Raw genomic sequence first — 56,426 nt, 5'->3', positions numbered from 1 at the left:
CGACGGCGGCCGTCGGGATGCGGCGCCGACGGCCGACCCAGCTTGCGTGGCGCGCCTCTTGGCCGCGCGCGCCGCCCTCGACGCGTTCAAGCCCTCGGCGCTCGTGCTCGAAGCCGTTGTCCACGGCGTGGCCAGCGAAGGCGAGATGCCGCCGTCAGCAGCGGCCGTGCCGGTCGCACCGCCTCGCGTTGTGCGCATCGACGCTTGGCCCGGGCCCGAGGCGACGCGGGTCGTCATCGAGCTCGACCGTCCGGTGACGTTCCGCGTCGGTGACGAGGGGCAGGAGGGGGGGCGGGGCGCGCGCACCTTCGTGGATCTCGACGGCGTCACCGCGCCGGATCGTCGCGAGACGAAGCTCGTCGGCGTCGTTGCTCGCGTCCTCGCGGGGGCGACCTCGACCGGCGCGCGTGTGGCCATGGACCTCGATGGGCCCGGCTATCGACGCGTCTTCCACTTGCTCGAGCCCTACCGCGTCGTCGTCGACGTGGCGCGACGTCCGCCCGACTCGCGAGGTCGCCGCTCTGTGTCGCGGGTGCTGCTCGACCCGGGCCATGGCGGCGTCGACCCGGGAGCCATCGGCGCCGCGGGCCTCAAGGAGAAGGACGTTACCGTGGACGTGGCGCGCCGCGCCGCCAAGGTGCTGTCGGCCGACGGCCTCACGGTTCTCCTGACGCGTGACGATGATCGGACCGTATCGCTCGAGCAGCGTGCCGCGCTCGCCAACGGGGCAGCCGCGGACCTCTTCGTGTCGATCCACTGCAACGCGGCGGAGAATCGCGCCAAGCGCGGTGTTGAGACCTACGTGCTCGACACGGCGAGCGACGTGGTCGCGGGACGCGTGGCGGCACGGGAGAACGCCACGAGCGTCGCCGCCGGCGCCGAAATCGGCTCAATCCTCGCGAGCCTCCGCCTGAGTGATCACGCGAAGAGCTCGGTGCGCCTCGCCGAGCTCATGCAGCGCGCGGCCCTCGCCTCGGTGCGCTCCGGGTATCCCGATGTTCACGACGGTGGCGTGCACCGCGCTGGCTTCTACGTGCTCGTTGGTGCGCGCATGCCGAGCGTCCTCTTCGAGACGAGCTACATCTCGAACGAGACCGAAGAAGCGAAGCTCGGCGACGAGAGCTACCGGCAGCGCCTCGCCGAGGCCGTGGCGAACGCCATCAAGGCCTACCGCGAGGGTCGGTGAGGTGCCCACCGACTCAGCTGGGCACCCATCGCTGCCCGCGCAAGACGTAGCGTGTGGCGCCTTCGACCCGCAGCTCGCCAAGCGAGTGTTCCAGATCGCCTGGCAGCGTGAGTGCCATGGTCTCACCGAGCGCGTCTCGGTGAACGACGAGCTCGGGGCAAATCGGCATAAGGCGGCGCGCCGCTGCTCGCTCGAACGCGTCGTCGACATCGCGCAACGCGGCCAAGAGCTCGAGGCTGCGGTGCGTGGGGGGAAAGAGCTGGCACTCGCCCGCGTCGAAGCGCGCGAGGACCGCCTTTGGCGTAGCCCAAAACGCCATCGTGGTTTCGTGGGCGTCGTGCACCGCGTCTTGATCCCCGGGAGCTCGCGCCAGGTAGAAGCGCGTGTCGAAGCGGCGCGTTTCGACGACGGGCGTGATCCATCGCGCAAACGGGACGAGCGCCGCGAGGTCGAGCGTGATGCTCGCGCTGTCGAGGACGTCGCCGAAGGACTTGCCGCCCAGGAGTGCCTGCCTCAACGCGCGCCGCGTTTCCGCCGGTTGAGTCGGCCCGCGATGGAAGAGCAGACCCGCCTCTTCGAAACACTCGCGGCATGCCGCGACGGCGAGGGCCGCGTTGGCCTCGGGTTCGGCGAAGTCGTCACGCGCCGCCGGCGCGGCGGTGGCTCGCGCGAGCAGCGCTTCGTCGGTGTCGCCAGCGTCGACCTTGCCGCCGGGAAATACGATGGCTCCACCAAGGAACCCCGACGCCTTGGCGCGTTCGACGCACAGAATCTCGAGGCCGCCGGGGGCGTCGCGCAAACAGAGCACCGTCGCCGCGGCCTTCGGCTCGGGGCCTTCGCGGCCTAGCTTCACATCAAGCATGGGGGGCATCTCTCCTTTGCGCGGCGCTCATCGCTCGGGCGACGAGCCCATGGCGCTTCGCCCGCGACCCTCACGTCGGAGCTTGGTCGTGAAATACTTTCGGTCGGACTCGCTTTCGATGAACACGCAGCGATCGAGGAATTCTCCCGGCAGCTCAGCCTGGAGCAGCTCTGCGCGCCGCTCGGTGGCCAGGACGCCGCGACCGGGCAGCTCGACGAGCGCTCGCTTCGAGCCGAGCCCCTGAACGGCCACCTCGAGGCGATGGAGCCAGTCGGCGAACGCCGCGACGTCAAACTCAGCGCGTCGCCCGAGGCCGAGGATGAGCAGCTTGTCGAAGGGTAGGCGCGGGCGGCCCGGTGTCAGCACCGTCTCGGCGCCTCTCCCGGACAAGAAGCCGCCCTTGGCCAGGCGACTCAGCTTGCCGGCGAGGCGCCAGTCGAGGAGCCCGGCGACGTGACGAAAGGGGCGCTCGTCTTCGAAGGCGCCGAAACAGATGAGCTCGGCTCGCGCTTCATCGAAGGCGCGGAGCGACGGGTCGAGGAACCGGAGCGCCTCCACGGTTCCTCGTTCAGCCGCCGGCGGACTTGTCGGCGTTGTCGCGGCCGAGATCGTCGGCGATACGCGCGAGGACCCCGTTGACGAAGACGCTCGACTCGTCGCTGCCGAAAGACTTCGCCATCTCGACGGCTTCGTCGAGGACGACGGCGCGGGGAACGTCGGGACGCTTGGTCAGCTCGAAGGCGCCGAGGCGGAGCAGGTTGCGGTCGACGCGCGACATGCGCTCGAGTCGCCAGTTCGTGGATGCGCCGCGCACCAAGGGATCGATCTCTGTCAGACTCTCGGAGATGCCGCGCACCAGCGTGTCGGCGTACGCGCGCCCTTCCGGATCGCCGTCGAAGTTGCGCCAGAAGGCCGCGATGACGTGATCGGCGTCGTGTCCCGACGCCTCCATCGCGAAGAGCATTTGCAGCGCGGCCTCGCGCCCCGAGCGCCTGGCTCCCATGTCAGAGCCCCGCCGCGTCAAGCGCGCGACCGAGCGACACCATTTCGATGGCGGACAGGGCAGCGTCCCAGCCCTTGTTTCCCGCCTTGGTGCCGGCTCGCTCGATGGCCTGCTCGATGGAGTCGGTGGTCAGCACGCCGAAGGCGATGGGCACGCCTGTGGACAAGGACGCCGCCGCGACGCCCTTCGAGACTTCGCCCGCGACGTGCTCGAAGTGGGGCGTCGAGCCGCGAATCACAGCGCCGACCGCCACGACGGCGTCGACGGCGTCGCTCTCGGCGAGGCGAGCGGCGGCGATGGGGATCTCCCACGCGCCGGGCACGCGGACGACGGTGATGTCGCTCTCGCTCGCGCCGTGCCTCACGAGCGCGTCAATGGCGCCCGTCACGAGATGCTCCACGATGAAGTGATTGAAGCGACTCGCGACGATGGCGAAGCGCGCGCCGCTTGGGACCACGAGCTTGCCTTCAACACTGCGCGGCAGGGCGCGTGCCTCGGGCCGCGCGGCTAGCGGCTCGGCGGCGGACTTCTTGGACGGTGACGGCGTGCGGCGGGTTCGAAGGGTCATGCGAGCTTTGTGGCGGAGGGAGGGTCGAAGGAGGCGATGAGCGCTACCGAGTCGACGATGTTGATTCCGTAGCCGCGAATGCCGGCGATCTTACGCGGGTTGTTGGTGAGCAGCCGGATCTTCTGAACGCCCAGATCGCGGAGCACCTGCGCGCCGAGACCGTATTCGCGGAGCGGGTGCTCCGCGCCTTCCGGTGCGGCCGGCGCGCCGGCCGCTGAGTAGCTGAGGAGCTCCACTTCGAGGGCGCCGCGCGGTGGCAGGTACACGATGATGCCTCGCCCCTCGGCCTCGATGCGACGGATGGCCTCGCGAAGGTTCTTGCCGCCCTCCCGAGGGGTCGAAGCGAACGTATCGCCCAACACCGAACCCGAGTGCATTCTGCACAGAGTCGGTTGGGCCGCGTCGAGGTCGCCGTGGACCATGGCGAGGAGCTGCCGACCGTCGACGGCCGACTGAAAGACCATCGCGTTCCAGGTGGAGCGAGTCGTGTCCAGCACGACGGGATGTTCGGCGACGCGCTTGACGAGCCGCTCCGTCTGCAAGCGGTACTGGATGAGGTCGGCGATGGAGAGAATGAGCAGGTTGTGCTTCTTACCGAAGGCCTCGAGGTCGGGCATGCGGGCCATGGAGCCGTCGTCGTTCATGATCTCGCAGATGACGCCCGCCGAGCGCAGGCCCGCGAGGCGCGCGAGGTCGACGGAGCCTTCGGTGTGGCCGGTGCGCACGAGGACGCCGCCGTTGCGCGCCTTGAGCGGGAAGACGTGCCCCGGCGTCACGAGCTCGCCGGGAGAACAATCGGGGCGCGCGGCGACGCGGATCGTCTGCGCCCGGTCCGCGGCACTGATGCCCGTCGTGACGCCATGGCGCGCCTCCACGCTCACGGTGAACGCGGTGCCCAGCGGCGGGCCGCCGCGCCCAGGAGCGGCCATCATTGGGAGGTCAAGGCGGTCGATCTGCTCTTCCGTGAGCGTGACGCAGATGAGCCCGCGGCCGTGGACGGCCATGAAGCTTACGGCCTCGGCCGTCGCGAACTCGGCGGCCATGCATAGATCGCCTTCGTTTTCCCGGTCCTCGTCGTCAACGAGGATCACCATCTTGCCGTTTCGGATGGCTTCGATCGCGCGGTGGACGCGATCAACGACTTTGGGATCGACCAAGCTGATCATGATGCCTCACACGTATCCTGCGCGAGAGAGGCGCGCGACCCACTCGGCGTCCCTGGGCTCGGCCGTTGATTCAGGAGCGGCGCCGCGCGCTGCGAAGCCGGCGAGCCGCGCCACGTAGCGGGCGACAACGTCGACCTCGAGGTTGACGGCGGCGCCGGCCGCCAGCGTGCCGAGGGACGTTGCCGCGAGCGTGTGCGGGATCACCGTCACCTCGAAGCCATGGGCGCCCACGCCGTTGACGGTAAGGCTGACGCCGTTCACGGCAATCGAGCCCTTCTCTGCGACCAACGGCAGGAGCGCCTCCGGGAGGGTAAACCCCAGGCGAACGGCGCCGCCGTCGGCGGTGCGATGAGCGACAACGCCGCGAGCGTCAACGTGGCCCGAGACCATGTGACCCCCGAGCCGACTTGACGCTTTGAGCGCGCGCTCGAGGTTGACCGGGTGCCCGACCTTGAGGTCGCCGAGCGTGGTCCGCGTGAGGGTCTCGCGCGAGACGTCGGCCTCGAAGCTCTGCGGTCCGATGGCGACGACGGTTAGGCAGACGCCGTCGATGGCGACCGACTCACCCATGACGAAGGGATCGTCGCCGTCCCTGAGGGCGCGCGCGTACGGTCCCGACCCCTCGCAGCGGATCGTCACGCGGGCACCGGTGCCCTGCGCGGTCCGCCTCTCAAGGCGTCCCTGGTCTTCGATGAGGCCTGTAAACATAGGAAATCCGTGCTCCTTCGTAGTCGATTCTCCCGGTGCGTCCAGCGAAAGTCCCCGCCTGACGTCTGGCGACCGTCCGCCATCACGGAGTGGCGACACGGAGCGGCGGGGCTGAGATAAGGTCGTCAGCCATGCGCCTCGCCGCCCGTCCGCCGCAGAAGCGCGCGGCCCGCCTCGCTCTCGCCCTCGCCCTCGCGGCATCGGCGTTCGTCGCGCTCGCAGGCTGCGGGCCGAGCTTCCAGGCGGTGCACGAGGGCGAAGCCCGTTTCGAGCAGTGTTACGCCATCGACGAGGATGCTGCGGTGGCCCTCGAGCGAAAGGCGGCCTGCTGGAAAAATTGGGTGCAGCACCACACCTACGGTCAAACGCGCGATCGTGTTCAGTACGCCGTTCAGCGGTACCAGGCGCTCGCTCGGGTGCCGGCCCTCCCCACCGACGAAGCGATGATGCGGGCTGCGCCCGGCGAGGGACTTCAAGGCAGCGCGGTGGTGGCGCCGGCGCCGACCAGCGCCTTCGCGCCGCCGCCGAAGACGCTGGAGGTCGTCGCCGATGCTGGCGCCCCCGCGGCTTCCGCGGCACGGCCCGCTCCGCGGGGCCACGATCGCTCGCCCACCGCGGCATGCCTCGACGAGTGCGAGGCGACGTGGAATCGCTGCCGCGGAGAGTGCGTCAAGAAGTGCGACGAATGCGACAAGGCCGAGAAGGTGTGCACGCGCCGCTGCGTCAAGTAGCGCACGCGCGCGAAGCGCGAAGGTTGGGCTGTTGGGCGCGGGCGGCCCAACGACGCCGCCGTCAAGGGCAGCTTGGGCGGAAGTCCGGTCCGCACGGAAAAAGGCCGGCGTCGGCGTCGCTCACGGTGGGCCCCTCTTGGGCCTGGTCCGCAGTGATGGTTACCCCGTACGAGATGGCGTCGCAGGCCAAGCCGCGTCCGTCGTCGACGGCGCGCGAAGGAAGATCGGCCGCTGGACAGATGGTCTTCTTGGTCTCGCCGAGGTAGACCTCGTCGGTGCAATACCCGAAGGTCGCGAGGTAGCGCGCAAGGCCCAGGAGCAAGCCCGACGTGGGCGCGCGCGCCGCGATGATGCCTTCCTCGATTCGCAAGTGCGTGCCGACATCGACGATGCGCGCGCGGAGTTGAGCCTCCGTCCACTCGATGCGCAACGGACCCACGTGGAAGCTCAAGTCCTCAAAGCGCGCGTAGAGAATGTCGTCGGTGATGTAGGCCTCCTTCGAGGTGTTGCCCTGCGGCCGCAGCGCGTCGACGCTCCACCGATCGCTGCCGTCATTCCTGCGCAGTGGCCGCCCGCCGTCGGCGTCGAACGCCAAGCCGAGCGTAGAAGAAATGAGGCTTAGCTTGACGGCTCGGTCCTGAAATACGGGCGCGCCGCCGTCGCTCGCGAGCCGCTCGCGGCTCCAATCGTCGAGCCGAAACACGAGCCCGTAGGCGCCGTTGTCGAGGTTGAGGCTTCCTCCGATGAGGTTCTTGAGGAACGGGGCGAGCAGCGCACCGCCGCGGTTGTCGATGCCGAAGGGGCCATCGGGGGCGCAGGTGGCGCCGGGGAACGTGTTGACGCAGGTGGGCGCCGAGGGCGAGTCGCCGCAGCTTGTGCATCGGTTGTCGAGGTCGAGGCCGTCTTGCTCCGCGAAGTCGAAGCTCCGAAGCGCAAAGATGACGGGCGGCCCCGTGTTGAACAGCCCGGGACCCGTGGTCGGCACCGGCGGGACGCGTGCAGGCACGCACTCGGGGGCCGAGCCGTCGCTTGCATCGGCTCCCGGCGCCGCGTCGGCCGGTCGCGGCTCGCTGTAGCCGTCGAGCGAGTTGAGGAGCGAACAAGCGGCGAGCGCCGTCGCGGTGAGCGCAGCCACGGCGACGGGCGCGTGGCGAACGGCCCCCATCATCCCACTGCCTTGTGGGCGTTGCTGTCGGCCTTGTTTTCGCGAGCGCGGAGCGCGAGGTAGCCCTCGATGGCCTCGCGAATGATCTTGTTGGCCTCGAAGGGACCGAGGAAGTCTTCGACGACCACGCTCTTGTTCTCGAGCTTCTTGTAGTCCTCGAAGAAGCGGCGCAGCTCAAGGAGCACGTGGGGCTGAAGCTCGCGAATGTGCGAGTAGCCCTCGTACGCGGGGTCGTCCAAGTGGACCGCGATGATCTTGTCGTCGAGGCCCTTGTCGTCGCGCATCTGCATGACGCCGATGGCGCGCGCCCGCATGAGGCACATGGGAACGACCGGCTCCTGCCCGAGCACGAGCACGTCCAGCGGGTCGCCGTCGTCGCAGAACGTGCGCGGAATGAAGCCATAGTTGGCCGGGTAGTGGACGGCGCTAAAGAGCACGCGGTCGACCTTCAAGAGGCCCGTCTCTTTGTCGAGTTCGTACTTAACCTTCGAGCCCTTGGGGATCTCGATGAGCGCGGGGAAGCCGTCTTCGATGGGCTCCGCGATGGGAATGTCGTGCCACGGGTGGGTCATTCGGGGGCTCCGTCGCTCGCGTTTGATGCGCTGTCGGTTGAGGCTGCGTCGGTGCTGGCATCGGCGCCCGCATCGCCGGCCGCGTCGGCTCCTGCGTCCGCGCTGGCGTCGGCGTCGGCTGCCGCTGGGTACGCGTCGACGACAACGCGTACGAAGAACTCGGCGCAGGTGTCGTTGCCGACGCTGATGCCGGGGTTCTCTCGGTTTCCCGGATCGGCGAACTGGCGAATGACGGCGACGTTTCCCGAGGCGAGCGTGTATTGGCTCCCCGCGTTGGGATCGGCCGACGGGCTGATGAAGACGTTCACGCGCGCGATCTTCCGCTTGGGAAAGGGCGGGTAGAAATACCAGTATCGCTCGCCGGGGAAGGGAAGCCAGCTGCCTTCCGCCGGCGTCGACTCCCAGGTGTTCGCGTCGATCAGTCTTCCCTCGCCGGGGTTGCGGCCGAAGTCCGAGCCCGAGTACTCGCAGCTGCGAGCTTGGCACGCGGTCGTCGCGCTGCTCGTGGCGAAGAGCATCAAGAGCACGCCAAGGCCGCCCAGCACACCCGTCGCTCTGGGCCAATGGCGCACGATCGCGCGCGTGACGCTACGCACCCAAGAGCTCCGCGGCGCGAGACGCGTGGTACGTCAGGATGAAGTCAGCTCCGGCGCGGCGGATCGACGTGAGCACCTCCATCATGGCGCGGTCGAGGTCGATCATGCCGGAGGCGGCTGCGGCGTGGAGCATCGAATATTCGCCCGACACGTTGTAAGCGGCGAGCGGCAGCGTGGTGGCCTCGCGGACCTGGCGAAGCACGTCGAGGTAGGGCAGGGCCGGCTTCACCATGAGCATGTCGGCGCCTTCGTCTTCGTCGAGCTTCGCTTCGCGAAGGCCCTCGCGGGCATTGCCCGGGTCCATCTGGTAGCCGGCGCGATCGCCGAACTTCGGCGCGCAATCGGCAGCGTCGCGGAAGGGGCCGTAGAACGCGCTCGCGTATTTCACGGCGTAGCTCAGGATGGCGGTGTTCTCGAAGCCCGACTCGTCGAGGGCACGACGGATTCGCCCCACGCGTCCGTCCATCATGTCGCTTGGCGCGACGATGTCGGCGCCCGCCTTCGCGTGCACCACGGCCATCCGCGCGAGCACCTCGAGGGTGGCGTCGTTGTCGACCTCGACGGCGCCATTGGCCAGCGTGCGCAAGACGCCGCAGTGACCGTGATCTGTGTACTCGTCGACGCAGACGTCGGTCATGACGAGGAGCGACGGCGCCGCGGCCTTCATCTCGGCGACGGCCCGGGGGACGGGACCGTCGGGATCACATCCGCTCTCGCCGCACGCGTCCTTCGTCTTGGGTAGACCGAAGAGGATGACGCCGCCCAAGCCGCGTGAGGCGCACGTCTTGGCGACTTGAGCCGCGAGCTTGATGGGGATCTGCGAGACGCCGGGCATCGTCTCGATGGCGCGGGGCTCGTCGATGCCGGCGTGGAAGAACAGCGGGAGGACGAGGCGCTCGGGCGTGAGCGTGGTCTCGCGGACCAGGGCTCGCATGGCCGCCGACGTGCGGAGGCGTCGGGGCCGGATGGCGGGAAAACCCATGGGCAGGAAATAGCACACTGTGGCGCGGTTCTTGGTGGCCCACGCTGGGGGCTTCTTGGGCACGGGGCGCTTTTTCTTGGCCCGCCCGGTCGGCCGCACGACACCGCTTGCTCCGTGGCCCTTGGCGAGAGAACCTTACGCGCGATGCCTTCCTTCTTTGGACCGCGTCTTGCGGCGCGTCGTCGGCTGCTCGCGCTGGGCGTGCTGGCCGTCGTGCCGTCCGGCGCCCTCTTTGCGTGCGGCGCGCGCACGGCACTGACGGCGCCGGAAGAGGCCGTTGTCGCGGCCGGTGACGCGCAGGCGACCGACGTTCGTCGCGACGCTCCGCGCGACGCGGCCCTCGAGACGCTGCCGCCCATCGACGCGCGACCACGCGATTCGTCGCGCAACGACTGCCCCGACGCAGAGGCCACGTTGGTCTACGTCGTGACGGAGGCGACGGAGCTCCTGGCATTCAATCCGGCGGCGGGAACCTTTCGACGCATCGGGGCGCTCGCGTGCCCGGCACGCCGGAACTACCGGCCGTTTTCGATGGCCGTGGATCGCGCCGGCGTGGCCTACGTGCTCTACGAGGAGGAGACGACGGTGAACCCCGGGACGCAGCTGTTTCGCGTCAGCACGCTCACAGCTGCTTGCGTCGACACCGGCTTCGTGGGTGGCCAGCAAGGGTTTGCTTCCTTCGGGATGGGCTTCTCGTCAGACCAAGGGGGGCCGGCGGAGACGCTCTTCGTAGCTTCCGATAGCGACGTGAACGGGAGCGCCCTCGGTAGCATCGATACGACGAGCTTCGCGGTAACCCGCATCGGCACGTTCGAGCCTCAGATATTTCGCGCCGAGCTGACCGGCACCGGTGACGGTCGACTCTTTGCCTTCTACGACAACGGCGGCGGCAACGGTTCGGCGCCATCGTTTATTGGGGAAGTCGACAAGGCGAGCGGCAAGATCATCGCGGAGGATACGCTCGCGAGCCTTGGGCAAGGGAGCGGCTGGGCCTTCGCGTTCTGGGGCGGAGACTTCTACACGTTCACTTCGCCGACGGGCGCCGCATCGCGCGTCAATCGCTTCAACCCGACCACGAAGGCGCTCACCCAAGTCGCGACGTACCCGTCTCGCATTGTTGGCGCCGGCGTCTCGACGTGCGCGCCGTCGCGCTAGGCGTTACGAAGAGCTGAGATGCCTGACGACCTCGCCGGTGTTCGCGTCCTCGTCACCCGCGCGGCCGACCGGAGCGATGCCTTCGCGGAGCTCTTGCGGGAGCGAGGAGCGGAGCCGGTCGCGGCCCCGCTCATCGAGCTTCACGTCATCGACGTGTCGCCGGAGCTCGACGCTGCGGCCGCTTCGCTCCCGGCCTACGACTTCGTGGCGTTCACGAGCGCCGCCGCCGTGGCTCCGTTCCTTGTGGCGATGGCGAAGCGAAACGCGAGCGTCGCTCCCCATTCCAAGGTCGTGGCCGTGGGCCCAGCCACGGCCGCCGCCCTCGAGGCTGCGGGCCTGACAGTGACCGCCGTCGCCGAGGAGCATCGCGGCGAAGGCATCGTCGACGTGGTCGTTCATCAAGGCGCTCACGCGGGCATGCGGCTGCTCCTTCCGCGCGCGCGCGTCGCTCGTGAAGCGCTTCCGGAAGCACTTCGCGAAGCCGGCTTGGTCGTTGACGTCCTGCCGGTCTACGAGACGCGGACCGTGCCGCCGGCGACGCTGAAGGCGCCGCTCTTGGCTCTTTCGCGCGGCGACGTGGATGCGGTGACGTTTACCTCGGCGAGCACCGTGGACAGTTTCGTTGCCATCGCGGGCGACCGCGAGAGGGCGGCTCACCTCTTGTCGCCCTGCGTCGTGGGCAGCATCGGCCCGCTCACCACGGAAGCGGCCGCGCGCCACGGAATCCGCGTCGACGTGACCGCCGAGGTCCAGACCGCGGCGGCCTTGGCGGAGGCTTTGGGAGCGTATTTCGTGACCCGAGTCCCGCACAAATTGCGACGCCCGGCGACTTGATGGACAATGGCGAATCGTCGCGCGCCGTTCGGCACGGCCGCGTCGCCACCGCTCGCCCATGTCCCTGAGTTCCCTCCTCGTTCAACGTGAGGTCGCGACCATTCGCGATGTCGAGGAGGCGCTTGCGCGCCAGGTGCTGTACGGGGGCGATCTCGTGACGAACCTCCTCGAGTGCGCCACGGTCGACGAGAACAAGCTCGCGGAGGTGCTGGGGGAGAGCATGAACCTGCGTCCCGCTGGCGCCGGTCCCTTGCCGTCCGACGAGCAGGCGCGATCGCTCGTGCCGCGCGACGTCGCCGACAAGCGCTCGATCTTGCCCTTGTGCCTGACCGATGACGGCGAGCAGCTTGTCTTGGCCGTCGCCGAGGCTCTCAGCCCCGCGGATGAAGAGAAGCTGATGTTCGCCCTCGGCATCCCGCTCGTGCAGCGCGCGGCACCGCTGGTGCGCATCCGTGAGGCGCTCGCGCGCGACTACGGCCTCGTGGCCGACCGTCGCTTCGACCGGCTCGCACGTCGATTGCGAGGCGAGCGCGTCGAATCGATGCAGCCGCCCGCGGTGCGCACGAAGGCCAAAGAGCCCACGCCGGCGCCCAAAGCCACGATGTCGCGCTCGACCATCGCGTCGTTCCCGGCGCCGCAAGGGGTCGAGGCCATCGTGCCGCGCATCGAGCCCACGCCCCAGCCGATGCCCGTGCACCATACGCTCGCGCGCGAGGGGCCGCCGGCGGCGCGCCCGCCGCGTCGTCGCAACCGGCCGCTGACCTTCGACGCCGCGAAGCGCGAACTCGAGGCGCAGCAGGACCGCGACGGCCTGCTCGATTTGTTCTTCGATTTTTCGCGGCAATATTTCGACTATGCCGCGCTCTTCGTGGTGCACGGCGACATCGCCGAAGGGCGTGACGCCTTCGGGGCCGGCGCTACGCGCGATCGGGTCGCCGCGCTGGGCGTGCCGCTCGACATGCCGAGCGTGCTCTCGGTCGCCAAGGAGCGTGGCGTCCCCGTGGTGTCGGTGCCTCCCAACGAGGGCATCGACGGCATCTTTCTGACCGACCTCGGTCGCCCGCCGAAGGGCGAAGCCATCGTCGTTCCTCTTGTCGTTCGTCGCCGAACGGTGGCGCTCCTTTACGGCGACTCCAACGACACCGACGCTCCCATCGAGAATCCCTCCGACGTGACGACCTTCTCGCTGCTCATGGGCCAGGCCTTCGAGCGGCTCATCATGAAGAAGAAGGTCGGCAGCTCTGACCGCGCCCTCAGCACCGTTCCGCAGCCGACCCGCGAGGTGCGCGAGACGTCCGACGAAATCCGCGCGCACCGCGCTGCTCTCCTGTCGCGTGTGGTTCGCGAGGGGAGCGTGCCGCCGCCGCCGTCGCTGCCGCCGGAGCTCGATGCTCCGCGGTCGGCGCCGCCGCCGCCCGAGATGCCTCGCCACGAGACGCCAGCGTCGCCCGCTGCGACGAGCGTTCCGCCCCCGCCGGTCGACGCGCCTCCGCGGCCCGAGTCACCGACGGGGCGCATGGGCACGGACCCGCCGCCCGAGAACGTGCTCGTGGTTCGCAAGCCGGTGGGGCCACCCATCCCTCGCGAGGATCCTGTCGATCCGACTACGAGGCCGCCGGAGCAGGTCTTCGAGCCGCGTCGTTCGCAGCCGCCGGCACGTCCGTCGGGAAGGCCATCGGCGCCGCCACGCCGCAGCGCGCCGCCGCTGCCGACGCGACGGAGCGCTCCGCCGATGTCGCCCGGCCGCGAGCCACACGTCGATGTGCCTGAGGGACTTCGCGCGCCGAAGGTTCCCGAGCTGGGAGTCGAAGTCGACGACGCCGCCGCGACGCCCATGCGGTCGCCCGTCGCCGAGACGCAGGAGTTGGAACCGGGGCAGGGGGCGCCGGTGCCCGAGCCGGAGCCGTCGGGACCGTCGCGCATCGAAGCCGAGGAGCTCACGCCGCAAGCCGCTGCCAAGGTCCTCGCGGAGCTTGAGGGCGAAGAGATCGACGACGACATGATCGAGGAGAGCGTGCCGGCGTCTTTGCCGCCGCTTAGTCAGACGGTTGTGGTCGCTGCGCGTCGTCCGCCGACGGCGCGCGGCGTCACGGAAGAGTTGCCCTCCATCATGGTGGACGTTTCAGCCGAGCTTGAGGTGCTCGTCAAAGACGTTGTGGCGGGACGCAACGAAGAGCGCGCTTCGCAGGAGCTGCTCCGCCAAGGCGCTACGGCGATGCCGGCGATCATGGCGAGCTTCCCCGGCCCGATTCGCAATGACCTTCGCGGCGACGAAGAGTTCTTTCCGCCCTTCAGCACGTGCGGGACCGTGCTTCGGCTCGTCGCGGCACAACGTCGGGTGGCGCTGCCCTACATCCTTCCCCTCGTCTCGCACGAGCGCGAAGAGCTCCGGTTCTGGGCCGTGTTCTCCATCACCGAGCTCGCGTACCCCGACATCTTGCCGGCCGTCGTGCCTTGCCTCTTCGACGAGAGCGCGCGCGTTCGCAAGGCCGCGAGGCTGTCGGTGGGCGCCATGTCGCGACATCACGGCGAACAAGTCGCGCGTGACCTCGGGCGCTTCGTGCGCGACGCGCAGAACGAGCGACGCAAGCGCGTCGAGGTCATTCGTCTGCTTGAAGAGATTCGCGACGCTTTTGCGGTGCCGACCTTCATCGCGTTGCTCGACGACGCGGATCGCGAGATCTACGGTGCGGCGCTCCGCGGTCTCGAGGTGCTTTCGCGGCAGGAGCTCGGTGGCGACCCCAAGAAGTGGAAGAGCTGGTGGAACGCGCACTCGTCGATGCACCGCATCGAGTGGCTCATCGAGGCCTTGATGCACGAGTCCTTGCCGCTGCGGAAAGCCGCGAGCGACGAGCTAAAGGCCATCACAAAAGAGTATTTTGGGTATTACCCCGACGAGTCGAAGCGCGATCGTGAGAAGGCGCAGACGCGCTACCGCGATTGGTGGTCGACGGAGGGGCGCCTGAAGTTCGCGGTGCATTGAGGACTGATTTGTTCCTCGACCTCGCAGCGAGGATGGCGACGCGCCACGCTGGGCCAGGCTCGTGGCTCGCCGCTGGCACGGCGACTCTGTTGGCCCTTCTGCACTGCCAGGCCGAGGCCACGCCCCCCGAAGGCCCCTGCTCGGCGGAGCCGATGGCGGGCTTTCGTCCCCCGGAGGGCGGACGGCTTGAGTTCATTCCTGGCGAGGCAAAAGCCTTCCGCTACGACGAAGCCCGCCAGTGCGTCGTGCCCGTCTCGGCACCGCTCCCCGGCGTTTGCATGCACAATGCCGGTACCGGTGGAAGCTTCGGGACGATGTGTCTCGTGAGCCCCGCCGGGACTCTCTACTATGTGCAGTGTGCAACCGACAGCGTCCCCGTAGGAGCCGGCTGGACCGCGGCGGGTGCCATCGGGGGGCCCGTGGTGAACAACATCCGCTCGGAAGACGCCGCCCGTTGTGTGGCGGCCCGCCAGGTCATCACCGAGGTCACCGTCGACGCAGGCCACGGGCTCGTCGTGGGGCCCCTTTGCGGGCCGGACGCGGGCGGGTCCTAGCGCTTCCGCCGGGGCGAACGCCGCCGGGCAAAGCGGCCCCAAGGAGCGCGCCTCGCGATCCCGAGAGGGGGAAGCTTCCCCCGCCCCCTCCGTATAGGGAGAGGTCCGCGTGCTCTTGCGTGGGCAATCCCCCGGAGTTCCCGATGCGCGTATCCGCCGCCCTCGTCCTCTTGCCGCTCTTGTCCTTCGCTACCGGATGCGGCTTTCTGAAGAGCCTCGCCGGGCGCAACTCCGTCGACCTCACGGAGGCTGACGTGCAGACCATGAGCGTCGACATTCGCAAGGAAGCGAAGACCATCTGCCCGCGGCAACCGGTGCAGATGGCCGTCTTTGCGACCGTGCTCCCGAAGGGCGAGAAGCAGGCGAAGAGCTTCGAGACGTACGTGGGTGGCGATGAGGCCAATCGGAACGACAAGCTCGAATTTGCGGATTTTGCGTTCCACAGCGAGCTTGGGGCCTTCGATGAGCATGGGCGCTTCGCGCCGGCGCGCGATCTGCGTTTGACGCTCGACAAGGAGTTCGAGATCAAGACGGCGTTCAAGCGTCGCCCCGACAAGTTCTCGTTTCAGACCAAGTACAAGCCCGACTACTCGTGCATCAAGGCCGGCGGCGGCCACGGCAAGCCTGGCATCAGCGGTCAACGTGGCCCCTCCGGTCAGAGCGGATCGTCGGGCTCCAACGGAAGCCGCGGCGGTTCGGGCGGCAACGGCGGCCCCGGCGGCATGGGGAGCGACGGTGACCTCGGGCCCACCCTCAAGGGATTTGCGACGCTCGTGAAGACCCCCTTCTACGAGAAGGTCGTCGCGGTTCGGGTCGTCGGGGACGTCGACGACGTTCTGCTCTTTCCCGCGGACCAGCCGTTCACCCTCGCGGCGACCGGCGGCGCCGGAGGCGCTGGAGGCTCCGGCGGCTCCGGTGGCTCCGGTGGTTCGGGCGGCTCCGCGTTCATCGGCGGCGACGGCGGCAACGGTGGCACGGGTGGTCACGGCGGCTCCGGTGGCCGCGGTGGGCCCGGAGGCAACGTTGAGCTCGTCCTCGATCCCGCGTTTCCTGAGCTCGCCCAACTCATCAAGGTCGACGTGAGCGGTGGCGCTGGCGGCGCCGCCGGCAACGGTGGCTCGGCAGGGTCGGGCGGTTCGGCCGGCAGCGGCGTGGGGCAGGGGTCTCGTAGCGGTCAGCGCGGCACGTCGGGAACGGGCGGCACTCAAGGCACACCCGGCATGCGCGGCCCCGATGGTCGCGCGAGCATCGTTCAGGCGCCCGTCGCTGAGCGCTTCGCCGATCTGAGCGCCCTTACCGTGCTCTCCACGAAAGGGTCTGCGCTCGCGGGCGCTGGCGGCGGTGGCGAAGCCAAAGACGTCGCTAAGAAGGGCGCTGCCAAGAAGGGCAAGCTCGAGGACAAGAACGTCAAGAAGCCGTCGGCTTCCAAATCCGTTCGCTGAGCCGCGCGGCTCCGCCGATTCGAGGTCCGCATGCGCATTGGGCGTCGCTCGTTTCTCCTCGCCGGCACCGCTGGCGTTGGCGTGTTGGCTCTCCCGGGCCTCGCCGGTTGCGGCGCCCGAGCTCCGGTCACTCCGAACGCGCACCTCTACGGTCGCGAATGGGTGTCGGCGACCTACGAGATGTACGGGCAGAAATACGCGGGCGTGCAGAAGGGCGCCGAGGCGCGCGCTGACAAGACGTATTCGGTGCTGGGTCGTCGCGGCGTCGGCAGCCTCGATTCGTTGCAATCGCGAGCTGTTCCGTTCTTCATTCGCGCCGATGAGGGCGGCACGGGCCTGGCGGTCGATCGGCGCGTGCCCGAGCGGCTGACCTTCACGGCGAACATGTCGCAAGACGACCGCGCGGCGGCGCAAGCGGCGTGGGACAAGAATCAGTCGACGGTTCACACCGACTACGAGGAGGTTCGGCGCTTGAGTGGCGCGCTGACGGCCCTCATGAGCGAGATCCACTCGGTGCGCGTCGCCATCGAGCTCGGACGGCGCGAGCAGCTCCAGATCGTTCGGCAGATCAGCGTCCTCAAGAGCGGTGAGAAGACACCCTTCGAATTGCCGTACCAGGTGAGTCGGAAGGACTACGAAGAGGTCCTCTTGCTCCTGCTCGAGCGCCTCGACGACGACTGCGAGCGCCTCGAGCGCATCGAAGCGGCCATGGTCACGGTGGGCTTCACCGCGCGCACGACCGACGCCGGTTCGGGGAGTCTCTCGGCGAACCTTTACAAGGTGCTCCTCTCGGTGTCGCAAGACGCGAAGATGTCGGACCCACGGCCTCCGACCTTTCCGAGCGAATCGGCGCTGAAGGACGCGCTCCTCGACCGAGGGCGCACGGCCTTTGATGCGATCAAGAAGAGCCCCGCGTACCAGGAGCTCGAGCGGCAAGAGGAGGCCAAGAAGTGGGAGAGCATCGGGGCCGTGCTCTCGGCCTTCGACTCACTCGGCGTCGTCCCGCTGAAGACCTCTGCCATCTTCCAGCGCGTCCTCGGCTTCTACCGCGGCGACGGCGACTACCTCGGCTACTTGAAGACCGCCGCGTCGCTCCTCCCTCTCGGCGGCTCCCTCACCAAGAGCATCGAGTCGGCGCTCGCCACCACGGAGGAGATGCGAAAGATCACGAGTCGCGTCGCCGGGCTCACACCCGACGCTTGGCTCAAGGCGCCGGAGCGCCTCTTGAAGGCGCAAAGCGGCAAGGCCCTCGTCAACGCGGGCACCGAATACGGCCTCTCGCGCATGGGCCGGCAGCTCGCCTTCTTCAAAGACAAGCGCGAGCTCCTCGACGTCGCGCACGCGCTCTCGGACACGTCGGTCTTGTCGGGCGACGACGCCGGCGCTGTGGTGGCGAAGCTCCAAGGCCTGCGGTAACGCGCTAGCGCCTGAGGAGGCGCACGGCCGTTTCGACGTCGGTGTCGACACCTTGGGCCAAATCCGTTGGAAGCAGATCTTCCTCCAGATCGGGTCGCACGTTCTGCCCTTCGATGATCTGCCCGGCGGCGTCGGTGCAGCGCCAAGGGTCGGGGAAGAGGACGGCGCCGGGGCCATTGGCGACGCCGAGTGCCACCGCGCTCTCGCTGCCACCGTAAGCGCCCGCGCTGGGACGCCCCACGACGATGGCACTGGTGGCGAGGCGCACCACGCGGAGGAAGTAGTCGGTCGCGCTGAAGCTCAAGCCATCCGAGAGGATCGCGACCTTGCCGCGGTATTCAAACTCGTTCGATGGCGCGAAGTCGTAGTCAATGGCGCCGCCGTATTGCTGCGTGAAGGGCACGCGTGATTGGCAACGGATGGCTTTCGCGAGGGGGCGCGCTCCGGGTAACCCCGCGGCGATCGCCATGGAGACGTCGGGGTATCCGCCGCGGTTGCCGCGCACGTCAATGACGAGCCAGGGCGCCTGCTGGACCTTCTGAAATTCGACGCGGATGGCGGTGCGGAACCGCTCGAGGGAGCCGGCAACGTCGGCGGCGTCGTTGTCCGGGGGAAAGAACGACGGAATGTGGATGACGGCAGCGCCGTCGGTGCGAAGGCTCGCCTGGGCCGCGTAGCGGACGTCGCGCCCCAACGGATCGTGGCACGCGCGTGGCGGCGTGAGCCGTGCGAGCGTCTTGGACTCGGTGGCGCCATTGGCGTGCCGGATGCTCACGACGCTTCCGACGCGGACCGCCGACAAGAGCGATGTGGCCGATAGCGCGCGCCGGTGAGCCAAGCTCGGGGAGCCACCCGCGCACATCGGTTGCGCGAAGGCCGCGTCGAGCATCGCGGCGCCGCTCTTGCCGTCGACGGCCATGATCTCATCACCGCGCTCGAGTTCGAGGGGGTTGCCGGTTGCGGCCATGGAGATCACAACGTGATCGCCGAAGGGCTGAGGGCACGCATCGACGAGCGAGCTTGAGGCCATGGGTAACCCCTCTGCGCCGCACTGACTCTCGCTGCCTGGGTAAACGACCAAGTGCCCGATGGGGAAGGCGCTTACGAGCGAGCGCATGGCCAATCGGTATCCCTCTTCCAGATCGCGCCCGCCGAATGCGAGACGTTCGAGGGCGCGGTCTAGGGCGATCCGCGTGTCGACGTGCCGGTCGCCGGCGAGAGCGACGCGCCCTTCGATCTCGCGGAGCGCGCTTCGGACGAGCGACTCATAGGCTGGCGGCACGCTGCGGGCGGGCCGCTGGTCGGCGGGCCGGCCGTCGCTGGAGACGGCTCCCTGCGCGGCACTGTTGTGCTCGTGTGCCTCGACGGGCGCGCACCCGGCGCCGGACCCAGTGAGGGCGACGACCAGTGCAACGAAGCGCGCGCGGTCGAGAAGGAGGGAGTGCATGGCGTGGTCGGAGCGGAGCCGTAGTGACGTTGCAGACCACACCGCTCCGCAGTCGGTCGAGCAAGAGTGGGGCCAAGGTCCGGTCGCAGGGTTTTCCGCCTGGCACCCGTCGGGAGGATCTTCGCCGCGGCGTTGCGTCATCTCCGAGCGACAGGCGGGCATCGCCGACGCGCCGCCCTTGAGGTAAACCTTGGCGGTGGAGCTCTACATTCGGCAGTTGCTCGTGGGGCGCGACGTCGGCAAGGGCAACCTCGCTGGCGAACAGATGATGAACTTCGTTTATCTCGTCGGCGATCGGAAGGCCGGCGAATGCCTCGTGGTTGATCCCGCATGGGACATCGACGGCATCCTCGAAGTCGCGGCGAACGACGGCATGAGCGTCAAAGGCGCGCTCGTCACGCACTACCACCCCGATCACGTCGGGGGCACAATCTTCGGGATCTCGATCCCAGGCCTTGCCGGCCTGATGACGAAGAACCCGTGCCCGGTACACGTACACAAGCTCGAGGCCGATGGAGTGAAGCAGGTGACGGGCCTGTCGGAGACCGACCTGATGCGCCACGAGGGCAATGACCGCGTCCGCGTTGGTGACGTCGAAGTCGAGCTTCTCCACACGCCGGGCCACACACCGGGGTCACAATGTTTCCGAGTGCACGACGCGCTCCTGTCGGGCGACACACTGTTCCTCCAAGGTTGCGGCCGGGTTGACCTGCCTGGAGGTAGCCCCGAGGAGATGGAGCGCACCCTCGGGGAGCGCCTGTCGCGCTTGCCGGACGAGCTCGTCCTTTATCCGGGGCACGCCTATGGCGGGGCCAAGGCTTCGCTCTCCGTCGTGCGTCAGACGAACGCCCACCTGAAGGCAGCGGCTGCGCGTGTGCGTCGCCAGTGACGACCTTGCACTGAGAGGTTGTGACTGCGGTCTCACTCGTCTCGACGCTGGCCAGCCTGTGGCTAACGCGGATCGTCCTCCTCAAACTTCCGGCCGATCATCTGGTCGCGGATGCGACGGGATCAACGCAGGGGCGATTGATGCGATTTTTTCGCAACATCCTCGGCATCGTCGTCGTTCTCGTGGGCGTCGTCTTGGCCGTGCCCGGCGTTCCGGGGCAGGGCCTGCTCACCATTGCCGTGGGCCTGGTGCTGCTGGATGTGCCGGGCAAGCGAAAACTCGAGCGCAAGGTGCTCGGCCACCCGCGGGTCCTCGCGACCATCAACAAGATGCGGGCGCGTGCAAGAACGGCGCCCTTGCTCGCGCCGCCGCACGTGGAGTCCTCAAACGTGAAGGGGGCGTGACGCCGGGCTTCGCGCGCCGGCACACGTCGCGCTTCGTCTTGCTCGGGTCTGCTCTTTTTTTGGGGGAGCGCTTCAAGGAAGGCTCTCGGCAGGTCGGGAAACGCGCTTAGACTGGGAAGCGCATGTCCGCGCTCGCATTTGTGGCCACGACCATCGACGTCGATCCCGATCTCCGCATGCTCAGCTTTGGGCGCGACGAAGACGACGTCTCTCTGTCCCTTGTTGGTGGCGACGCGCCGTGCACCGTCGAGGAGGTCGAACTCTGGTTTGGCGTCGATGATGGCGAACGGGTCTCCGGCGCGCTCGAACGAGCGTCCCTGACGGACAACGAGCTCGTCCTTCGATTGACCCCCGAGGGGGCCGCCATCGTCGCCGGTGCGCGCGACGTTCACGTGACCATCGACGTCGCCGACCTGGACGTTGAGCTCGAAGCGACGCGACGTCTCTTGGGCATGCTCTTCGAAAGCGACGCGTCACGCCTCACCCTTGCGGCGCCAACAAAGAAGCCTCGCAAGAAGGCGTCAGAGCCACCGGTGCGTCGATCGCCAAGGGGCGATTCGGCGGCCGTGAAGCTGCTCACGCTGCTCACGGAGCGAGGCCTCATCGAGCTTGACGAGGGCGCGACCATCCCCGACTTGGCCGAACGCGTCACGCCGCTCTTGGGCCTCCTTCCGGAGAAGCGCGCCAAGAAATCCGTCGTCGCGCTCCTCTTCGATGACCCGTCGGTGGCCGAGGTCTTCGCCGAGGAGGACATGCTCTTCGCCATCGTCCACGAGTTCCTCGGCTGAGGACCTCGTGGCCTGGGCGTGCTCGCGCGCTACTTGGTCGTGACCGTGTACTTGAGGTTCTTCGGCAGGTCCGGCGGGTTGGTCTCCGAGTCGTCGAGCAGCCGGCGGTAGTAGTAGAGCTCCTTGATGCTCCCGTCGGCGATCTTCACGAGGATGTAGACGTACGGTGAGACCTCGTTGTCGTAGAACTCCCACGTGCCCGCCGACGGGTGCGTGACCTGCAGCGTCAGGTTGGTGTCGGCGGGGAAGTCGGCGGCATTGCCGCCCGTCACGCTCGTGGCTTGGTTGTTCCACCTAGCCGTTGTGGAGGCTTGGGTCACGTCACCGAAGGTGTCGATCTTGAAGCTCCAATTGACTGTCGCCGCGCTGTTGACGCCGTTCAAGCCGGTCTGCTCGGTGACGAACGTGCCCTGAATCGACGCGACCTTGGTGAGGTCGAACGCCGGCGCGGCAGCGTCGGTGGAGCTGGTGCCGCTGTCGCTGCCGGGAACCGCGGGACCGGGCTGCTGAACGCTGACACCGCCGCCATCGCCGGAGGAGCTGCCCCCGTCACTCTTCACGGGAGGGTCTTCGTCCACGGGCTCGGCCTTCGAACAAGCGGGAGCGAGAGCCGCGGCCTCAGCAGTCAGCGTAAGGACGGACATGGAGCCAAAGAATTTCCGCATCGGCCTAGTCTATGGGGACCTTTGCGCCTGTCGAGAGCGGCGAACGCCGTGCCAGTGAAATTCCACCGCCGCGCGCGAGCCGACCGCGACTCCCGGCTTGGGTCCGCCTGACGCCCCTCGTCAACGAGTTGACGCGCGCGGTCGTGTCGCCCAGGTCATCGCCGAGAAATCTCGCTGTCCCGTGTGGCCAGCACGGCGGGCATTGGCGTTGCTTCCTGGTCGTCATGGCCCGCTTCGCAGCACGCTCCTGGTCTTCCCGTCCCGCCGCTGAGGTTCCCGACGACTATCCGTCCACGACGCGTCTCCGCGTCTCGGGGCCCGTCGCCGCGGAGCCCGAGTGGTCGGATCCCTGCGAAGACCTGCGCGTGGCGGCCGACCGCTTTCGCGCGGGCGACTTTCATTCCGCGCTCCTCGCCGCGATGCGCGCCCTCGACGCGCAGCCCGTCCCTCTCCTCAGGGCCTCGGCGACCTACCTCGCGAGCGCCAACCTCACGACGCGCGAGCGCATGCTGATCGCCCTCATCGACGACGTGACGCCGCTCGAGTCGCTCTTCGAATCGTGCGGTCTCGGCATGCTCGAGGGCATCGACTCCATGTGCGAGCTGCTCGACTTGGGCATCTGCACGTTCGACCCCGACGAACTCGACGACGATCTCGAAACGCTGCCGGGCGTCGCCGAGTAAACCCAGAGCTCAGCCGCAGCCCACTTGCGTTACCGTTCGTGAGTGAGCGCGGCCCGTCTGCTCGACGCCATCCTGCGCGTCGTCTTCTTCGCCGGTGCACCGGTGGTGCTGGTGCGTCTCGCCACGTTGGTACCGATCACGGGTACGCTCGTGGACGTCGCGCTCGCGCTCGCGCTGCTCCTCGCCGGCGAGCGGGTCAGGCCGCACGCCGAGCGCCACCGAGCGCTGCGATTCGTGTTCGGAACAGCGTTCGCGTTCGACGCGCACTACCAAGAGCACCCGCCAAAGCCGTTCCTCTACTACGTCTTCTACCCGCTGCTGTTTCCCTATTGGCTGACGAATCGCGCGGCGCGGCGTGAGTTCCTGCTCTTCAAGGGCTACACGCTCCTCTCGCTCGGCGTCCTTGTGGCGACGAACCTCTACGACTTCATCTTCCGGTTTCAGCCGGAGCTGGGGCTCCGCGAGTTCGTGCGGCCCTTCGTCACCGGCTTGCTCATCGAGTCGGTCGCCGTGCTGGCGCTCTTAATGCCGCTCGTCACGACGGCCTACGCGCTGCATCGGGCCAAGGATCGGCGCCTGCTGTCCACCCTGCTCGCGCTTGGCGCGCTCTCGAGCGCCTTTGGCATTGGGCGCCTCGTGGTTCGACACGCGCCCATTGTCTCCTTGGCAACGCGGGAACGCCTCGCGATGCGGACGGCGAAGCGGCGACCGTTGGCGATCAACGCCATGGCCGAGGGACTCCGTCGCGCGCGCGCCGCCCAGCACGACCGACCCGCAGCGCTGGCGAGCGATGGCGCCGCGGCCGGCGCGCCCGTTGACGCCGCGCGAGAGGGACTCGGCACGTTCTACCGCAGCGATGAAGCCAAGGCTTTCGAGCTCTGGATGTCGGGTGAGCGCGTGCCGCAGCTCGTCGTGCTCTTTGCGGAGGGTCGCACCGATCGGCCGCCCATCTGGCTCGGCATGCGCGCCGATGGCAGCACCGTGGGCGACGCGCGCCAGCTCCCGCGGCCGGCGCGGCGCGCGATGAAAGAGGTTGGGCAATTTTAGGCGCGACCCGCCTCGCCATTCGAGATCCCAAGTCGCGCCTTGGCGGCCCAGCCATCGAGAAAACCCATGGGTTTCAGCTTGGCATGGTCGGTGAATGTACGACATTCACTATGAAGACTTTCTTGGCAGCCCTCCCGCTCTTCTCGCTCCTCCTCGCCGCCTGCGGTGGCGACCCGGCCGATGACACGGCAGCCAAAAAGAAGAAGCTGGCGGGCGACGACGCCTCCACGAGCGGCGAGCTCCTGGCGGACGAAGGGATTCCCTCCACCACGACGACGGCGTCCGCGACGGCCGAAGATGCGGGCGTAGCGTCGCCAGTGCCCACCGCTGCCGATGCGGGAACGGTCGGCCTCGACGCATCTCTCCCCACGGTTGATGCGGGGGTCCCTCTCGGACTGGCGTGCAAGGCGCTTGGCCGATGCTGCGCTCAGGTAACGTCGTGCGATGGCGAGTTCATGGCTTGCTCGCGCGTCTACATGCAAGACGACCCTGCCATCTGCCAGACCGTTCTGAAGTGGTACGACGAGGTTGGCTGCGGCCACTCGGTCTACCAGCGCATGACGCTTCCGGGCTTCGCCGGGTGCCCGTCTCCGTATGGCGGCGGCAGCGGCGGCGGCGGATGGCGCGGCAACATCCCCTGAGGCGACGGAAACGCGCTATCTGGCTCTCATGGCCACTGCGTTCGTCACTGGCGGGACCGGCTTCGTTGGTCTCAACGTCATCGATCAGCTGCTTCTCGGAGGCCACCGTGTCGTCGCGCTTCACCGTCCGACGTCGGACGTGAAGCGCCTCAAGGAGCGCAAAGTCGAGCTGGTGGTAGGTGCCATCACCGACCGCGCTTCCCTCGACAAGGCCATCCCCGATGCCTGCGACTATGTCATTCACATCGCTGGCAACACGAGCACGTGGTCTGGCGACCGCGCCGTGCAAACGCGCGACAACGTGGACGGGACCCGCAACGTGGTCGACGCAGCGCTCGCCAAGAAGGTGCAGCGCATGGTGCATACCTCGAGCGTCGCGGCCTACGGCGCTCACGAGAACGCACCCATCGATGAGTCGGCGCCGCAGCGCGGGAAAGAGTCACCGGTCAACTACGAGCGCACCAAGTGCCTCGCCGAGGAAGAGGTCCGCGCCGGCATCGCACGGGGCCTCGACGCGGTGATCTTGAACCCCGGTCATGTCATCGGCCGGTTCGACGCTCACAACTGGGCGCGCTCCTTCTTGTTGGTGCACAAGGGGCGCCTACCAGGCATTCCCCCCGGCGTCGGCAGCTTCGCCGACGGCGATGAGGTCGCGAAGGCGCACGTGACCGCGCTCACGAAGGGGCGGACCGGCGAGAACTACTTCTTGGGTGGCATCGACGCGACCTACGTCGAGATGTTCGCCATCATCGGGCGGCTCCTCGGCAAGAAGGTCCCGACCAAGGCGGCGCCCTTGTGGCTCCTCTCCGTGGCGGCGTCGGTGATGCAGTTCGGCTCGACCTTCACGGGGCGCGCGCCCGACTTCACGCCCGAGCTCGTGTACCTCTTGAAGCATCCGCTCACCATCAAGAACGACAAGGCCGTCCGTGAGCTCGACTACAAGATCGTGCCGCTCGAGACCATGCTGACGAAGTGCCACGAATGGCTCAGGGCCGAGGGCCTCCTCGGATGAGGTCTTGCGCTGTCAATGAAGGCGCGTGACGTTGCGCCAGCGCGGCGGCGGGAGCGTGAAGCGGGTGACTCGCGGCTCAGAACGACTTGGCAAGAGGTACTTCCACGCGAGATCGATGTAGCCGCGGGAGCCGGCCTCGCCTTGCGGAATGCCCGTTTTGCTGACGAAGCCCCAAGAATTCTTTACGCGCAGGAATTGGATCCTGCTCCCCGCATCCAAGGCTTGGTCGAGGAGTTCCTGCCGCCGCTCGACCCTGCCGGCAGGCAGCGTCTTGCCGCTCGAGAGCGCGATCTCGTAGTCGTCGACAAGCGACTCGTGGTAGCCGAGCTCGGAATCGGTCAGCTTGATCCGCGCCGAGAGGAACGAGCCGTCGTCGGGCGAGCGATAGTCGCGGTCGACGACCCAGGCAATGGGAACGGGGAACCCAGCGTTGAGCGTCTCCTTGAGCCGAAGAACCGTGTCCTCGAGCGCCTCGTCGACGCCGACGACAGTGTCGGCCCATGCGTAGGGGCCCTCGTGGCTCACGAGCTCGTCGCCTCCGATGGGTTTGCCGATGGCGTCTGCCAGCGTGATGACGCGAGAGCCGTCTTTGCCGACGCGAATCTCTGAAGGTGCCGTGATGCTCGGCGGCAAGTCGGCACCGTCGGGTATCGTGCGCGACAGATCGTCGCCAAAGGCGCGTGTCATCGCGCTCTTGACCTGCGGTGGCACACGAAATGCGCGGTCGAGCACGGTCCGCACGCGCTCACGCGTGCGCGCTCGCTCGGTGTCGAGGGCTCCACCGGGCGACAGCTCGGCCTCGATCTCGCGCTTGGCGCGGGCTGTGTCGTCGGTCGTCACGCCGAAGTCGGCCTCGCTCATCAGGCCATAGCGTCGCATAAGCTCCAGCGCCTCTCCCGCGTAGCCACCGGTCGCGATTCGGATCGACGGCTCGCTGTCGTCGTCGCTCTCGACGAGGCGCCCCATGCGAATGGCGCGCATCCACGAGTGATAGGTCAGGTACGCCTCCGACACGTTGCTCGCGACGCCACCTTCCCCATAGGCCAGGGACTCCACCCAAGCGGAGGTCGCGAAGATCCAACAGTTGCCGACTTGCTGCCGTTTTACGGCGGTTTGCGGAATGTCGGTGAGCGCGCCTTGCACCTCGCCGTCGCTGGAGGCCGGCGCACACGCGACCGCGAAACACGCCGCGATGGGCAAGAGGGAACGCATGAGAGCCCCGCTCGCAGGCGTCATGCCAGGCGCGAAGTCCGGAAAATTCGCGCCTCGGTGCTCGCCGAGTGCACGTCGCGTGCAAACGGGGCTGCGCGTCCGAGGCACCGAGGCGGGGTAGGAGCCGTCAGCTCGGGAGCGTGTAGCTCGCGAACTGCTCCCGCAGCTTGGTCTTGAGCACCTTGCCCGTCGCGCCGAGAGGGATCGCGTCGATGAACTGGACGTCGTTCGGCATCCACCACTTGGGGATCTTGCCCTCGTAGAAGGCGAGCAGCGCGTCCTTGGTGACCTCGTGCCCCGGGCGCTTGGCCACGACGAGCAGCGGGCGCTCGTCCCACTTTGGGTGCGCCACGCCAATGACCGCCGCCTGGGCGACGGCCGGGTGCGCCATGGCGATGTTCTCGAGATCGATGGTGCTGATCCACTCGCCGCCGGACTTGATGACGTCCTTCGTGCGGTCGGTGATCTGCATGTAGCCGTCGGCGTTGATGGTCGCGACGTCGCCGGTGGGGAACCACCCAACGCCGTCCTCGTCGTAGTGGAGCGGATCGCCTCCTTCACCGCGGAAGTACTCTTTCATGACCCAAGCGCCGCGCACCCACAGATGACCGAAGGTCTTGCCGTCCCACGGGAGGGCCACGCCTTCGTCGTCGACGATCTTCATGTCGACGCCGAAGATCGAGTGCCCCTGCTTCTCGAGGAGCTTGTCTTGCTCTTCCTTGGGCAGCGCCGCGTGCTTGTTTTGAAGTTTGCAAAGCGTGCCGAGCGGCGACATCTCGGTCATGCCCCACGCGTGAATGACCTCGACGCCGAACTCCTCGCGAAACGCGCGGAGCATCGACGGCGGGCATGCGGCGCCGCCCACCACGGTGCGCCGGAACGTCGTAAACGTGAGTTTATGCTCGCGGACGTGGTTCAAAAGGCCTAGCCACACGGTGGGCACGCCGGCGGAGAAGGTGACCTTCTCCGACTCCATGAGCTCGTAGACCGATTTGCCATCGAGCGCGGGGCCGGCGAACACGAGCTTCGCGCCCACGAGCGGCGCGCTGTAAGGTAGGCCCCAGGCGTTGACGTGGAACATGGGGACGATGGGGAGGATCGAGTCCTTGGCCGACGCCGCCATCGCGTCAGGGAGCGCCGCCGCGTAGGCGTGAAGGACGCTCGAGCGATGCGAGTAGAGCGCACCCTTCGGGTGCCCCGTGGTGCCGGAGGTGTAGCAGAGGCCACAAGCGGAGTTCTCGTCGAGCGCGGGCCACCGGTACGACGCGGCGCCCTCCTCGAGGAGCGTCTCGTAGCAGAGTAGGCGCGGCACCTTGTCGGTCTTCGGCATGTGCTCTGGCCCACACATCGCGACGAAGGCCTTCACCTTCGGGCAATGGGGCGCGATGGCCTCGATGAGCGGAAGGAAGGTGAGATCGAAAGCGAGCATGAGGTCTTCCGCATGGTTGACGATCCACGCCAGTTGCTCTGGAGGCAGCCGCGGGTTGAGCGTATGAACGACGCCGCCGCCGCCGCCGATGGCGTAGTAGAGCTCGAGGTGCCGGTAGCCGTTCCACGCGAGCGTCGCGATGCGGTCTCCTGGGCCCATGCCGCGCTTGGTGAGCGCGTCGGCGAGGCGGCGCGAACGAAGCTCGCACTCGCCATAGGTCGTTCGGTGGACGTCGCCTTCGACGCGGCGCGACACGATCTCGGCGTCTCCATGATGTCGAGCGGCGTGCCGCAAGAGCGAGGAAACGAGCAGCGGCATGTCCATCATCAGCGCTTTCATGAGACCTACTTTCGGAGCGGGGCGCCCGCCACGGCGTCGGGAACGTAGCGGAAGCGCGAGAAGGCCGAAACGGGGGCCGAAGGGCGCGGTATGCTCCGCCGTTATGTCCAAGCTCCAAGGACGTCGTGCACGATGGCTGGTGTCGCTTGCGCCCTTCGTTGCCGCTTGCGGTGGCGGCGGCGCCTTTCCTCTCACCCTCGAGGTGAAGGACGGCCTCGTGACCGAGGGCCGTCGACCCGACGAGCTCGTGCTCCTCGTGAAGACCGTTCCCGGTGCCGAGCTGACCTTTGAAGGGCAGACGCGCGCCGTGGGGGACAAGGCCAGCGAGTCGTTTGCCGTACCGAAGGCGGGGCTCAAGCTCGGCAAGAACACCTTGGCCGTCTCCGGCAAGCGCGGCGTCTTCCTTAGCAAGGAGGACGCGAAGGCGGAGGTGTCGTGGGAGGGCTCGGCGAAGTCGTTCGTGCGATTCGTCCCCACCGGGGGCGACGGCGCGCTGGGCTCGCTCTCCTGTGGAGGTGCCATGTGCGGCGGCACGGCCTTCAAGATTGGGAAGAACGGACGCGTGGCGCTCGACGTCGAGTCCTTCGTGCCAGGTTGGATCACCATGGGCGGCCGACGCGAGAGCGTGACCGCCAGCGGCAAGAAGGGTTTCGAGATCGATGTCACGGGGGCGCTAGGTGGTCTCCTCCTCTCGCAGCGCGACGCGCTCGTGACGCCAATCCTCTTCGAGGTTGGCTCCGACAAGGCCAACGAGACACTCACGTTGACGGGCCCCGTGCTGATGGAGCTCTTGGCGACCGAGCTTGCGCGCGTCAGCACCGCGCCGGTGGCCTTCGCAAAGGAGAGTCCCGCGCCTACGTCAGCCGTGCCGCGCGGCGTCGCGGTCATCGGCGTCCCGGGTCAGAAGCTCCTCGTCGTTGGGAAACCCGTGAAGGTCGAAGATCTCGACTGGGTCGCCGTCGCCAAGCCCGCCGAGCGCTTCTTCTCGTGCGGCGGGGCTTCGAAGAGCGCCAACGGCATCGAGTACCTCGACCTCGAGGTCTCCGTGTTTGAGCGGCGTACCGCTCGGAAGCTTCATGAGAAGAAGCTCATGGCCGATCGCGTCGCGTGCCCGAACACTCCCATCGCCGGCGCCATCAAGGCCAACGTTCGCGAAGCCGACATCACCCGCGCTGTGACGGAGTTCATGACGCCGCAGCCGATGCGGAAGGTGACGCTCTCGCAATAGGGCGGCCCGCGCTGATGAGCATGCTCGATGTCGTTCGCAAGGCGTGCCTGCCGGCCGTCTGGTCGCAGGGGGCCAAGCTCGCCCGCGAAGGCTCGGTGCAGGGCACCGCGACCGCTGGCGAGTTTCGCGTCCGCGCGCCAGGCTTTGCGCTCGCGCTCACCGTGACGCTCTATCCCGACGACGAGGAGTGGTCTTGCGATTGCGCCGGAAAGGTCGACCCCTGCGCACACGTCGCGGCGGCTGCCATCGCCGACGCACAAGGGACCGCCACGTCCGCCGACGCCGGAAGCGCCGCCGGAGTCTCTGCTCCGGCCGCCGGTCGCGTCGCCTATCGCCTCAGCGTCAAGGAGCGACGGCTCACCGTGTCGCGCTTTCTCGTCGACCGAGGCGGCACGGCGAACAAGCTCGTGGGCTCGCTCAGCACGATGGTCGCGCGGGGAAAGCTTCCTCCGGGCCTCGAGCCCACGCACGACGATCTGCGGCTCGACCGCGTCTTCGGCGAGACGACCCGCGAGGACGTGCCACTCGTGCACCTCAAGAACGTCCTTGAGGCCCTCGCGGCGGCGTCCGATGTCTCGTTCGAAGGCGCTCCCGTTCGAACCAGCGGCGAGACGGTGGCGCCGCGCGCGACCGTCGTCGACGATGGCGCAGGCTTCGTCGTCCGCATCGAACGGGACCCTGCCATCGAGGCCGTCGTGGCCATGGGCGTCGTTCGGGTCGCCGGAGTGTTCCGCCCCATTGCTGAGGGCGACCTCACCGGCGAGTGGCTTGAGCGGTTGCCGCTCTCCAAGCGCGCCAAGGGGCCCGCCGAGCTCGCGGAGATCCTCCCGCAACTCGAGCGCACGATGCTCGTCGACGTGCAGACCAAGCGCGTGGCGCGTACCGACAAGCGCCTTCGGCCTCGCGTGATCCTCGATCTTGGCGATCACGGCCACGCGCTGAGCGTGCTGCCGCTGCTCGTGTACGGCGACCCGCCGGTGGCGCGCGTCGATGGCGACGTGTTGACGTTGTTCGGCAACGTCGTGCCTGACCGTCGGCCCGAAGAAGAGCATGACTTGGCGCTCCGCCTGAAGGAGCAGCTCAACCTCGTCTTCGGCCGGCGCGTGAACTACGACGGCGCAGACGCCATTCGCATGGGTGGCCTCGTCCGCAAGTTTCAAGGGGCCGAGGCCAGCGAGCAAGGAAGCGTCGCGCTTGTGCCGCGCGTGGTGGTACAGGGCGACACCTTCGACGTGTCCTTCGAGGTCGAAGGCGCGGAGCCGCGGGGGCGGGCTCACTCCGTGGACGCGCAGGCGGTGCTCCGCGCCTACCGCGACGGGCTCGAGCTCGTGCCCATCGGGGGCGGAGCCTGGGCCGCCTTGCCGCGCGACTTCTTGGCCAAACACGCCTCGCGCATCGCGGATCTGCTCGCGGCGCGGGACGCTGAGAAGCGCGTTCGCACGGCTGCGCTTCCCGAGCTCGGCGCCCTCTGCCAAGCGCTCGACATGCCACCGCCGCCGGAGCTCGCTCGCCTCGCACCGCTGTTCGCTGGCGGCGGTGCCATTCCTCGCGCGACGCTTCCGAAAGACCTGAACGCCGAGTTGCGCGACTACCAGCAGACGGGCATCGATTGGCTCTGCTTCTTGCGCGACGCGGGGCTCGGCGCGCTGCTCGCCGACGACATGGGCCTCGGCAAGACCGTACAGACCATCGCCGCGCTCAAGGGGCGCATCCTCGTCGTTTGTCCCAAGAGCGTCGTCTACAACTGGGCCGACGAGCTAACGCGGTTTCGGCCGTCCTTGAGGGTGGGCATCTACCACGGGCAGAAGCGCGAACTCGACGCGTCCTTCGACGTGATGTTGACGACGTACGCCGTCGTGCGGCTCGACATCGACGAACTCGAGAAGGTGCCCTTCGACATGGTGGTCCTCGACGAGGCCCAGGCCATCAAGAACGAGTCGAGCCAAACGGCGCGGGCGGCGTTTCGGTTGCGAGGCGCGTTCCGCGTGGCCTTGAGCGGCACGCCGGTGGAGAACCGCTTGGAGGAGCTTTGGAGCCTGATGCACTTTGCCAATCCGGGGCTCCTCGGGGGCCGGGCTGACTTTCAAGATCGCATCGCGGGTCCCGTCGCGGCCGGCGACCAAGGTGCGGCCGAGCGGCTTCGCACGAAGATTCGCCCCTTCGTGATGCGCCGGCTGAAGAAGGACGTGCTGAAGGAGCTTCCGCCGCGCACCGAGGTCGTCTTGCACGTCGAGCTCGATGCGGAAGAGCGCAGTGTCTACGACGCCGTCCGCGCGGCTACCAAGCGCGACGTCGTGGAGCGACTCGCAAAGGAGGGCGGGGGTGGCGTGCTGCAGGCGCTCGAAGCGCTTTTGCGCTTGCGGCAAGCGTCGTGTCACTCGGCTCTGGTCCCGGGGCAAAAGGCCGATGGCTCCTCCAAGATCGAGCGCCTTATGGAGGCGCTCTCGGAGGCGGCGGCGGACGGGCACAAGGCGCTCGTGTTTTCTCAGTGGACCAGCTTCTTGGACCTCGTTGAACCGCACCTCACCAAGGCCGGCATCGCCTTCGGACGGCTCGACGGCCAGACGCGTGATCGCGGCGAGGTCGTGGCGACCTTTCAAAGCGAGGGCGGACCGCCGGTCTTGCTTGTGTCGCTGAAAGCTGGCGGCACGGGCCTCAACCTTACGGCCGCCGACCACGTCTTCTTGCTCGACCCGTGGTGGAACCCCGCCGTCGAAGATCAGGCGGCGGACCGTGCGCATCGCATCGGTCAGGACCGGCCCGTCATGGTGTACCGACTCGTGGCCAAGGACACCGTCGAGGAGCGCATGCTCTCGCTCATGGAGAAGAAGCGGGCCCTCGCCGGTGCGGCCCTCAGCGGCGCCGAAGCGCGCGGCGTGGTCACGAAAGACGACTTGCTTGCGTTGCTCGATTGAGGTCGCTCGTCAACGCGTTCGCACGAACGGTGCGCGTAGCGGCCCACCCCTCATCCTGGGGTTGCCGTCGTCGTCGCCCGGCGCCGGCGGCGGCGTGAAGGGGAAGCCGCGTCGGAACCAGTCGATGCGGTTGATCGTGTCTTGTTGCTCTTGTTGCGCGCGCCGCGCCGCGTCGGCGTCGTAGGAGCGCACCTCCTGGCCACCGTTGCGACGGTTCTCGTCGAGGGCGCGTTGTTGCGCGACGTATTCCTCCTGGCGCTCCGTGAAGCGTCGCACCGCGTCGTCCCGCGTAGCTCCGGGGTTCGTCTGCCGGAGCTGCGCCAGCTCGTCGTCGACGAGCAGCTCCCGCACGCGGTCGACGCCTTCAGGGTTGAGTCGACCCAAGGGGTCGAAATGTCGATCGTCGAGCCGCGGAGAGTCCGTGACGGCGGCGGCGGCCAGAGCGGGGTCAGGTGTCGGGGGCTCCGCCGGGTTTTCGACCGGACTGTTGCCGTCGGGCCGCAAGCTCTCCTCGCCCGCGGGGGACTCGGTCTGGCGCGTCGGCTCTTGGGGGTGAGCCGGCTCTTCCGCGTCGTAGGCAGGTGCGCCTCGCGCTGGTTCGTTCCCGTAGGGAGAATCCAAAGGTGGCGTGTCCTCGGTGGCGAACGGAAGTTCTCCGGTGCCCGGACCGGCTCCGGCACCGGCGTCGTCGCCGGGATCGAGCGGCGGTTCCTCTGGGCCTTCCGGGGCTGTCGGGAAAGACTCCTCCTCAGCGCCGCCGGCGACGAAGTCCAGGGCGTCCGCATCGATACCGGCGAAGTGGCAAGGGGCAGCGAGAGTACGGGTCATGAGAACCTCCTTCGCGAAGCGCTGCAGGGGACGGGCCATCGACACCTGTTCTTGATGGCACAACGTGCTGTTTCCCCGCGAACAACGACCGCCCGCCAAGCTCGCAAGGACTCGACGAGCGCGCCTCGGCGGCCTACACAGACGCCGAGCCTGTGGCGATCTTGGCGTCGCCCGGCGGGTGACGAAGGGCTGCTACCAACCGACGCAGGTCGCGCGCAGGGAGCCGCTCGGCGCTGATTGATGGTCGTCGAAGACGTAGAGCGCGCCGTCCTTGTCGATGGCGATGGCCTCGAGGTTGGGCAAGACGCCGATGGGGAGCTGCGTGAGCGCACCCGTCGCTTCGTCGACGCGGTAGGAGCGGTTGAGGTTCCCGACGTTGGTCGTCACGACGAGCACGTCGTCGCCGGGGCCCCCGCCGGCACCGAACGCGCAGTCGCTGAGCACGTCGGCACCGAGCGTCAACGGAATCGGCGTCACCGCCGAGTCCACGGACATCACACCGGCGGCGTCGAGCTTCACGCAATACAGCTTCGCTTCCTTCTTGCTGGCGGCGTAGCCGTCGCAGGCGTGGGTGCCGCGCGTCGCTCGAAGGCAGAGGCCTTCGTAGTCTTTGCCGCAGTTCACCCCCATGAGGTCGGCGCACGCGTACGGCGAAGCGCCGAGCGCATAGGCGTTCTGATCGCGCGTGAGGCCTCCCGTGCCATTGGGGCTAAAGCGCCGCACGGCGCCGGAGGAGGTCAACGTGTAGAGGTGACCGTCGCGCCAAGCGGCGCCTTCGAGGTCGTCACTGGCGGTCGTGTCGAGCGGCAGCGTGAGCGAGCGCGTGGTCTTCGACGGGAGAGCGACGAGGAGCGCCTCGCCGGTGTGACCCGAGTCGGCGACGACGAAGAGCTCGCGAACGCCGGCGCTGAGCTCCACCTCGGTGGCCGCCGAAGCCTCAGGAATGGCGAGCGTCAGCGGAAAAGAGCCGTCGCCGGTGCACGTGAACGGGGGCTTCGTCGCATCGAGCTTGGCGTCGCCGGCGCCCGCCTCGAGGCCTGCGCCCGAGTCGTCCTTCGCCGACGCGGCGTCTCGCGCGCTCGCGTCGCTGGTCACAGGACTCGCGGCATCGAGCCGCCCCGCGTCGTTGCCTCCGGGCGGCGCGTCGGAGGAGGTCGCGCCCGACGGCTCGCTGGAGCACCCAAAGAAGGCGCCGCCGGCGAGGGCGAGCACAGAGACAATGCGTCGATGAAGCACCGGGTGGCGTTATGGAACGCTTCAGGCCGCTGGGAAAGTGGCCTTCATCGACGGCCGCTCGGAGAAGCGCTCGAAGAACGCAGTGAGCTGCGGCCTGCCCTTGCGAATGTCGCCGATGGGCTTTCGGAACTCGAACCAACCGAAGGTCACCGCGGCGCAGATCTGCCCGAGATCGATCTCGGTCGTGGAGAAGTTGGCGACCTCGAGTTCGAGGGCGTCGAGACCGAGCTTGGCCTTTTCGGTCTGTCCCTTGATCCAGCCGTCCCAGCGAAGGGCCTCGGGCCGTTCGACGTGCTCGTAGCGAACGAGGATGCCAGCATCGAGGATGCCATCGCAGAGGGCCTGCTGGCGCAAGACGCGGAAGCGGGAAGGGCCGTGGTCGGGCACGAGGCGCCGCGGCGCGAGCGAGTCGAGGTACTCGCAGATCACGGGCGAGTCGTAGAGAGCCTCGCCGCGCTCGTCGATGAGCGCGGGGATCTTGGAGAGCGGGTTCGACTTGGCGAGGTCTCCATCGGCCTTCGTGGGGCTAGGCCGAAGGAACACCGTCTCGATGCGTCCCGCGAGCCCCAGCTCGTGAGCGGCGACGAGGACCTTGCGAACGAAAGGAGACGAGGCCGTATGGTAGAGGCGCATGGCGCGGACTATGGGCCGGGGGCGAGCGGAGCTCAAGCGACGCCTCGAACCACGGCGACGTGCGCGCGAAAGCTACGACGCTGGCGTCCACGTCGCGCGGTCCGCTTCGGCCTGCGTACCTGAGACGATGTTCTTCACCTCGTCGGGCTGGCCGGCCCGACCGGGGAACCACACGAAGCTGATCCCAAGCTGACTGGCCGACTTGATCTGCTTGCCGTAGGCGGCCGACGAGTCGGAGACCAAGGTCGCGATGCCGCGCGCGCGGAGCGCATCGGCGACGTCTTCGGAGAGGGCGCGTTCTTCCTCCGAGTGGAGCGCGACGACGACCGCGGCCGGCGTCTTCTTCGTGGCCTTGATGAGGCCAAGGTGCTCGGCGTAGCCCATGATGCGGCTGATTCCGAGGGAGACGCCGACGCCCGGCAAGGGCTGCTTGCCGTCGCTTGCGAGGTTGTCGTAGCGGCCGCCGGAGCAGACCGCGCCGAGTTCCGGGTGGTCCTCGAAGACGCCTTCGACGACGGTGCCCGTGTAGTAGTCGAGCCCGCGCGCGATATGCAGCGCGCCGACGACGGAGCCCGCGGCCGAGCCCTTGCTCGCCGCGTCGATGACACGACCGAGCTCGCTCATGCCCTCATCGAGGAGAGGGTGGGTGACGCCAAGCGCGCGCACCTTGTCCATGTCGGTCGATCCGTGGAGCTCGAGCTTCGAGATGCCGATGCAGGCCGTCGCTTGCTCGGAAGTGAGGCCCCCTTGAACGAGCAACGCATGGACCTTCTCGGGGCCGATCTTGCCGAGCTTGTCGATGACTCGGAGCGTGGGCGCGATGGCCTCGACGCCGAGGCCTCGGTAGAAGCCCTCGAGGAGCTTGCGGTTGTTGAGCAGCAGCTTGACGCGCGGGATCGGCAGGGCGCTCGACTGGATGCGGTCGAGGGTGCGCCGGAGGAGGCGCACCAGCTCGATGTCGAAGCGAAGGTCGAGGGCGCCTTGCACGATGACATCGGCGTCGGCCTGGATGAACTCGCGGAAGCGCCCCAGCTGCGGCCGTTCGCCGCGCCACGCCGGCTGGACTTGGTAGCGACGAAACGGAAACGTGAGCTCGCCGCGCCGCTCGCTGACGTAGCGCGCGAAGGGGACCGTGAGGTCGTAGTGGAGGCCCATCTTCGTGTCGGAGGTGCCGCCACGTTCCGGCGCCGCAAGCCGGTGAACGCCGTAGATCTCCTTGTCGGTCTCGCCGCCCTGCCCGACGAGGGCATCGAGCGGTTCGAGGCTCCGCGTCATGAGCGGCGTGAAGCCGTGCAGCTCGAACTCGCGGCGGACGATGCCGATCAGTTCTTGCTGCACGAGCTCCACCTGGGGGAGCCACTCGGGAAAGCCGCTGAGCGCGCCGGCCATCTCAGTACGCCTTCGAGAAGACGGCTCGACCGGCGCTCGGCTTGCCGGTGAAGATGCAAGTGCCCGGCTCGTCGCACTCGGGCAGGACGCCCTTCATGGGCAGGCAGCGGATGGTCACCTTCAGATCTTCTTTGATTTTCGCCTCGAGCTCCTTGGAGCCGTCCCAGTGGGCCAGCGCGAAGCCGCCATGGATCTCGGGCTTGTCGGCGTTCTTCGGCGTGAACATCGCGTAGAACTCCTCCTTCGAGGAGACGATCTTCGTGTGCTCCTTGCGAAAGGCGAGGGCCCGCTCGTAGATGGCGTTTTGGATGCCCTCGAGCTTCGCGCCGATGGTGGCCACGAACTCTGCGCGCGCGATCGACTCTTTGGCCTTGGGGCCCTTGTCACGCTGGCCGACGAAGACCGTGCCCTGGGCGATGTCGCGGGCTCCCAGTTCGACGCGGAGCGGCGCGCCCTTGCGGATCCACTCCCAGCTCTTGGCGCCGCCGTTCATGTCGCGGGCGTCGATCTCGACGCGGATCGGGTCGCCGAAGGCCGTTTGCTTCTGGAGCTCGGCGGCGAGCGCTTCGCAGGCCGCGAGGACCTCGGCGCGCGTCTCCGGTTTCGGCGTGATGGGGATGATCACGATCTGCGAGGGCGCGATGCGGGGCGGCAGCACGAGGCCGTCGTCGTCGGAGTGCGCCATGATGGTCGTCCCGATGAGGCGCGTGGAGACGCCCCAGCTCGTGGTCCAGGCGAACTCTTCTTTCGACTCGCGCGACTGGAACTTGATGCCGCTCGCCTTGGCGAAGTTCTGTCCCAAGAAGTGCGACGTGCCGGCCTGCACGGCCTTGCGATCTTGCACCATGGCTTCGATGCAGAGGGTGTCGACGGCGCCGGGGAAGCGCTCGCCTTCGGTCTTGCGGCCCATGATGACGGGCATGGCGAGGACGTTGCGTGCCACGTCCTCGTAGACGGCGAGCATCTTGTCGGTCTCTTCGCGCGCTTCTTTCTCGGTTTCGTGGGCCGTGTGCCCCTCTTGCCAGAGAAACTCGGCGGTGCGGAGGAAGAGGCGCGGCCGAAGCTCCCAGCGCACGACGTTCGCCCACTGGTTGATGAGGATCGGGAGATCACGCCAGGAGCGAACCCAGCGCGCGTACGCGGCGCCGATGATCGTTTCTGAAGTGGGCCTCACGATGAGCGGCTCCGTCAGCTCGCCAGCGGGCCGGAGCTTGCCGTCGGGGCCCGCCTCGAGGCGGTGGTGCGTCACGACGGCGCACTCTTTGGCGAAGCCGGCCACGTGCTCGGCTTCCTTCTCCATGTACGAGAGTGGAATGAAGAGCGGAAAATACGCGTTCTTGTGGCCCGTCGCCTTGAAGCGCCGATCGAGCTCCTTCTGGATGTTCTCCCAGAGGGCGTAGCCCCACGGCTTGATGACCATGCAGCCGCGCACTTCGGAGTTCTCGGCGAGCTCTCCGGCGTCAACGACGGCCTGGTACCAATCGGGGAAGTTTTCGGAACGGGTGGGCTTGATCGCGCTCTCTTGAGCCATGGGCGCGGCATACCACAGCTGCCCCGGCGCCGGACGTCATGCCGGCCGTCGCGCCGGACGGGACGCTGGAGGTGGCCCGAGGCGGGCTAGGAGCCGTCTCATCTGGCTGCGCCATGGGCTCCTCGCGCCGTCCTCCTCGTGACGTTGGCAAAGCTCCGAGCGCTTCGTGTCTTCAAGGACCAGCTTGACGGCGGCGGCCGCGTCCTTCGTAAGAGCTGCCCGCCTTGCTTGGGGCATCTTCGCGAGCTGGGCGCTTAGCGCACTGAGGGTGTCCTTGCCGAGCGGCCCGTTCGCGCCTTTCTTGTCGCTAAGCTGGGCGATGCAGCCTGCGGCGGCGACGGCCGCTTCGCAGTCGTCGACCTCAAGGTACGTACGGGGGCCCACCTTGGCGGCCTTCATGATGGCCCGCTCCACGGACTTGAGCGTCGGCTCGTCGTCCAGGTCGTCCAGCCAGTCGCCGGCGCAGTCGGTACCAAAGAGCTCGCTGCGCCGGGCCGCGGGCGCGCGTGAGCGGCTCGCCTCGGCATTCTTCGGTTCGACGCGCCGCTTCTCCACTCCGTGCTCGTAGAGAACCTCGCTCGTCAGCGCGCCCTGCTTGTGCCAGGTGCGCCAGACGCCGTGGCGCGCGAGCGACTCGTCGGTCTCGCCATCGAGCCATTCGCCGGAGATGGGCTCGAACGTCGCGCGCGTGGGAACGTTCGCGGGGCGCGCGGGCATCGCCTCCCCCGTCGCGGTCACCGGGCGGCCGCGCTTGTCGAACCACCGAGACGCGAGGACTCGGTCCATGTCGCGGTCGATTTCGTAGCGCCAGACGGCGTCGCCGAAGGCTCGGGCGGGGAAGGCGAGCTCCGTCGTCGGTGTCGCCGAACGGTACGCCGTGTCGATGCCGTGCATCTTTCCTTTGACGAAGGTGCCGGTCCGCGAGGGCTTTCCGTCATCGTGGTATCGCGTAAAGGCGCCGTGGGCGACGCCATGTGCGTATTCGCACTCGCACACGATGGTGGCGTCTCGGCGCCACCACGTGACCTTGCCGTGCTTCTTCCCGCGCGCGTCTTTGGGGGCGAGCTCCCACTCCTGCTCGGCTTCCATCCACTGTGCGGCGGCAGGGACACCCTTCGGGCGCGGAGGCGAGACGGGCTTCTTCATGGCGGCCATGCAAACGCGTGTCTGTGGGTGATTCAAGGGCGGCTTGAACCGTGGGCGTTGAAATGCGCCGCCCCGGCAACCACCCGCGAGCGTCGGGGCGACGTTGCGGATGTTGAAGCTTGGCGTTGGGCCCCGCGAACGGCGGGGGAGCGGCAGCGGTGCCGACGACCTCGCGGGCGCGTCCGCCATGCGCCGCGTTGGCCCCGTCGCGTTGGCCTAGTCGAGGCGATGGCGGATGGCTCGACGGGGCGATAGTTCCAGGGGTCCGGCGGATCAGGGGCAACGGATGGGGGCGGGGAGAAGGGGCGCGCCGGCTCGTTCTGCAACAGGTACTCAAAGAGATCGCTGCGCCGCAGGGTGTTGAAGAGCGGAGGCAGCGTCTCGCGGAGATTCCGATCGCATGGGATGGCGGTTTGGACAGCGAGTTGCTCGAGCGGGGCGCGCAGGTATTCGAGCGCGAGGCTCTCGGCGGCTTCCTGAACCGTTCCGAGGTGCTCGCCCTCGGGGAGCAAGTCATCGAAGAGGGGCGCAAGCGCCTCATGGCCGAGTGGAGTGAGTTCGACGATGCGATAGCGACGATCGGATGGGTGAGGGCGCCGCTTCACAAGGTCGAGCTGCTCGAGGGCCTTGAGCATTCGACTGACCACTGGCGGACTGACGCACATCTCGCGAATCAGCCCTGCCTGCAGCATGGGGTGATCGCGCAGAAGGATCATGAGGTCGGCGCGAGCGGGCGTGAGGTTCGCGACTCTCGCGAGCTGGCGGGCCCAGTGGTTCAGGAGAATGCTCGCGCGTTTGAACGTGAGTTGGAGCGGGGGGAGCATGGCTCGCGCGAAGCACGCCCCGGGCCAGTGGGTACGGCGCGTCCGACGAGGTCGGGCGCCCGCGCCAGGCGGCGGGGCGGGGCGCCGTCGGAGCAGCGTAATTCGCATGCTAATTGATGTGGAATGGCGGCCTGCCCCGCCGCCGGCGCGCCCGGCGCCGTGCCATGCGCGGCGCCCGCTCACCCTGTCCACGGACACGCGCGGCCGACCGGTGGACAGTTGCGCGCATAGGCCATGGCGCCCTGCAGCGCAGTACGCGCCTTCGTCTACCCCGCTCCGCTGCCTCGTAGAGACTCATCGGCGCAGCGACCTGCACCGCGGCCCGGACGGTCGGCCCCATCATGGCGCCCGCCATTGGGACCGTGGCCCCGCCGCCAGATGTCGCGCGACGCCCCGGCCTACCGCACGCTCCCGGCCGCCCCCCACGCGCGGTGCCCACTGCGCCGCAAGCCGAAGGCGCGCGCGACGACGAGCGCCGCTTACCGCGAGGGCTCCACAACTCTACCCATGAATACGACGCGGTCGCGCTTCGCGTCGCGAATCAAGAACAAGAACGGACGGTCGGCGCGTACCTCGACGGGCTTGGGCTTCTCGCGCATGGCCGCGCCGGCTCGCATCATCACGATGGTCGCGGCAGCCGCTTCAGTCCCCTTTTCGTCAACGGACACGAAGGTCTTCTGAAGCACGAGCCCGACGAAGAGCTCCTTCGTTCCGTCGATGCCCGAGAGGTCGGCCTTGCCGAACACGAAGAGGCTGGGCGCCCCGAGCGCCGCGATCGTGTCGCCGAGCGACAGTTCGGACTCGATACGAAACTTCGGCATCGCGAGGTCCACGTCGACGCTGCTCGTGAGGGTCTTGGTGAACCCTTCGAGACCGGTCGTCGACAAGTCCTTCTCCACCTCCGCGAGTCCGTCCTTCTTCTTCGGAACGACGAGCACCATGCTCATGTCGGGGCGAATCTCCCCGCCATAACGCAGCTCGACGACGTGCGCCGCCGGCGTCTCACCGTATCGGCGACTCGCGGTCTTCCTCATCGTGGGGACGCTCGTGGTGCCCGCGGGCCCGTAGAACGGCTCGTTCTTCGTCATGCCCTCGCTGAACGGCGTTGCCCACTTTCCGTTGAAGTAAATGGCGTTGGCGAGGATCAGTTTTGTGTCGGGTCGCGGAGGCATCGCAAGGATGTTCTGAATCTTTCGCTCCGTCCTCTCTTCGACCCACGCGTTGACGAGTTTGCGCGCGCCTTCGGCGTCCTTTTGGAAGTCCACGGCCTCGATGGGCGCGCCATATCTTCCCTTCGTCAGCGCGAGGAACGCTGGCTCGAACGCGCGGCCACGTTGACCAAAGAGCCGGTTCGCTGTGCGAAGGACGACAACGTCGTTTTGCTCCCACGGGTTGGGGCCGGGCGGCACCGCGAGCGCGGCCCATTCGTTGGCGATGCTCGCGGCCACGTCGTGCGAGCGCGCCGTTGCGCCGAGCACGGCGCCGAGTTCTCTCGCCGTCTCACCGCGCGCGCCTCCGTTCAGCATGCCGAGCGCAAAGCGCGCGCTCGACGGTGAGAGGAATACGTTTCCAGGCTTGAGCTTCGCGACGGCCCCGTACAGTCGCGCCGCGAAGGCGCGTTCGCCTGCCGCGTCGGCCGCGCGCTCCGCATCGGACACCGGCGCCTCGGGCGACACGGCAAGGGGAGGGGCGGGGGATGATGCGGCTGGCGTCGTCATGGTCTTCACGCTCGGCGGGGTCGATTTTGGCTGCACTGTTCCTGTCGCGGTCGGCGCACTCGGTTGCGTCTTGGTAGGCAGGTCGGGTGTCGGCAACGGATTGGTGTTGCACGCCACTGCCAGGAACATGGGAACGAGCGCTGCGCGCATGATGATTGTCTCGTGGTCGTGGTCGTGGTCGTGGTCGTGGTCGTGGTCGTGGTCGAAGGTCGAAGGTCGAAGGTCGAAGGTCGAAGCTAGCCCCGCTGACGGCGGGCGGGCCCGCGACTACCCTTTCGGCTCGGCCAACCGACCGATGAAGAGCATCCGGTCACGTGGCACGTCGCGGATCATAAACAAGAACGGTCTGTCGGCGCGCACAACGACGGGCTTGGGGGGCGCCGGTGGCATCCCGCCGCCGATCGCCGCAACGACCGTCGCCGCGGCGGCCTCGGTTCCCTTCTCGTCCACCGCCACGAACGTCTTCTGCAGGACGAGGCCGACGAAGAGTTCCTTCGTTACGTCGATGCCCGAGAGGTCGGCCTTGCCAAACTTGAACACGCTCCCGGCGCCGAGCGCCTCCAGCGTGCCCCCTAGCGAAAGCTCAGACTCGATCCGAAACTTCGGCAGCAAGAGGTCAACCTCGGTTCGCGTTGTCAGCGAGGACGCCGCCCACGCCCACTTCTGGAGAGTCGCCGGGGAGAGTGACTTCTCCAGCTCCGCGAGCCCGTCGGTCTTCTTGGGGATGATCAGCGTCATCACGATGTCGGGGCGGCGCTCGCTCCCGTAGGGAAGATCGACGATGTGCGCGTCTGGCAGGTCGGCGTACTTGCGCGCGTGCGTCTTTCGCATCATCGGCACGCTTGTCGTGCCTGAGGCGCCGAAGAAGGGTTCTACCTTCGTGGCGCGCTCTTCGAAGGCATCGACCCACGGCGCCTTGAAGTAGATGGCATTGGCGAGGACGAGCTTGGTCTCGCGCGGCAGGTCCGTCGTGAGGATGTCCTTGATCCTCTGCTCCGTGCGTGCGGCAACCCAGTCGTTGATGGTGCGCCGCGCCCCGCTCGCATCTTTGGAGAACTCGACGGCCTCGATGGGCGCGCCATAGCGCGCCTTCGTCAGCTCCACGAAGGGCGGCAAGAACGCCTGTCCACGTTGCCCGAAGAGTCGATTCGCCGTGCGGAGGACCACCACTTGGTTCTTCTCCCACTCGTAGTTTGAAGGCGGTGTTGCGAGCTTGGCCCAGTCCTTCGCCAGCGTCGCTGCGACGTCGTGGCTGCGCGGCGTGGCGCCGAGGAGCGCCGTGAGCTCTTTCGCCGTGTCGCCGCGCGCTCCGGCTAGCACCATGCTCATGGCGAACCGCGCGCTCGCCGGTGACACGAACAGGTTGCCGCGCTTCTCTTTGCCGAGGGCGCCAAAGAGCGCCGCTGCAAAGGCTCGCTCGCCGGCCGCGTCCGCAGTGCGATCGCCTTCGGTCACGGCGCCCTCCGGCGAGACGGCGGGCGGCGCTTCGACCTTCTTCTCGACGTTCATGCTTGGACTCCCTCGATTCGCCGACGCAGCCGCATTCGCAACGCTCGGTGCCGACGGCGTCTTCGTGCTCTGCGCCGAATTGTAAGCGCTCGCCGAAGGCGCGGGCGAGGGGGTCGACTTGCACCCGACGCCGAGCGCCATCGCGACGGAGGAGAACGACGACTCGAACGGAGGCCGGAAGGCGGAGGCGCATCACGTGTCAGGATAAGACGCTCCTCGACGAAAAAGTTGCTCGAAATCACGCGCCGCACGCTTTGAGGCGCCTTCCGGGGGCGGCCGTCCCGCTTCCACCACGCTCTCGGCGAGCGCTCAACCTCGCTTGCCCGAAGCCCGCTGGGTTCAGCGGACACGGTATGCGGCGACTCGCGCGCTGCCGCGGAAGTGCTTTCGGACGAGAAACAAGAGACCGCCTTTGCCTTCGACCTCAACCTGCGAGGGCGCAGGACCAAGCGGAGTCATCTCCCCGAACTGCACCTTGAAGTGCACCCAATCGACGAACAGCGACGTCTTCGAGAGGCGAAAGCCCGCCGAGAGGATCGTGCCGGCTTTGGCGTCGACCCACGCCGTTCCCTCGATGCGTCGTTCGTCGCGCTCCTTGGGGGCGAACGCCAGCTTCACGCGGTTCGCGTCGTTGGCGTCGACTTCGACGACGTCGAACGTGTAGAGCGGCTGCTCCTCGGCGAGCGTCGGCAAGCGAATGCGCTTGTTATCGCCTTCGCGCATGCGCTTCTCTTCGCGGCTCTTGGCTTCGTCGCGCGCGTCGTTCGTCTTGTCTTCGCCGTCCTCCGTGTAGTGGTCCACCACAAAGGTCGACTTGCCGCCAACCAGTTCCACGTGACCGCGCAGCTCGCGCACCGAGCTTTGCTGCCCACTCGTGTCGAGCGATTCGAGGCGGCCCGAAACGGAATAGGTGCCGCTCTTTCGAAGGACCTCCATGTTCGCCGCGTGCCTGGCGAGGCGATCCATGAGGTCTGCCGCCGGCGGCGCAGCATCCGCAACGCTCGCCGCAAAGACGATGGCGCCGCCCGCCGCGACCGTTGCCAACCGAAGGGCCGAAAGGACCATGGCGGAAGTCTGCCGGCCCTTGGGCTCCGGAGCAACCCGGGCGGCCTGCGATTGACGTCTCAAGAGGCGAAGCTCGACCGTGGCGGCGTCGGCGGGCGCATTTGAACGCCTCGATGGCAGTGGCTGGTGGTACACCGGACGCGCCATGACGAGCGCCGCTCTTTTCGTTCACCTCCTATGTTTTGTCGCCTATGTCGGGGCCGGGTTTGCCCAAACCCAACTCATGAAGCGCTCCCAGAGCGCCGCCGGCGTTGTTCGCGACGAACTGGAAGCGCTCGTGTCGACGATTGTGACGAAGATCGAGGTTCCCGCCATCTTTGGCTCCATGGCGAGCGGCATCGCCTTCATCGCCATGAGCCCGGCTCTCATGAAGCAAGGTTGGATGCACGGGAAGCTGACCGTCGTCTTGCTCCTCGCCGTCTTGAGTCACCTCGAGATGTTCAACGCGCGCGCGCTCGTTCGGGAGCGCAAAGAAGGCGCGAGCGAGGGTGAGCTCGATGCGCGGAAGAAGAGGCACGCGACCTTGGGCGCCATCGGCGCTTTGCTCGTCGCCGCGCTCATGGTGCTGGTGACGTTCGTTCGCCTCGGCTGAGCCGTGCGAGACAGCCACTCGCAGCCTGATGCACGCTCGGGCCTTGCGCGCCCAACGGCTACCCGGTCCGCTTCCGGCGGCCTCGTCGCTCGAGGATCTCCCCCACGACGAGCGCGCTCGATGCGATGGCGATCGCCACGAGGATGATGCGCGTGCTGGCCTCGGCGCCGCCGGGGGAGTTGAGCTCGTTGTAGATGTAAACGGGGATCGTGCGCGTCTCGTCGGGGATGTTGCCGGCGAGCATGATGGTGGCGCCGAACTCGCCCATGCTGCGCGCAAACGCCAGTACGGCACCAGCGATGACGCCGTGGCGCGCCAGCGGGAGTGTGATCGTGAAGAACGTGTCGAGGGGGCCGGCGCCCAGCGTTCGCGCCGCCTCTTCGAGGCGCGCGTCGACCTCCGAGAAGGCGAGCCGCATGGCGCGCACCATCAAAGGGAATGCCATGACCGAGGCGGCGATGGCCGCGCCGCGCCACGTGAAGACGACGCTCGTGTGAAACGTGTCCTCGAGGAGCCGTCCCAGCACACCTCGGCGGCCAAAGGCCACGAGCAACAGGTACCCGGTCACGACGGGCGGGAGCACCAGCGGCAGGTTCAGCACCGTCTCCACGACGGCCTTCCCCGGGAACTCGCGTCGCGCGAGGAGCCATCCGAGAAACACGCCCCCGGGAAGGCTAAGGAGCACGGCGGTTGTCGCCACCTGAACGCTCAGGCGCACCGCACTCCACTCTTCCGGGCTCAAGACCATCGCGTCCTCGCCATCTCCCCGATCATCATAGAGTGGTCGCGTTGGGCTTCACGCCTCGAATCGCAAAGACCGCGATCCAAACCGTACCGACGAACGCCAGCAGCGCGGGGACGCCGAAGGCGAGGCGTCGCGAGCCGTGCTCCAGTGCAGAAGCCACAAAGAGGCTCGACACCATGTCACCCACGCCGTTGGCCGCGGCCAATACGCCGAGACCGAGGCTGCGCAGTTCTCGCGGCAGGAGCTCGGCGCATGACGCCTTCTCGAGCGTCTCCTCCACGGCGATGGTGACGCCCGACATCACGAACGCCATCGCGAGGGTGCCCGTGGAGAGCACGCCGAAGGCGAGGAGCAGGTGCGTCGCCGTGCCTATGCTGTAGCCCACGGCCAAGATCGAAAGCTTCTTGTAGCGATCGCCGAGATGACCCGCCAAGAACGCGAAGCCGGCGCTCACGGCGTTGTGCATCATGTACAGGAGCACCGCCGTCCCCAAGACGGCGCCTGCCGTCGCGCCCGCCGAGTGGGCCCCACCGCTTTTGGGCACAGCCAAGTAGATGAGAAACGTGCGCGAAAAGTCGCCGAGGCCGAAGATGAAGACGCCGATGACAAGCGCCCAATACGTCCTCGGGATCGCGCGGAGCGCCTCGAGCGTGCTGCGGCGCTTGCTGCCGCCGTCTGACCGTCCGCGGCCTTCGACGCCTCTGCCGTCAAGAAGAAGAAAGAGGCGGCCGCCGTGGTGACGGCACGAGGCTCACGACGATGACCGTCCGAAGCCCGACGCCCATCCACAAGAGGAGCGCAGCGACGAGCGGCCCGACGAGCGCGCCCCAACATGTCCGCCGCCCGCTCCACGCCGTAGACGCGACCGAAGTGCGTGGGTGGAACGGCGTCGCTCAGGATGAAGTCACGGAGCGGCGAGCGGAATCCGCGGCCGGTCCACGCGGCCGCGCGAAGCGACACGATCTGCGTCGCACTCTGCGCGAACGCGAGGCCGAAGGTACCGAAGGCCGTCACGAGGTAACCGACCGTTCCAAGCGTCTTCTTTCGCTCGACGTGGTGACCGGCGACGCCTCCCGCAAGCTTGGCGAAGCTCGCGAGCAGATCGGCGAGCCCTTCGACGAGGCCCAACGTTGCGGGGCCCAGGCCCATCCCTGCTAGAAACAGCGGAAGGACCGCCGTCGCCATCTCGTGACCGACGTCGGAGAAGAACGTCGCCACGATCACACCGAAGGCGGTGCGATTGAGCCACGCGAAGCGCGACGTCGGCTGCTTCACGGGCGAACTGTAGCTTGTTTACGAACCGATAAGGCTCGTGAAGCCGGCCTTTTTGAACACGTCGGCTGCTTCCTTCGACTGCAAGAACTCGAAGAACTTCTTCGCGCCCTCGCGTTGCGCGCCGCGCTTGAGGAGCACCAAGGGGTAGACGATCTTCGGATGTGTCGACGGATCGAAGGTGTAGGCGACCTCGACCTTCTGCGAGACCTTCGCGTCGGTGGCGTAGATGATGCCCGCGTCGACTTCGCCGCGCTCGACGAAGGCCAAGGTGCCGCGCACGTTTTCGCCGGGGGTGAGCTTCTTCGACTTCTCGAGGTCGTCCCAGAGCTTGAGCGAGGTGAGCGAAGCCTTCGCGTAGATGCCGGCGGGAACGGTCGGGCCGGCGATGGCGAGCTTCTTCACGGCACCCTTCTTCAGGTCGTCCGGCCCCGCGACCTTCGCAGGGTTGCCCGTGGGCACGACGACGACGAGCGTGTTGCCCAAGAGGGGCTTGGTCTCGGCAGCGAGCCCCTTGTCCTTCACGAAGTCCGCCCATTTCTCGTTGGCCGAGAGGAAGATGTCGGCGGGAGCACCCTCGGCGATCTGGTTGGCGAGCTTCGAGGAGTCCTCGGGGCTGAACTTCACCTTGATCGCCGTCGACTTCTCGAAGGCGGCGCCGAGCTCGTTCAGCGACTCTTTGGTGCTGGCGGCGTTGAGCACGAGGACGCTCGTGGCCTCGGGCTTCGCGGATGGAGCGGGGGCGGCGGCGTTTCCCGGCGCCGGCTCGACTCTCTTTTCGCATGCAGCGAGCGGTAGCAGGACGGTGGCGAGTGCCAAGACGACGGACGAACGAAGGGTCACGGGCGCTCCTTTTGGGATGACTGCCTGACTGCGGACGGGGCCTACGCGACGCTATCCACGCGGGCGTCGCGAAAACCCGACGGCGGCCCATCGACGATGTGCCCGTTGGACAGCCACAGCGTTCGCTCGGCAACCCGGTCCACGTCTTGAACGTCGTGGCTAACGAACAGCGTCGGGATGTGCCACTCGGCGAAAGCACGCTCGAGGTAGTCGAGGATGCGGGCCTTGAGTGCCGTGTCGAGGCCCGTCAGCGGCTCGTCGAGAAGTAGCAGCGAGGGGCCACGGAGCAGGGCGCGCCCTAGCGCGACACGTTGTCGCTGACCACCGCTCAACGTATTCGGCGCTCGGTGGAGCAAGTCGCCGATCTCCAGGATTTCGATGACCCGCTTTTCGTCGAGCTGCCTTTTGGGACGCCGACGTGCCCCGTAGCGGAGATTCTCTCCGACGCTCATGTGGAAAGAGCAAGTGGTCTTGGAAGACGAAGCCAACGCCGCGCCGCTCCGGCGGCAGGAAGGTCGCCGTCGTCGTGTCGACGAAGACCGTTCCATCGAGCTCAACGTAGGCGTCGTCGGCTTTGAGCGTTCCCGCAAGGATCGCCAGGACCGTGCTCTTGCCGTTGCCGGACGGACCACAGAGCGCCGTCACGCCGCTCGCAAGCGTGAAGCTCACGTCGAGCGTGAAGCCCGACGCGTAGCGGTGATTGGCGCGAAAGATCAGCCCCATCGTCGACGTCCATGGTGACTCGGGCATGGCCGAGACGTTGCTACAAGTTTGTTACACGCCCGAAGTGATCGAAGCGAAGGCAACGCTACGCGGACTGCGCTGCGCTCCGCATCAAGCGCTTTTGGCGAGCGGCAAGGGCCGCCTCCTGCCGCGGCACGCCGCCTGCTTCCCCGAGCGCGTGGCCACCTTCCTCGCTCAGCGCGTGTTCGTTGGTTGTGCCGCTCTCCTTGTGGTCGCCTGCGGAACCGGCCCTGCGGTCGACGTCGACGATGCGGGGCTCGAGGCGTCGGTTCGAGCCCCCGACGACGGGGGCGCCCCGCCCCAGGTTTCGGGATCGTGCAGTCTGCAGAAGTCAGGGATCACGTATCCGAAGCCCGCATGCCAGACGTGCATGGACGCGCGCTGTTGTGCGGTGACGGTGGAGTGTTTTGCCCCCGGCGACGGGTGTCCTGCCGTCAACGAATGCATGTCGAAGTGTCCGCAAGAAGAGGCCCCGGTCGTCGTGACGCTTGGCAACCCGGGCGATGCGGGGGGAGGCGGCGCTGGCACCGGTGACGGCGGCGGCGGTGGCGGTGGCGGCGGCGGTGGCGGTGGCGGTGGCGGTGGCGGTGGCGGTGGCGGTGGCGGTGGCGGTGGTGGCGGTGGCGCGACTCGCGATCCGTGCCGTCAAGCCTGCCTCGCGGCGCAGCCTCCGTCGACCGTTGCCAAGCAGTCGGGCTACTCCGCCTGCCTCACCGGTAACTGCGCGAGCGAGTGCAAGCGCTAGTGCGTGGAATCACGCGCCGGTCGCGAAAGCCGCGTCACTCGCCGCGCTCGACACGTCCGTCGACGTGTTTCGCGAAGCGCGTCTCGGTGCGGTCGTGGACCGGATCGTCCTTCGGCCACGGCCAGCCACCAAAACGGGTGCGGCGGTAGTCCGCGAAGGCCTGCTGGATCTCCGCGGCCGTGTTCATCACAAACGGCCCATGTTGCGCCACCGGCTCGTCGATGGGCTTGCCTTGCAAGACGAGGATGTCGGCGCCCTCGTCGCCCGCCGTGAGCGGCAGCGCCGCGTCGCTCTGCACCACTGCCCCGTGCTTGACCGAGAGCGTCTCATCGCCGATGAGCAGCGTCTTTCCGGAGAAGAAATACAGCGTGCGAACCACGTCGTCGGTTGCCGCCGGCAACGTCCACTTGGCGCCGGCTTCCATCTTGATGGTGTAGATCGCGACGTTCGTATCGGAGCGAGACGCCCATGAACGAGGTGGCGGCGGCGGCGCGCCGCGCTCGGCGAGCTTGCCCGCCACGACCGTGACGATGGTGCCTTTGCCCGCATCGTCCTCGAAGCGGCACTGCGGGATGTCCTTGTTCCAGAGCATCGCGAAGTGCGGCGGCGCCATCTTGTCGGCGGCCGGAAGGTTCAGCCAGATCTGGAAGAGCTCGACGGGGTTGGGCGCGTCCTTCTTGAGCAGCGGGAACATCTCGGCGTGCACGATGCCGGCGCCGGCCGTGAGCCACTGCACATCGCCTTCGCCAAAGCGAGCTGTCGCGCCCAGCGAGTCCGAGTGATCGATGTGCCCGCGCCGAACGATGGTCACCGTCTCGAAGCCGCGGTGCGGGTGTTGCGGGAATCCTGGCACGCGTTCGCCGTGGTACATGCGCCAGCCGTCTTTGCCTTCGAAGTCCTGCCCGAGGTTTCGGCCGGCGAGCGAGGCCTTGGGGCCCATCGCGTCGTTCCCTTCCGGGTACGCGTCGTCGTGGTGCACGCAGAAGAGAAAGGGGTCGACGGTGGCCCACGGAAAGCCGAGGGGAACGATCTCGAGAATGAGCTTCGACACGGGAGGAGCATAACGCGGCGCGCGCGGTCGTGTAGCGACGCACACAAGGTCTTGGCAGCGACGATCCTGGAGCTTCGAAAGGCGACGGAAGCTGAAGGTCTCGTCCCAGCTAGTACCCCGACACCGTGAAATTGGCAGGTTCGCCTGGGCCCCCCGGCGAGCGACGGGCCCAGTCGAACCTGCCTCGCTTCCACGGGTTTGTGTCTGGGCGTTTCGTTCTCATTTGCCGTACTCGACCCATCAGAATCGATGGGTCGAGGTACTAGCTGGTCGAGGTCGCGATCGTCCGACGCTGGAGCGCCTCCGCGATGGTCCTCCGTAGCGCCGCGAGGTCGGGTGGCTTTGGCAAGACCGGGCGCAGTCCCTGCTCGATCAGCGCTCGCGCGGCGTCGGTAAACGCGCCACCGGTGATGAAGACGAACCGCTCGGCCAGCGAGGGGTCGAGGGCGCTGACCTGCTCGTAGAGCTCCATGCCGCTGGTGCCAGGCATCATGAGATCGCACAGGATCAGATCGAAGGGCCGCGTCCGCAAGTGCTCGAGGGCGGCGGAGGCCGAGTTCGCGGTGGCGCAAGCGTGACCGTCACGGGTCAGGATCCGCGCAAGCGCGCTAGCGACCATGGGCTCGTCATCGATGATCAACACACGCGCGCGGTTCGGCTCGGCGTCCGCGACGGCAGCCGTCGGTGGCGGCGCCTCCGGAGCCGGTGGTAGCGCGACGACGAACACGCTTCCTTTGCCGACCTCGCTGGTCACGGAGATCGTTCCGCCGAGATCGTTAACCAGGCGGTGCGAGATGCTGAGGCCGAGGCCCGTCCCCACGCCGACCGGCTTGGTCGTGTAGAACGGGTCGAAGATGCGCTGCAGCTTGAGGTGGGGGATGCCGACACCGGTGTCGTGGACGGCAATGCGGCTCCGGCCCACCTCGTCGGTGCCAGTCACCACTCGGATCGTTCGGTCCGCGCGAAGATCCTCTGGCATAGCCTGCGCGGCGTTGATTAGCAGATTCACCAGGACCTGGATCAACGCCGAGGGATTGGCAAGGACGGTCGGCGTCTCGCCGAGCTCGACCTCGAGCGTCGCGCGATGGCGCAGCTCGTTCGCGCACATCGCGAGCGCGCGTTGGACCGCCTCGCGCGGGTCGAGGCGAACGGGCGCAGACTCCGGCTCGATGCGCGAGAATGCGCGGAGCGAGGCCACGATGTCGCGGATGCGCCCCACGCCGTCGCTGACCTCGGACAGCATCGCGCGGAGTCCGGCCGCATCGACGGCCTCCCCGCGGGCCAGCCGAGCGAGCTCGTGATCGAGCTCTTCGTGGCCCGCCATGACGTAGGTCAGTGGATTGTTGATCTCGTGGGCAACGCCGGCCGCGAGGGTTCCGACCGACGCCATGCGCTCCGAGATCGCGAGCTGACGCTCCGCGTTGCGCTGCGTGGTCAGGTCCCGGATCAGCATCAGCGCTTCATCGCCATCGTGACGCGGCACGACGCGAAGTTCGAAGGTCCGCGGCACGTCGAACTCGGCTGTCAGCTCGGTGCGCTGCTCGGTGCCCGTCTCGAGCGCGCGGTCCAGCGCGCGGCGAGCTGGCGAGAGGTGGTCGCTGATCGCGCCCGGCAAGGCGCTATTCGCGTCCCAGTCGCGAGTCCCTATCAAGGCGCGCAGGAGCCGCGTCTGCTCGGCGAGATTGGTCCCGCCTTGCACGTCGAGCAAGCGACCGTTGCTCGCCAACCGCACGACGAGGTCGGGGAGCGATGCGTGGAGGATGGAGAGCGTCTCTTCGACGCGGATGCGATCGGTGACATCAATGGCGATGACACCGCTGGTGCAGATGCCGCCGAAGTCGAACGCTGGCAGAGGGGCAACCTCCACCGTCCGTGGCATCGTCGCGTCACCCGCGAGGCGGACGAGGAGGGGGGGACGTCCGGGACTAGGTTTCTCGTTCATTTGGCGCGCGAACCGGTCGCGATCATCGGCGTGGATGAGGGCGGTCAACGGGGTACCCAGCAACGCACTCTCGGCCCGATCGAAGGCGCGTCGGAGCGCCGGGTTGGCGTAGACGATCGCGTCGTCGCGTTGGAGGGCGACATACGCGGGGAGCGCGTCCAGCGCCGATCGGAAGCCGCCTTCCGTTCGGCGGAGGGTGTCGAGCGTGCCTGAGAGCTGCCGCTCCTGGAAGGCCAGCTCGTCGCTGACCGCGCGCGATGAGCGCAAGGCTGCCCAGGTCCGCCGGACGCGCGACCCCAGGGTCCGGCTGGTGGTGTCAGTGATGATGAAGCTGGCCTCGGTCGCCGTGATCGTCTCGGTCACGAACACCGTATCCGGCTGCCCGAGCATGCGCGGAAACGCTTGGAGCGCGCCGGGGGTCATCTGGAACCACGCCAGGCATGGCCGATACCCCGGCCTGAGGCGGACGCGCCAGCGCAGCTTGTGCTTCGGGAGGCGCTCGAGCTCGAACGTGTGGCTGCGGTAGAGCGACGGCCCGCCCCAGCGGGTCACGATGTCGAACATGCCCTCCGTCGACGCGAAGAGCGACGCGACGGGCGCCACGTAGCCCGCGAAGCCACGCTCGCCGGTCTCGCTCACGAGCACGCCGCTCTCGGCGAGCCGTCTTGGATCGTGGCCGAGTTGCTCGGCGGCGCGATCACACAGCTCTGCCCAGATGTCCCAGTCGACGCGATGACGGGGGTTCTCGAGCTCGGTCTGCGTGATCGGGAGGCCCGCAAGCAGGCGCGGAAGGTCGAGGAGACCGCGCTCCGCTGCCACCGTGAAGTACGAGAACGCTCGACAAGATACGTCGGTCATCGGCGATCTCGGACAGGCTAGCACGCACGCGGAGGGCGAGGCGCGACGCGAGCTGCCGTGCATTCCGCGACGGGCACGGTCGGGTCACGACCTCCCTGGAGCTGGATGACCGTCACATCGTGCGCGCGGCGCGCGCCCCGTAGCGCACGAGCACATGCCAGAGCTGCTTGATGTGCTGGAGCGTCTCGTCGGGGGTGCCCCAGTCACGCCAATGATCAGGTGTATGGTGCAGCGATTGGGCGGCGCGGCCGAGGATGGCCGCGTCGAGGACCGCGCGGTCTCCGCCGAAGCGTCGGGCGACGCGCAGCGCGAGCGCCGGCATCCGCGGTCCGCGGAAGTCGGCGGGTACCTCGTCGGCGCTCATCGCGAAGCCCGCATGCGCTCGGAGCTCGACACCGTAGCGGCGGCAGAGCTCGCGGAGCTCCTCGCCGGTCGCGGTGCCCTCAAAGGCCGGCTCTGCCACCAGCGCCACGGCGTCCCGCGCGAGCACGAGGTCGCCGTGAACCTGCACTTCGATGTACGCATCGAGGGCCCTTCCGTGCGCGCGCCTCGCGGGGGCGCCGGCCGGTGCGTCGTTCGTGAGCCCCGTGACGAGAGCGCCGATGCTGAGCCCCGTCACGCCCAGCGCCTCGCCCGTCGACGCGACGCTCTCCACGAGTGCCGCAAGGAGCGGCTCGAAGGCGTCCGCGGTCCCGACGTGCACGGGCCCCAGGTGGCTGTCACCCCACGTAAACGTGGAGCGCGCGAGGACCTCGGGACGAAGCTCGAAGTAGCACGAGCCAAAGCGGGGGCACGCGCCGTCGGCGTGGTGCATCACGTTCAGCCCGCCATACTTCGGGCGGTCTTCGCCGCGAACGCCGGGGCCGTGATACGCACCGCCGAACAGCTCACGCTCCCAGACGTCGCGCTCGCCACCTGCGAAGGCCGTTCGACTCCCGTTGGAGATGCCTGTCACAAATTGGTTTTCGTAGCGGCCAGACGCGAGCAAGTGTTGCGCGACGGTGCGGCCGTCGGCAAGCGGACGGTCGGGGTGGAAGTTGAGGGTGATCCGCGCGCGGTCTCGAATGGCGTGGAGCAACGATTCGACCGTGGTGTCGCCCCTTTCGGCCAAGAGCAACAGCCGGGCTGTCGCGGCGTCGCGGCGTTCGGCGGCGCGCCTTCGAACGTGCTCAATGGCTTCGGCCTCCGGCGATGGCATGGGCGTGGTTTTCGCGCGCCTTGCCCCCGGAGTCTACTGCCGCTGGTTCGCCGTCGAAGCCAAGGCTCAGGCGCGCGGGAGCGCCCGCGCGCTGTGATATAGATCAGGGCCGCTTGAGATCCTTGAGTCGCATTGCTCTCGGCGCGGCGCTGTCTGGCAGCGCCTGCCTCGCGGCTTGCCAGCTCGTCGTTCGCCTCGAAGGCGCCGCCTTGGGGGGCGCTCCTGAGCCGGACGGTTCGCTCGACGACGGCCCCGCCGTGGTGGTGGTGGAAGACGCGGGACCCGTACCAACCGTCGCGACGTGTGGAACCCCGCTACCGGAGCAGCCCCCGCAGACTCCGGTGGGGGTGGAAGGGCGCCACTACTTCGTCTTCCGCGCCTCGCTGCCGAACCTCGATGGGGGCGCTGATGCGGCCATCGACGCCGCGTGGTCCGGTGGCTTCGATTTGGATTGCTTGACGACGTGTCAAGACGCGGCCCCGCTCCGGTGCAAGCCGCGTCTCGCGGCGAAGGACTACTGCGACGAGCCGAACGGCACCGACAACCAGCTCGTGAAGGTTGCGCGCCTCTTCGGCGCGGACGTCAGTGCCGCCACCATCTACCAGAGCAACCTCGGCAGGGGACTCGACGGCCTCCTCTTTGTCCTCAACAACTACAACGGCGAAGAGGACGACTCGGACGTGGGCTTCGCGGTCTTACGAGCCGCTGGCGTCGTCGAGCCGAACGCCTGTTCCGACGCAGGCCAGGACGCAGCGGCCACGGCACCCGATGGCGCGCCGCGGTACGCGCCCTTGTTCAACGGCTGCGATCTCTTCTCCGGTGACTCCCGTGAGCTCGTAGGCAACATTCCTCAGCGCGTCGCGCGAGGCTACGTCAAGGGCCGTCGTCTTGTTGTCGACCGTCCGTTTGCTCTCCCGCTCCCTTTCGTTTCGCGCTTCGTCGACTCCGAGGGGCTCGTCCTCTCCGCGACGCTCGTCCCCACCGACGCGGGGCTCGAGATGCTCGGCGTGGTGGCGGGGCGCGCCGCGCCAAGAAGCGTATTTGCCGTGGTCGGCGAGTTCGGTCCGCCGCTTGATCCGCCGTCCTGCCAGAGGCCATCGTGGGACGTCACACGAGCGGTCGTCTGCAACGCCTTGGACCTGCCGCCAGTGGGCGCTCCGCCCGCGGAAACCACCACGTCACCCTGCGAGGCGCTCTCCTATGCGCTCCCCGTTTGGGCGACGCCGTTCCAAGGGTTCTCAGTCCAGACCGGGATCCCCCGGCAGCTCGCCAACCTATGCGACGGAGCCCCGTTGGACTGCCCCTGAAGCGCACGCCGCGGCAAGCGTTGTCGTGGGCGTTTTCCGTAAGGCGCAAATGGCTTGATGGAACGTCGACCCACCCATGTCGCCGCGATGTGTGTGTCGGGACGGAAACACCCGCGGGCAAGTGCGCGAACCCGCGTAGGCGCAACGCTGGATGATCGATGGCACACGACGTGCGTAGCGCGGGGCATTCCCATGAACCACACCTTCGCTCTCGCATCCGTCGCCGCCCTTGCGGCTCTCACCGCTGCCTGTTCCGCGGGCAGCTCCGCCGATGACTCGACCGCGTTGGGCGAAGGCGCTCTCGCCAGCGGACAGAAAGTCGTGTGCACGCCCGTCGAGGCGCGCGAAGCCGACGTGGACGACCGTGGCGACCTCTACCGCGTCCAGAAGATCACCTTCACGGCGCTGCAGGACGACTCCGTCGAACTGAAGGTCGATCGCAAGACCACGGACGGTGACGCGATGGAGCCCTTGCTCGAAACGACGCCGTCGTTCGTGCACACCGATCGCACGCTGCGCGCGTCGGCCAAGCGAAACGTCCTGCTCAAGGCGGGGAAGACGCAGAACTCGGACCCGCGGTACATCGGCTTCGCGACGGTTCGCGACCATACCTTCGCCGTCGAGTGCG

General features: G+C 67.9%; 51 protein-coding genes and 1 pseudogene (2 of these 52 cut by a window edge). 21 read left to right on the top strand and 31 right to left on the bottom strand.

What is annotated here, in order from left to right:
- Positions 1 to 1,186, top strand: the 3' portion of a protein-coding gene (locus IPG50_18440) for an N-acetylmuramoyl-L-alanine amidase (GenBank protein MBK6694162.1). Its footprint begins 521 nt before the window's first position; 1,186 of the gene's 1,707 nt are visible here — the last part of the coding sequence; its start codon lies beyond the left edge, outside the window; the stop codon is at positions 1,184 to 1,186.
- A gap of 13 nt (positions 1,187 to 1,199) precedes the next feature.
- Here the strand turns inward: IPG50_18440 and IPG50_18435 are convergent, their stop codons facing one another.
- The 6 genes from IPG50_18435 to IPG50_18410 are packed head-to-tail and all read right to left on the bottom strand — an operon-like array spanning position 1,200 to position 5,493.
- Positions 1,200 to 2,048 carry a hypothetical protein gene (locus tag IPG50_18435; GenBank protein ID MBK6694161.1) on the bottom strand — a complete coding sequence of 283 codons (849 nt, stop codon included), beginning with the start codon at positions 2,046 to 2,048 and terminating at the stop codon, positions 1,200 to 1,202.
- A gap of 27 nt (positions 2,049 to 2,075) precedes the next feature.
- Positions 2,076 to 2,606 (bottom strand): leucyl aminopeptidase, encoded by a 531-nt coding sequence (locus IPG50_18430; protein MBK6694160.1) that lies wholly within the window; start codon positions 2,604 to 2,606, stop codon positions 2,076 to 2,078.
- A 10-nt stretch (positions 2,607 to 2,616) separates the two neighbouring features.
- Positions 2,617 to 3,051, bottom strand: coding sequence for a transcription antitermination factor NusB (nusB, locus tag IPG50_18425; GenBank protein ID MBK6694159.1), 435 nt, complete (start codon positions 3,049 to 3,051; stop codon positions 2,617 to 2,619).
- A 1-nt stretch (position 3,052) separates the two neighbouring features.
- Positions 3,053 to 3,619 carry a 6,7-dimethyl-8-ribityllumazine synthase gene (locus IPG50_18420; protein ID MBK6694158.1) on the bottom strand — a complete coding sequence of 189 codons (567 nt, stop codon included), beginning with the start codon at positions 3,617 to 3,619 and terminating at the stop codon, positions 3,053 to 3,055.
- Positions 3,616 to 4,785 (bottom strand): 3,4-dihydroxy-2-butanone-4-phosphate synthase, encoded by a 1,170-nt coding sequence (gene ribB, locus IPG50_18415; GenBank protein MBK6694157.1) that lies wholly within the window; start codon positions 4,783 to 4,785, stop codon positions 3,616 to 3,618. The genes IPG50_18420 and ribB overlap by 4 nt, the downstream gene beginning before the upstream one ends.
- A 6-nt stretch (positions 4,786 to 4,791) precedes the next feature.
- Positions 4,792 to 5,493: a riboflavin synthase gene (locus tag IPG50_18410; GenBank protein ID MBK6694156.1), complete on the bottom strand. Its 702-nt coding sequence runs from the start codon at positions 5,491 to 5,493 to the stop codon at positions 4,792 to 4,794.
- A 131-nt stretch (positions 5,494 to 5,624) separates the two neighbouring features.
- Here IPG50_18410 and IPG50_18405 point away from each other — a divergent pair, with 131 nt between their 5' ends.
- Entirely contained in the window at positions 5,625 to 6,224 is a 600-nt protein-coding gene (locus IPG50_18405) for a hypothetical protein (GenBank protein MBK6694155.1), read from the top strand.
- A gap of 61 nt (positions 6,225 to 6,285) precedes the next feature.
- On the opposite strand, the gene IPG50_18400 is transcribed toward IPG50_18405, so the two are convergent.
- Genes IPG50_18400 through hemB form a run of 4 tightly spaced genes read right to left on the bottom strand, consistent with a single transcriptional unit; the run spans position 6,286 to position 9,539 of the window.
- Entirely contained in the window at positions 6,286 to 7,392 is a 1,107-nt protein-coding gene (locus IPG50_18400) for a hypothetical protein (protein ID MBK6694154.1), read from the bottom strand.
- Complete coding sequence (locus IPG50_18395; protein ID MBK6694153.1) at positions 7,389 to 7,961, bottom strand: inorganic diphosphatase; 573 nt, start codon at positions 7,959 to 7,961, stop codon at positions 7,389 to 7,391. Before IPG50_18395 ends, IPG50_18400 begins: the two co-directional genes overlap by 4 nt.
- On the bottom strand, positions 7,958 to 8,533 hold the full coding sequence (locus tag IPG50_18390; GenBank protein ID MBK6694152.1) for a hypothetical protein: 576 nt from the start codon (positions 8,531 to 8,533) through the stop codon (positions 7,958 to 7,960). Before IPG50_18390 ends, IPG50_18395 begins: the two co-directional genes overlap by 4 nt.
- 16 nt (positions 8,534 to 8,549) lie before the next feature.
- Entirely contained in the window at positions 8,550 to 9,539 is a 990-nt protein-coding gene (gene hemB, locus IPG50_18385) for a porphobilinogen synthase (protein ID MBK6694151.1), read from the bottom strand.
- A 144-nt stretch (positions 9,540 to 9,683) separates the two neighbouring features.
- Between hemB and IPG50_18380 the strand changes: the two genes are divergently transcribed.
- From IPG50_18380 to IPG50_18355, 6 genes are all read left to right on the top strand, one after another.
- On the top strand, positions 9,684 to 10,694 hold the full coding sequence (locus IPG50_18380) for a hypothetical protein (GenBank protein ID MBK6694150.1): 1,011 nt from the start codon (positions 9,684 to 9,686) through the stop codon (positions 10,692 to 10,694).
- Between the two features lie 18 nt (positions 10,695 to 10,712).
- Entirely contained in the window at positions 10,713 to 11,528 is an 816-nt protein-coding gene (locus IPG50_18375; GenBank protein MBK6694149.1) for a uroporphyrinogen-III synthase, read from the top strand.
- Positions 11,529 to 11,586: 58 nt separating this feature from the next.
- Entirely contained in the window at positions 11,587 to 14,511 is a 2,925-nt protein-coding gene (locus tag IPG50_18370) for a HEAT repeat domain-containing protein (GenBank protein MBK6694148.1), read from the top strand.
- A gap of 8 nt (positions 14,512 to 14,519) precedes the next feature.
- Positions 14,520 to 15,065 (top strand): hypothetical protein, encoded by a 546-nt coding sequence (locus tag IPG50_18365; protein MBK6694147.1) that lies wholly within the window; start codon positions 14,520 to 14,522, stop codon positions 15,063 to 15,065.
- A gap of 143 nt (positions 15,066 to 15,208) precedes the next feature.
- On the top strand, positions 15,209 to 16,507 hold the full coding sequence (locus IPG50_18360) for a hypothetical protein (GenBank protein MBK6694146.1): 1,299 nt from the start codon (positions 15,209 to 15,211) through the stop codon (positions 16,505 to 16,507).
- Between the two features lie 30 nt (positions 16,508 to 16,537).
- Positions 16,538 to 17,923 carry a hypothetical protein gene (locus IPG50_18355; GenBank protein MBK6694145.1) on the top strand — a complete coding sequence of 462 codons (1,386 nt, stop codon included), beginning with the start codon at positions 16,538 to 16,540 and terminating at the stop codon, positions 17,921 to 17,923.
- A 4-nt stretch (positions 17,924 to 17,927) separates the two neighbouring features.
- Here the strand turns inward: IPG50_18355 and IPG50_18350 are convergent, their stop codons facing one another.
- Positions 17,928 to 19,370 carry a hypothetical protein gene (locus IPG50_18350; GenBank protein MBK6694144.1) on the bottom strand — a complete coding sequence of 481 codons (1,443 nt, stop codon included), beginning with the start codon at positions 19,368 to 19,370 and terminating at the stop codon, positions 17,928 to 17,930.
- Positions 19,371 to 19,635: 265 nt separating this feature from the next.
- Here IPG50_18350 and IPG50_18345 point away from each other — a divergent pair, with 265 nt between their 5' ends.
- From IPG50_18345 to IPG50_18335, 3 genes are all read left to right on the top strand, one after another.
- On the top strand, positions 19,636 to 20,259 hold the full coding sequence (locus IPG50_18345) for an MBL fold metallo-hydrolase (protein MBK6694143.1): 624 nt from the start codon (positions 19,636 to 19,638) through the stop codon (positions 20,257 to 20,259).
- Positions 20,260 to 20,399: 140 nt separating this feature from the next.
- Positions 20,400 to 20,663, top strand: coding sequence for a hypothetical protein (locus IPG50_18340; protein MBK6694142.1), 264 nt, complete (start codon positions 20,400 to 20,402; stop codon positions 20,661 to 20,663).
- 122 nt (positions 20,664 to 20,785) lie between these two features.
- Positions 20,786 to 21,451 (top strand): hypothetical protein, encoded by a 666-nt coding sequence (locus tag IPG50_18335; protein ID MBK6694141.1) that lies wholly within the window; start codon positions 20,786 to 20,788, stop codon positions 21,449 to 21,451.
- A 29-nt stretch (positions 21,452 to 21,480) separates the two neighbouring features.
- On the opposite strand, the gene IPG50_18330 is transcribed toward IPG50_18335, so the two are convergent.
- Positions 21,481 to 22,116 carry a hypothetical protein gene (locus IPG50_18330; GenBank protein MBK6694140.1) on the bottom strand — a complete coding sequence of 212 codons (636 nt, stop codon included), beginning with the start codon at positions 22,114 to 22,116 and terminating at the stop codon, positions 21,481 to 21,483.
- A gap of 224 nt (positions 22,117 to 22,340) precedes the next feature.
- On the opposite strand from IPG50_18330, the gene IPG50_18325 reads away from it, so the two are divergent.
- From IPG50_18325 to IPG50_18310, 4 genes are all read left to right on the top strand, one after another.
- Entirely contained in the window at positions 22,341 to 22,799 is a 459-nt protein-coding gene (locus IPG50_18325) for a hypothetical protein (GenBank protein MBK6694139.1), read from the top strand.
- 42 nt (positions 22,800 to 22,841) lie between these two features.
- Positions 22,842 to 23,846, top strand: a complete 1,005-nt coding sequence (locus IPG50_18320; protein MBK6694138.1) for a hypothetical protein — start codon at positions 22,842 to 22,844, stop codon at positions 23,844 to 23,846.
- A 110-nt stretch (positions 23,847 to 23,956) separates the two neighbouring features.
- Positions 23,957 to 24,487, top strand: coding sequence for a hypothetical protein (locus IPG50_18315; protein ID MBK6694137.1), 531 nt, complete (start codon positions 23,957 to 23,959; stop codon positions 24,485 to 24,487).
- Between the two features lie 28 nt (positions 24,488 to 24,515).
- On the top strand, positions 24,516 to 25,499 hold the full coding sequence (locus tag IPG50_18310) for an SDR family oxidoreductase (GenBank protein ID MBK6694136.1): 984 nt from the start codon (positions 24,516 to 24,518) through the stop codon (positions 25,497 to 25,499).
- 12 nt (positions 25,500 to 25,511) lie between these two features.
- On the opposite strand, the gene IPG50_18305 is transcribed toward IPG50_18310, so the two are convergent.
- Positions 25,512 to 26,711 (bottom strand): hypothetical protein, encoded by a 1,200-nt coding sequence (locus tag IPG50_18305; GenBank protein MBK6694135.1) that lies wholly within the window; start codon positions 26,709 to 26,711, stop codon positions 25,512 to 25,514.
- A 127-nt stretch (positions 26,712 to 26,838) separates the two neighbouring features.
- Complete coding sequence (locus IPG50_18300) at positions 26,839 to 28,479, bottom strand: fatty-acid--CoA ligase (GenBank protein MBK6694134.1); 1,641 nt, start codon at positions 28,477 to 28,479, stop codon at positions 26,839 to 26,841.
- Positions 28,480 to 28,582: 103 nt separating this feature from the next.
- On the opposite strand from IPG50_18300, the gene IPG50_18295 reads away from it, so the two are divergent.
- Both IPG50_18295 and IPG50_18290 read left to right on the top strand, forming a co-directional pair.
- On the top strand, positions 28,583 to 29,707 hold the full coding sequence (locus IPG50_18295) for a hypothetical protein (GenBank protein ID MBK6694133.1): 1,125 nt from the start codon (positions 28,583 to 28,585) through the stop codon (positions 29,705 to 29,707).
- A 14-nt stretch (positions 29,708 to 29,721) separates the two neighbouring features.
- Positions 29,722 to 32,622, top strand: coding sequence for a DEAD/DEAH box helicase (locus IPG50_18290; protein ID MBK6694132.1), 2,901 nt, complete (start codon positions 29,722 to 29,724; stop codon positions 32,620 to 32,622).
- A 9-nt stretch (positions 32,623 to 32,631) separates the two neighbouring features.
- Here IPG50_18290 and IPG50_18285 read toward each other — a convergent pair whose 3' ends face one another.
- From IPG50_18285 to IPG50_18240, 10 genes are all read right to left on the bottom strand, one after another.
- The gene (locus tag IPG50_18285) at positions 32,632 to 33,450 is read right to left on the bottom strand and encodes a hypothetical protein (GenBank protein MBK6694131.1); all 819 of its coding nucleotides are present in this window, start codon (positions 33,448 to 33,450) and stop codon (positions 32,632 to 32,634) included.
- A gap of 192 nt (positions 33,451 to 33,642) precedes the next feature.
- Positions 33,643 to 34,686, bottom strand: a complete 1,044-nt coding sequence (locus tag IPG50_18280; protein MBK6694130.1) for a hypothetical protein — start codon at positions 34,684 to 34,686, stop codon at positions 33,643 to 33,645.
- 21 nt (positions 34,687 to 34,707) lie between these two features.
- A complete protein-coding gene (locus IPG50_18275) occupies positions 34,708 to 35,319 on the bottom strand; it encodes a glutathione S-transferase (GenBank protein MBK6694129.1) in 612 nt (203 codons plus the stop codon).
- Between the two features lie 72 nt (positions 35,320 to 35,391).
- Positions 35,392 to 36,708 (bottom strand): histidine--tRNA ligase, encoded by a 1,317-nt coding sequence (locus tag IPG50_18270; protein ID MBK6694128.1) that lies wholly within the window; start codon positions 36,706 to 36,708, stop codon positions 35,392 to 35,394.
- Position 36,709: 1 nt separating this feature from the next.
- On the bottom strand, positions 36,710 to 38,239 hold the full coding sequence (locus IPG50_18265) for a proline--tRNA ligase (protein ID MBK6694127.1): 1,530 nt from the start codon (positions 38,237 to 38,239) through the stop codon (positions 36,710 to 36,712).
- A 36-nt stretch (positions 38,240 to 38,275) separates the two neighbouring features.
- Complete coding sequence (locus IPG50_18260; protein MBK6694126.1) at positions 38,276 to 39,385, bottom strand: DUF4259 domain-containing protein; 1,110 nt, start codon at positions 39,383 to 39,385, stop codon at positions 38,276 to 38,278.
- A 32-nt stretch (positions 39,386 to 39,417) separates the two neighbouring features.
- The gene (locus IPG50_18255) at positions 39,418 to 40,209 is read right to left on the bottom strand and encodes a MarR family transcriptional regulator (GenBank protein ID MBK6694125.1); all 792 of its coding nucleotides are present in this window, start codon (positions 40,207 to 40,209) and stop codon (positions 39,418 to 39,420) included.
- Between the two features lie 479 nt (positions 40,210 to 40,688).
- Entirely contained in the window at positions 40,689 to 42,077 is a 1,389-nt protein-coding gene (locus tag IPG50_18250) for a serpin family protein (GenBank protein MBK6694124.1), read from the bottom strand.
- Between the two features lie 117 nt (positions 42,078 to 42,194).
- The gene (locus IPG50_18245; protein ID MBK6694123.1) at positions 42,195 to 43,436 is read right to left on the bottom strand and encodes a serpin family protein; all 1,242 of its coding nucleotides are present in this window, start codon (positions 43,434 to 43,436) and stop codon (positions 42,195 to 42,197) included.
- A 339-nt stretch (positions 43,437 to 43,775) separates the two neighbouring features.
- Positions 43,776 to 44,501 (bottom strand): hypothetical protein, encoded by a 726-nt coding sequence (locus tag IPG50_18240; protein ID MBK6694122.1) that lies wholly within the window; start codon positions 44,499 to 44,501, stop codon positions 43,776 to 43,778.
- Positions 44,502 to 44,724: 223 nt separating this feature from the next.
- Here IPG50_18240 and IPG50_18235 point away from each other — a divergent pair, with 223 nt between their 5' ends.
- The gene (locus IPG50_18235) at positions 44,725 to 45,093 is read left to right on the top strand and encodes a hypothetical protein (protein MBK6694121.1); all 369 of its coding nucleotides are present in this window, start codon (positions 44,725 to 44,727) and stop codon (positions 45,091 to 45,093) included.
- Positions 45,094 to 45,151: 58 nt separating this feature from the next.
- Here IPG50_18235 and modB read toward each other — a convergent pair whose 3' ends face one another.
- The 4 genes and pseudogenes from modB to IPG50_18215 all read right to left on the bottom strand — a co-directional run bounded on the left by modB (position 45,152) and on the right by IPG50_18215 (position 48,667).
- Complete coding sequence (gene modB, locus IPG50_18230; protein MBK6694120.1) at positions 45,152 to 45,841, bottom strand: molybdate ABC transporter permease subunit; 690 nt, start codon at positions 45,839 to 45,841, stop codon at positions 45,152 to 45,154.
- Positions 45,842 to 45,866: 25 nt separating this feature from the next.
- Positions 45,867 to 46,469, bottom strand: coding sequence for an MFS transporter (locus IPG50_18225; GenBank protein ID MBK6694119.1), 603 nt, complete (start codon positions 46,467 to 46,469; stop codon positions 45,867 to 45,869).
- A 662-nt stretch (positions 46,470 to 47,131) separates the two neighbouring features.
- A complete protein-coding gene (modA, locus tag IPG50_18220; protein MBK6694118.1) occupies positions 47,132 to 47,953 on the bottom strand; it encodes a molybdate ABC transporter substrate-binding protein in 822 nt (273 codons plus the stop codon).
- A gap of 41 nt (positions 47,954 to 47,994) precedes the next feature.
- A pseudogene (locus tag IPG50_18215) lies at positions 47,995 to 48,667 on the bottom strand (ATP-binding cassette domain-containing protein).
- Between IPG50_18215 and IPG50_18210 the strand changes: the two are divergent.
- Positions 48,654 to 49,442: a hypothetical protein gene (locus IPG50_18210; protein MBK6694117.1), complete on the top strand. Its 789-nt coding sequence runs from the start codon at positions 48,654 to 48,656 to the stop codon at positions 49,440 to 49,442. The pseudogene IPG50_18215 and the gene IPG50_18210 overlap by 14 nt on opposite strands.
- A 34-nt stretch (positions 49,443 to 49,476) precedes the next feature.
- On the opposite strand, the gene IPG50_18205 is transcribed toward IPG50_18210, so the two are convergent.
- The 3 genes from IPG50_18205 to IPG50_18195 all read right to left on the bottom strand — a co-directional run bounded on the left by IPG50_18205 (position 49,477) and on the right by IPG50_18195 (position 54,491).
- Positions 49,477 to 50,493: a pirin family protein gene (locus tag IPG50_18205; protein MBK6694116.1), complete on the bottom strand. Its 1,017-nt coding sequence runs from the start codon at positions 50,491 to 50,493 to the stop codon at positions 49,477 to 49,479.
- A gap of 262 nt (positions 50,494 to 50,755) precedes the next feature.
- Complete coding sequence (locus IPG50_18200) at positions 50,756 to 53,293, bottom strand: response regulator (protein MBK6694115.1); 2,538 nt, start codon at positions 53,291 to 53,293, stop codon at positions 50,756 to 50,758.
- Positions 53,294 to 53,405: 112 nt separating this feature from the next.
- Positions 53,406 to 54,491: a DUF3626 domain-containing protein gene (locus IPG50_18195; protein MBK6694114.1), complete on the bottom strand. Its 1,086-nt coding sequence runs from the start codon at positions 54,489 to 54,491 to the stop codon at positions 53,406 to 53,408.
- A gap of 113 nt (positions 54,492 to 54,604) precedes the next feature.
- On the opposite strand from IPG50_18195, the gene IPG50_18190 reads away from it, so the two are divergent.
- Positions 54,605 to 55,798 carry a hypothetical protein gene (locus IPG50_18190; protein MBK6694113.1) on the top strand — a complete coding sequence of 398 codons (1,194 nt, stop codon included), beginning with the start codon at positions 54,605 to 54,607 and terminating at the stop codon, positions 55,796 to 55,798.
- A 192-nt stretch (positions 55,799 to 55,990) separates the two neighbouring features.
- Positions 55,991 to 56,426, top strand: partial view of a hypothetical protein gene (locus IPG50_18185; protein MBK6694112.1) — the 5' portion only. Its footprint extends 377 nt past the window's final position; the window shows 436 of its 813 coding nt (coding positions 1-436); its start codon is at positions 55,991 to 55,993; its stop codon lies off the right edge, out of view.

This window comes from Myxococcales bacterium (assembly GCA_016703425.1).
Lineage (GTDB): Bacteria > Myxococcota_A > Polyangia > Polyangiales > Polyangiaceae > JADJCA01.
Note: the sequence above shows the minus strand (reverse complement) of the source record. Positions and strands in the feature narration are given on the sequence as shown.

Excerpts from the sequence above, each read along its gene's own strand:
- IPG50_18330 (MBK6694140.1), bottom strand. The coding sequence starts at position 22,116 with ATGCGGAAATTCTTTGGCTCCATGTCCGTCCTTACGCTGACTGCTGAG.
- IPG50_18235 (MBK6694121.1), top strand. The coding sequence starts at position 44,725 with ATGAAGCGCTCCCAGAGCGCCGCCGGCGTTGTTCGCGACGAACTGGAA.
- IPG50_18315 (MBK6694137.1), top strand. The coding sequence starts at position 23,957 with ATGAAGACTTTCTTGGCAGCCCTCCCGCTCTTCTCGCTCCTCCTCGCC.
- IPG50_18345 (MBK6694143.1), top strand. The coding sequence starts at position 19,636 with ATGATGAACTTCGTTTATCTCGTCGGCGATCGGAAGGCCGGCGAATGC.
- IPG50_18420 (MBK6694158.1), bottom strand. The coding sequence starts at position 3,619 with ATGACCCTTCGAACCCGCCGCACGCCGTCACCGTCCAAGAAGTCCGCC.
- IPG50_18200 (MBK6694115.1), bottom strand. The coding sequence starts at position 53,293 with ATGACCGACGTATCTTGTCGAGCGTTCTCGTACTTCACGGTGGCAGCG.
- IPG50_18375 (MBK6694149.1), top strand. The coding sequence starts at position 10,713 with ATGCCTGACGACCTCGCCGGTGTTCGCGTCCTCGTCACCCGCGCGGCC.
- ribB (MBK6694157.1), bottom strand. The coding sequence starts at position 4,785 with ATGATCAGCTTGGTCGATCCCAAAGTCGTTGATCGCGTCCACCGCGCG.
- IPG50_18310 (MBK6694136.1), top strand. The coding sequence starts at position 24,516 with ATGGCCACTGCGTTCGTCACTGGCGGGACCGGCTTCGTTGGTCTCAAC.
- IPG50_18435 (MBK6694161.1), bottom strand. The coding sequence starts at position 2,048 with ATGCTTGATGTGAAGCTAGGCCGCGAAGGCCCCGAGCCGAAGGCCGCG.
- hemB (MBK6694151.1), bottom strand. The coding sequence starts at position 9,539 with ATGGGTTTTCCCGCCATCCGGCCCCGACGCCTCCGCACGTCGGCGGCC.
- IPG50_18260 (MBK6694126.1), bottom strand. The coding sequence starts at position 39,385 with ATGAAGAAGCCCGTCTCGCCTCCGCGCCCGAAGGGTGTCCCTGCCGCC.
- IPG50_18350 (MBK6694144.1), bottom strand. The coding sequence starts at position 19,370 with ATGCACTCCCTCCTTCTCGACCGCGCGCGCTTCGTTGCACTGGTCGTC.
- IPG50_18265 (MBK6694127.1), bottom strand. The coding sequence starts at position 38,239 with ATGGCTCAAGAGAGCGCGATCAAGCCCACCCGTTCCGAAAACTTCCCC.
- IPG50_18305 (MBK6694135.1), bottom strand. The coding sequence starts at position 26,711 with ATGCGTTCCCTCTTGCCCATCGCGGCGTGTTTCGCGGTCGCGTGTGCG.
- IPG50_18290 (MBK6694132.1), top strand. The coding sequence starts at position 29,722 with ATGAGCATGCTCGATGTCGTTCGCAAGGCGTGCCTGCCGGCCGTCTGG.
- IPG50_18300 (MBK6694134.1), bottom strand. The coding sequence starts at position 28,479 with ATGAAAGCGCTGATGATGGACATGCCGCTGCTCGTTTCCTCGCTCTTG.
- IPG50_18335 (MBK6694141.1), top strand. The coding sequence starts at position 20,786 with ATGTCCGCGCTCGCATTTGTGGCCACGACCATCGACGTCGATCCCGAT.
- IPG50_18400 (MBK6694154.1), bottom strand. The coding sequence starts at position 7,392 with ATGATGGGGGCCGTTCGCCACGCGCCCGTCGCCGTGGCTGCGCTCACC.
- IPG50_18395 (MBK6694153.1), bottom strand. The coding sequence starts at position 7,961 with ATGACCCACCCGTGGCACGACATTCCCATCGCGGAGCCCATCGAAGAC.
- IPG50_18410 (MBK6694156.1), bottom strand. The coding sequence starts at position 5,493 with ATGTTTACAGGCCTCATCGAAGACCAGGGACGCCTTGAGAGGCGGACC.
- IPG50_18270 (MBK6694128.1), bottom strand. The coding sequence starts at position 36,708 with ATGGCCGGCGCGCTCAGCGGCTTTCCCGAGTGGCTCCCCCAGGTGGAG.
- IPG50_18275 (MBK6694129.1), bottom strand. The coding sequence starts at position 35,319 with ATGCGCCTCTACCATACGGCCTCGTCTCCTTTCGTTCGCAAGGTCCTC.
- IPG50_18240 (MBK6694122.1), bottom strand. The coding sequence starts at position 44,501 with ATGGTCCTTTCGGCCCTTCGGTTGGCAACGGTCGCGGCGGGCGGCGCC.
- IPG50_18195 (MBK6694114.1), bottom strand. The coding sequence starts at position 54,491 with ATGCCATCGCCGGAGGCCGAAGCCATTGAGCACGTTCGAAGGCGCGCC.
- IPG50_18250 (MBK6694124.1), bottom strand. The coding sequence starts at position 42,077 with ATGCGCGCAGCGCTCGTTCCCATGTTCCTGGCAGTGGCGTGCAACACC.
- IPG50_18360 (MBK6694146.1), top strand. The coding sequence starts at position 15,209 with ATGCGCGTATCCGCCGCCCTCGTCCTCTTGCCGCTCTTGTCCTTCGCT.
- IPG50_18355 (MBK6694145.1), top strand. The coding sequence starts at position 16,538 with ATGCGCATTGGGCGTCGCTCGTTTCTCCTCGCCGGCACCGCTGGCGTT.
- IPG50_18245 (MBK6694123.1), bottom strand. The coding sequence starts at position 43,436 with ATGAACGTCGAGAAGAAGGTCGAAGCGCCGCCCGCCGTCTCGCCGGAG.
- IPG50_18285 (MBK6694131.1), bottom strand. The coding sequence starts at position 33,450 with ATGACCCGTACTCTCGCTGCCCCTTGCCACTTCGCCGGTATCGATGCG.
- IPG50_18295 (MBK6694133.1), top strand. The coding sequence starts at position 28,583 with ATGTCCAAGCTCCAAGGACGTCGTGCACGATGGCTGGTGTCGCTTGCG.
- IPG50_18255 (MBK6694125.1), bottom strand. The coding sequence starts at position 40,209 with ATGCTCCCCCCGCTCCAACTCACGTTCAAACGCGCGAGCATTCTCCTG.
- IPG50_18340 (MBK6694142.1), top strand. The coding sequence starts at position 20,400 with ATGCGATTTTTTCGCAACATCCTCGGCATCGTCGTCGTTCTCGTGGGC.
- modB (MBK6694120.1), bottom strand. The coding sequence starts at position 45,841 with ATGGTCTTGAGCCCGGAAGAGTGGAGTGCGGTGCGCCTGAGCGTTCAG.
- IPG50_18325 (MBK6694139.1), top strand. The coding sequence starts at position 22,341 with ATGGCCCGCTTCGCAGCACGCTCCTGGTCTTCCCGTCCCGCCGCTGAG.
- IPG50_18380 (MBK6694150.1), top strand. The coding sequence starts at position 9,684 with ATGCCTTCCTTCTTTGGACCGCGTCTTGCGGCGCGTCGTCGGCTGCTC.
- IPG50_18370 (MBK6694148.1), top strand. The coding sequence starts at position 11,587 with ATGTCCCTGAGTTCCCTCCTCGTTCAACGTGAGGTCGCGACCATTCGC.
- IPG50_18405 (MBK6694155.1), top strand. The coding sequence starts at position 5,625 with ATGCGCCTCGCCGCCCGTCCGCCGCAGAAGCGCGCGGCCCGCCTCGCT.
- nusB (MBK6694159.1), bottom strand. The coding sequence starts at position 3,051 with ATGGGAGCCAGGCGCTCGGGGCGCGAGGCCGCGCTGCAAATGCTCTTC.